Genomic DNA, 57,671 nt, shown 5'->3' with positions numbered 1-57,671 from the left:
CAGACAAGAGTCGGGGCGGGCCTGCGCCCGCCCCTTCTGGTTTCTCTATTCCGCTCTTGCGCCTCTACCTTAACCTCAACCTTAGCCTCTTCTCGCTCACCTCGTCACCACGACCTTGTAACAGCTTACGGCTGACGGCTCACGGCTTGCAGCCCGCACGAAGTAGACACCGGGAGCCAGCCGGCTCACATCATTCGCGCCGGGTCGCAGGTCCATCACCTTCCTACCGCTGATGTCGAGAAGCACGGTTTTGGGTACAGTCCCCGTGCGGGGACAGTCCCCCAGGAACAGAACGCCGCGGACAATGGTCGGCAATGGCTTGGTGCCTGTGGCTTGGAGCTTGCGTCCTTCGTTCACTCCCAACATCGAGTCGCCAAGAACCGAGATGGAGGACCTATTCTCTGCCATTACGTAGACCAGGTTCTGTACCGGGTTCACGCAGTAGCCGTAAGGGTAACCGGTTTGCACTGTCCCAACGAACCTGTTGCTCGTTCCGTCTATTGCGGCCACCGCGTCTCCCCATTGGAGGCCGCAGTAGACCTTATTGCTGAACGGGACGTAGCAGAGGTTGTTCGGCTGGTCCGGCAGGGCTACGGTGGCAATGACCGTGTCGGTCTTTCCGTCGATTACGGTCACGTCGGACCCATTCGCGCAGTAGATCTTGTCATTGGTCGGGTTGTAGCAGAAGGCGTAGGCGGCCCCGCCCACCTGTACGGTCGTGACCACCAAGTCGCTCGCGCCGTCAATCACGTAAATGCTGTTGTCGGAGTCGTTGGTGCAATAGACCTGGTCGTCAATAGTGTTGTAGCACAAGCCTCGCGGGCTGCTTCCCACCGGCACCGTGGCCATGACCGAGTCGCCGTCAACGTCTATGACGGTGACGGTGCCGCTATGGTTGTTGGCGCAGTAGACTCTGTGGTCGCGCGAGTTGTAGCAGAGACGAAGAGGTTTCTGCCCCACGGATAACGTGGCGATGACTGAGTCGGCTGCGCCGTCAATCACGGTCACGTTGTAGCTGCTGTCGTTCAAGCAGAAGACGCGGTCTCGCTCCAGGCTGTAGCAGAGCGCGCCGGGATAGGTGCCGACCGGCAGCGTGGCGATTGCCTGGTTGGAAGCGCCGCCAATCACGGTGACGTCGTCGCTCGCGGAATTGGCGCAGTAGACCTTGTCATCCTGCGGGTTGTAACCGAGGACATCGGGGCCGACTCCGACGGGCACAGAGGCGCTGACCTGGCTTCCCGCCCCGTCAATCACGGCAACGCTCCGCGTCCACTCCTGTGCGCAACAGATCTTGTTGTCCTGCGAGTTGTAGCAGATGGCGGTCGGCTGGTCGCCTACGGCCGCTCTGGCGATGATGCTATCCGTCACGCCGTCGAGCACATCCATGTCGAAGCTAGTGAAATTCGCGCAGCAAACCCTGTCGTTCCGCGCGTTGTAGCAGAGGGAATAGGCGGAGTATCCGACTCCGTCGGTGGCGATGACCGAATCGGTCGCGCAGTCAATCACCACCACCGTGCTATGGCCATACCCGCAGCCGCAGTAGATCTTGTTGTCCTGTTGATTGTAGCAGAGGGCATATTGGGCGTCTCCGGGGGACACCCTGGCAACGACCTGATTGCTCGCCCCATCTATAACGGTCATGCTGTCTTCGTCGATTCCTGCGCAATAGACCTTGTCGCTGCGTTGGTTGAAGCACAAGAGCTCGCCCAGTGCGGCTACCGTGGCAATGACGGAGTCGGCCGCGCAGTCTATTACGCTCACGCTACCGTGGTATTTGGCGTCGATGCAATAGACCTTATTGTCGATCGGGTTGCAGCAGAGCGCCTGAGGATAAGGGCTCACTCGGATGGGGGGCGTGGCGATGACCGAGTCGGTGGCGCACCATAGCACCGTCACGGTTGAGTCGGCCGTACTCGTGCAGTAGATCCTGTCGTTCACGGGATTGTAGCAGGAGATTTGAGCCCGGACCGGCAAGGTGTCGATTATCTTGTCGGTCGCCCCGTCTATGACGACGGTCGTCTCGATTTCGCTCGCCCCGCAGTAGAGCCTATTGTCCCGTGGGTCATAGCAGAAGGCAGTTGCCCCGACCGCCACCGTGTCGATTACCTGGTTGCTTGCCCCGTCAATCACGGTCACGTGGCCGACGTTGGCGCAGTATATCTTGTTGTTCTGAGGATTATAGCAGAGGTCTTCCGCGCCGGAGCTGGTCGGAATCCGGGCGATCTTCTGGTTGGTAGCGCCGTCCATCGCAATCACGCAGTTGGCCTTGCCGGCTACGTAGATGGTGTTGTTCATGCTGTTGTAGGTCAGGAGTGTCGGTCCGTAAAGCCCGCCGAACGAGTCCGGCAGATAGACGGTCTTCTCCAGCCACTGGCCGCTGACGGCCGACACAAGACAGAGAACTGCCACCAGAACGGATGCACATTTCATGCTCATCTCCTATCTAGTGATTACGACCTTTCGGACAGCTTGGGTTCTTGCCTCTCTCACAAAGTAGATGCCTGGGCTGACTCGGCTCACGTCGTTAGCGCCCGGTTTCAGGTCCATGACCTCTCTTCCGCTGATGTCGAGGAGCGGGCTTGCGCTTGAGCTTGGGCGCTCTGCAACACGCAGGACGTTGCGGACGATCGTCGCAAGTGGCTGTACGCCGACGGTCTGCCGGGACGGCTGCTCGGCGATTGCGGCCGGGCAGTTGGTCGAGAACCATACCTGACCACTCACTACCTGCCAGACCACATAGGCGTGGCCGGCAGAGTCGGCTGCAATGTCCGGGTTCCAACTGTCTGTCGTTGTATCATCGTTGACAAGCTCGAGTCGGGACCATGTGACGCCGTGATCGGAGGAGCGTACGTAGTAAGTCAAGTAGAGACCCTCAGAGATGTCATGGCAGACCATGAGAGCCGTGTGCAAGCATCCATCGGCAGAGATGGCGAGCTTGGCGCCGTTGTAATATGACCAGAACTGCGATGTGTCCAGCTTGCTGACAAGTGAGAGGCTGCCCCAAGTGTCGGGTTGGGTGTAGAGGGTCCGGGCCTCGGTGTTTATTTGTTCGGAGTTATGGCTGTTGCCGGTGAAGTCACAGATGACGTGCTGAGCGTCGGCCACGACGTGCGGCGAACCTGCAACGCCTCCGAATGTGTCGAGCCGGACTCCAGGTTGGAACGTCTGGCCCATGTCGGTAGAGCGGTACAGGTAGCAGCCGAGGTGACCATCAGGGCAGGGCGCCTCTGCGGCCACCAAGTAGTGATTCGTTCCTGGCTGCACAAAGACATCCGCCTGATAGCAGTCATCATTCGTCGTGTCGTCGTCCACACGGACGTTTTGGCTCCATGTCGCTCCCCGGTCGGTAGATACGGATGACCAGATGTGCAGACTTCCGGTGCGGTCGTCGTTCCAGGCACAGATAAGATTGCCGGCTGAGTCGGCCGCAATCCGGGCCGAGCCAATGAGCGAGCTCGCGTCGTGGTCATCGACCCTGGTTGGCGGAAACCATGTGGCGCCGCCGTCGCTCGACCGAACACAATAGAAGCCACGAAGTGCCGTGCCATTCTCATTGTAGACGATGTAGATGTTTCCGTCCGGATCGGTCGTTATGTCCGGGTTCATCGCAAAGGGGCTGCCTCGTCGAACGAGCACGTCCTTGGGCAACCACGTTCTCCCGGCGTCGGTGGACTTCTGGAACATGACATCAGCCCGGATAGGTTGCACAATGCCAGTGTCGTCCTCGAAAGCGACGAGGAGCGGCTGGTTCGACCCTGTGCCGGGACCGAGCGTGATCGCGGCGAACCCGCAGCCGTGATCTGGTATGTCCTCGTGGTCGATGCGGACGTTCGGCCCGAAACCGGCAAGGGCGGTGGCGGCACAGAAGAGGACTGGCAAGAGAGCATATCTCATTCTCGACCTCCCGCGCATCACTTCGGGCTACCTCGTAACCACGACCTTGTAACAGCTAACGGCTGACGGCTCACGGCTTACAGCCCGCACGAAGTAGACACCGGGAGCCTGCCTGCTCACGTCATTCGCGCCGGGACGTAGGTCCAGCACCTTCCGACCGCTGATGTCGAGAAGCACGGTTTTGGGGACAGTCCCTGTGCGGGGACAGTCCCCCAGGAACAGGACGCCTCGGACGATGGTCACAAACGGCTGCACGCTTATAGGTGACTGCGCCGGCTGTTCAGCGACGTCTGCCGGGCTATTGGTCGCGAACCAGATTCCGCAGTGTATCCCGGCTTCCCACGCGACATAGACGTGCCCGGCAGAGTCGGCGGCGATGTCCGGGTAGCCAGTGGTCTTGGTGCTGTCCGCACTCACGAGCTCGGGGTCGGACCACGAAACGCCGTGGTCGGATGAGAAGGAGTAATAGGCCTGGCTGATTCCCGTGGTGTCTTCAACCTCAAGTACCGTGTGTACACGGCGGTCGGCGGAGATGGCAAGCTTGCCCGTGTTCTCGCTTGAATAGCCGATTAGGTAGGGCGCGCCCCAGGTATCCGGTATCGTGTATAGAGTCCGCGTCTCAATCCCCGAATAGTCGACGATGACGTGCTGTGCATCGGCAACGACATGCGCCTCGATTGCCGACGTGTCGACCTGGACTCCCGGCTGGAAGGTCTGACCCATGTCGGTGGAACGGTAGAAGTAAGGTCCGGGGTTGATGTATGCACCGTCGTGGTAGGGGGCTGATGCGGCCACAAGGTAGTCATTTGTACCCGGCTGCACGAAGACGTCCGGCCGGCCGCAGTCGTAGTACAACGTGTCGGGAATATCGTCCACGCGGACGTTCCGGCTCCACGTCGCTCCCCGGTCGGTTGACACGGAAGACCAGATGCGAGCGCAGCCCGGGCGGTAGGCGAAGAAGACACAGAACAGGTTGCCGGCTGAGTCGGTCGCAATCCGGGCCGCGCCAGCGGATTTGGTTGAGTCATCATTGACCTTGGTCCGTAGAGGCCAGGTCGCGCCGCCATCCGTCGACCGCACACAATTGACGCTCACGGGGTCCTGGTAGACGATGAAAATGTCGCCCTCCCGGTCGGTCGTTATGTCAGGATCACACGCAGTAGGGCGTGCGATGAACACGTCCGCGGGCAACCAGGTTCTGCCGCCATCAAGGGACTTCTGGAACAGTACGCCCGAAAAATAGCCGAGCGAATCATCCTCGAACGCGACGTAGATCGGCCGGCTCGACCCCGTGCGGGGACCGAGAGTGATTCTGGGAACATAGCAGATGTCGCGTGACCCGGTATGGTCAATGCGAACGTTCGGCCCGAAGAAACTATGGGCGACCGTGCCACAAAGCAGAAGCAGCAGAGTATAGTTCATCTCAACATCCTGTATGAATTACCATGAACCGCACTCATCGTAAGTCTATGACTCGCGGTGGGCATGTCAACCACCTTTCATGTGATTGCAGTCCAGGCCGGTTCATTCTCCGGCCCAGACTTCCCGCACGGCTCTTGCCAGTTCCGAAAGCTCACAGGCATCGCCACGGTATTCAACACAGGCGCAGCCATTCCCGCCCGGTCGTTCGACCACGACATCCAATGGGACATCTCTGGGACTCGCACAGTGAGGGTCGTTCGCAAACACCCTCAAGACCATGGCCAGAGCGACTGTCAGACGGTCCGGGGCGTCCAGCAGCAGGCCGGGCCCGAAGAAGACCGCGAGCGGGACGTTGGTTGACACAGAAGGGGCTAGGGGCTGGGGATTAGGGGCTGGGGTTCGGATTCCGGAGCTGACCCCTGAGCCCTGATCCCCGAACCCTGCTCCGGACGGGCCTTCGTCGCGCATGTTGACCCTCTGCCAGGCTGAGCGTATGTACGGGGTGGCTGGATGGTAACGGAACTCGCCGGCATTGGCTGCCGTGGAGAAGTTGCCGGGAAGAAGAGCGATTACGACCGGAACCCGGCAACCGAGTTCCCGAGCTCTTGCTCCTACGTCAACAAAGCTCTTCATCTGGACTAACATCGCGGGATGTAAAAGCAGGAAGTGTTCCAGTAGCCGATGAGAGGCGGAAATCAGAGCATATCAGGCGGGCGCGCGATCTCGGGCTTTCAGGAGAGGACGCGGAGTTGTGCCATCCGTGACACAGTAGTAACTACGGGGAGCTCTGTAAGCCAGCCGTCTTCAGCTAGTTGTTGACATGTGTGTCACGAATGACGCATTGTGTCATCCATGACACAGGTTCAGGAACTGTACGGCGCTGGGATTGTTCCCCGGAACAGCTAGTCGGGGTTGTTGTCTATGTTGTGTTTGCGCAGCAGGCGATAGAATTGGCTGCGGCTGAGACCTGCAAGTCTGCTGGCTTTGGAGATGTTCCCATCCGCTTCCCTAAGGGCGCCAATAAGCAACGCCCTCTCTGAACCGTCCGTCTCTTCGCGGAACTTGGCGTGGAGGTCCCCAGGCGTGTGCCCGGTCAATTCGGCTCCGGATTGCCTGAACTCAGGCGGAAGGTTGGTCGTCTGGAGCTCATCGCCGTCGCAGACAATCGCTGCCCTCTCGACTACGTGTTGGAGCTGACGGACGTTGCCGGGCCAAGGGAAAGCGGCAAAGAGAGTCAGGACCTCGTCGCTCGCACCGTTGACAGACCGGCCGTATTCCTGGGCCGCGCGAGTGATGAAGAACTGCGTCAGCGCAGGTATGTCTTCTGGCCGCTCACGCAATGGCGGCAGAGCAAGTTGAACCGTGTTGAGCCGGTACAGCAGGTCGCGCCGGAACAGGCCCTGACGTTCGCGCAGGTCGAGGTCCATGTTCGTTGCCGCGACAACGCGAGCCTCGATGGGCGTTTCCTTCGTTCCGCCGACGCGCATGACCGTCTTGCTGTCGATTGCCCGCAGCAGCTTTCCCTGCAAGTTCAGGGCCATGTCTCCGATTTCGTCCAGGAAGATGGTCCCTTTGCCCGCCAGCTCAAACTTGCCCGGCCGCGCAACGACACCTGTAGCCGCGCCTGCTTCGACCCCGAAGAACTCGGCTTCGAGCAGACTTTCCGGCACGGCCGCGCAGTTGACCGTTACAAAGGGATGGTCGGCGCGAGGGCCCGACTCGTGCAGGGCGCGGGCGATTAGTTCCTTGCCCGTGCCGCTTTCCCCGCGTATGAGCACCTGAACGCGGGGCGCAGCCATTCGCACGGCGAGACTGAGCACGTCGAGCACGACGCGATTCCGACCTACAACGCCTCTGAACCGCAGCCCCGGTATCCGCACCGCAGTGTCGGATTCGATGGCCCTGAGCTTCCCCAGTTTCGCAAGCGCGGGCGCAAGCGTGCCGGACACGACCTCCAGCGCTTCCGGATTGACTCGCTCCTTCAGCGGCAGGGAGCGCCTGAGCACGATGAGACCGACCACGGCCTCGGCTTGTCTCACCGGCAGCAGCAGCTCAAGGTCGGTCTGTTCGAGGCCGGAGGGCGTCCCTCGTTCCTCGTTCCTCGTCAATTCTTGTTTCTGGTCTCTGGTTTCTGAATTCTGCTCTATTCGGTTTCCGTGTTCCTGACCCCTGGCCCCTAACCCCTGACCCCTGACCGTCAGGTCCGGGTTGCCGAGGGTCGCGACCGGACTGCCGTCGATAAGCACCGCGCCCTGCTCAAACCGCATGTTGTCGCAGAGCATCGAGAGGGCGCGCTCAATGAACTGCTCGGGCGCTAGCCCAAGCGTGGTGATACTGAGCATCGCCTGGAGCAGGGCGGAATTGAGGTCGGTTTGCATCTCGATGCGGTAAAGCAGCCGGCTCGCCTCTTCGGCCTCGGCCACGACGGCGAGACGGCGGAACGTTTGAGCCGCGGCTTGGAGCCTTAGCCGGGCCTCTTCAGGCCGATTCGCTGCCAGGAGCTCTCGTCCGTGCTGCAGTCGCGTGAGCGCGAGCTCAAATGTGTCCCCGAGAGGTTCCAGCTTGACCTCGGAACGATTGAAGAGTTCAAGAGCGTGGTCCGATGCGCCACGGGCCGCAGACAGGAGCGCCTGAACGCGCATTACCTCGCCTTGTTCTGTTTTCAGATTCAGGTCGGTCGCGTGGTGCTCGGCCTGAGCCAGCAGATCGCCTGCTGCTTCGAGCCGGCCCTGAGCCAGTGCAATTTCGGCCCGGCGACGGCTCAGAGCCGCAAGCACCTTTCGGTCTTTGGCCGCTTCGCACAGCAGTGTGGCTTCGTTGAGCAGCTCTTGCGCCTTAGCAAGGTCCCCGCCGAGGAAGTGGGTCCAGCCCAGGTTGGACAGCGCCTCTCTGTACATTCGCCCTGAACGCTGCTTTTCCCGCTCTCCCTCGGCTACGGTGCGAAACATGAGGGCGGCGTCCTCGTAATCGGACCGCTTTAGTGACAGTTCCCCAAGCGCCATTCGTGCCGCATCAAGCGGGTCGGAGAGCCCGTGGTCTTCACAAAGCTCCATCACTCGGTAGAAGTTCTGGGTCGCCTCGACCCAACGGCCCATGGCTGCAAGAGTCCAGCCGATGTTGTGCAGGGCGATGGCCTTGCCGTGCGCGTCTTCGACTTCGTTGCTTACTTTCAGGCACTGCTGGTAGCAGGCCAGCGCCTCGTCAAACTCACCCTGTAGGCCATAGACTCCGGCAAGCTCATTCAGTGCAATCCGTTCTCCCTGCCGGGACCCGGTTTGGCGGGTGATTTCCAGGAACTCTTTGAAGCAGTCAAGCGCAGCTTGAAACTCGCTGCGGTCCCGGTGGATGATGCCGAGGAGGTTGAGTCCCTTCGCACGTGAGAGACGGTCCGCGGTTGCGTCCGCGACCTGGAACACAGTCTCAGCACAACGCGTCGCACCACCCAGGTCGCCGGCGCGGCGGAGCAGTTCGCCGAGCACGTATGCGGCCCTGCCTTTGTCCTTGGGTCGGCCGGCAGCGTCGGCTTCGGCCAGAACTTGTTCCAGCAGCGGTCTGGCAGCAACCGGGTCGCTGAGCCAGAGCGCCTCGGCAAGGAGCAGAGCAGCCTCGACCCGTTCTGCCGGCGTCGTGGCCGCGGCCAACTGTGCGCGCAGCGCCTGTACCTTGTCCGGTGCGTCAGTTGTGCCACTCATGATGGAACAGTGGTCAGCATAGTCCTGACCCTTGCCAAGTCAAGCGGCGGCTCGGTTGGGGCCAGAGGCTAGGGGTCGGGGATCGGGGGTCAGGGGTCGGGGACCAGGGATTGGGAGTCTGTCTTCCGCTGCCAGTCAAGCCGCCCTGATTCCGAAGTTGATGGCCACGAAGACACGAAAACGGAATGAAACCGAGCCGAAGCAGACATCTACAGATTCCACAGATTCCGGAAGATTGGGTTGCCGGGCGCGAACCACGAGGCCGGATGAAGATGAGCCGGAGCGGACATCCACAGACGGGTCCTGCTGCCTCGGCGAGGGCCGCACGCGAAAGACACGGGGCGGCGCTGCGGCCGCCCCTGCCCTGTCTACTGTCTACTGCCTTCTGTCTGCTACTGGCTCACCTCGTCACCACGACCTTCGTGACGCGCGGCGCCTCACGCTTCACGCCTGACGCCGGCCGCACAAAGTAGACACCGGGCGCAAGATGACTCACGTCGTTCGCGCCGGGGTGAAGGTCGAGCACCTTGCGGCCGCTTATGTCCAGCAGCGTGGGGCCGAAAGTGGGGACAGTCCCTGAAGGTACGGTCCCCATTTTCGGCAGGAACAGCACACCGCGGACGATGGTGGCTCCGCCATTCGCCAATCGCCGTTCGCTATTCGCCAATTCCTCGATGCCTTGTCCCGGCGTCGGGTTGAAGTCTCCCCAGATCCGGTCAGTGTTGTAGGTCTTGTTCCCGATCGTCCCGGCCCAGCCTTCATACACGAGGAACAACTCGCCGCCGGGACCTCGCGTCATCGCCAGGTGCGACTGTACTCCTTCCTGCTGTACGACCCGCCCGTAGTCGAAAACCGACCCGCCCTGCGACACCCGCGTTCCGTAGATGTCGGGCGCGCCGCTGTTGCATTGGTCTTCCCAGAGTACGAGGTAGTTCGCGCCGTCGAAGGCAAGAGCCGGGTCGAGCTGGTTCCATTCCGCCGTCGAGATGGCAATGCCCGATGGGTCAAGTACGCCACCCCCGGGCGTCACCCGAGCCCCGTAGATGTCCGAGTAGATGCTGCGTCGGTAGTCTTCCCAGACTACGAGATAGTTCGCACCGCTGAAGGCAAGGGCGGGATTCTCCTGGTTCTCCGGTTCCTTCGCAATCGCAATACCCGAGGGGTCAAGCACGTTGCCTCCGGGCGTCACCCGCGCGCCGTAGATATCAAAGAAGGTGCTGTCACTCCGGCGTTCATCTTGCCAGACCACGAGGTAATTCGTGCCGTCAAAGCCGACCACAGGAGAGCACTGCCGGTTGGTGACCTCGGAAATGGCAATGCCTGACGGGTCGAGCACCGTGCCTTGCGGCGTAACCCGCGCTCCGTAAATGTGGGAGGTGGTGTCGCGGCCGTCCTGCCAGACTACGAGGTAGTTCGCACCGCTGGAGCCGATGGCAGGAGCGTCTTGCTGGCCTGTCGCCTGCGAGATGGGGATGCCGGATGGGTCGAGCACCTCGCCGCCGGGAGTCACTCGCGTGCCATAGATGTGAGCCAGGTCGCCGCTGCGGTAGTCTTCCCACACGACGAGGTAGTTCGAGTCACCGAGCGCTACGGCGGGAGCGACCTGGTCATTCGCCGCGGTCGAGACGGCGATTTCAGTGGTATCGAGCACCGTGCCGCCGGAAGCTACCCGCGTACCGTAAACGTCGGAGTAGCCGCCGCGGCGGTCATCCCACACCACAAGGTAGTTGGCATTGTTAAAGCCGATGGCAGGGGTACGCTCTTCCCTCGCCGCCTCTGTGATCAGCAGGCCGGACGAATCCAGGACGCCCCCGCCGGGGGCCACTCGCACTCCGTAAATGTCAGGCTCCCCCGGCTTGTTACGCTCGTCCTGCCACACGGCGAGGGCGTTCCTGCCGTCAAAGCTGATGGCCGGAGCGCCCTGGCCATTTGCCGCCGCCGTGACGACGATGCCGCCGGGGTCGAGCACCGCTCCGTCGGGCGACACACGCGTTCCGTGGATATCGGAGGAACTGCCGCCGCCCTCCTGCCATACCACGAGGAAGTTCGCGCTGTCGAGCCCGACCGCCGGTACCAACTCCACGCCCGATGCCGTGCAGATACCAATGGTATTGCTGTCCAGCACCATGCCCCCGGGCGTCACCCGCACGCCGTAAATCCCCAATTCGGGAGGGAAACTGCCCCGCATGTCCTGCCACGCCACGAGATAGTTCGTACCGTTGAAGGCCATGGCCGGAGTGAACTGGCCATTCGCCGTATACGAGACCAGGAATCCATTGGGGAGAATCACGCTGCCCTGCTGCGTCACCAGGGTAGCATAGATGTACGAAACACTGTCGGCAGCGCGCATGTCCTGCCATGCCACCAGGAAGTTCGTGCCGCCAAAGCCGATCGCCGGTGTGTACTGGGCGTGCGCGAAGGTCGAGATGGCAAAGCCGTTCGAGTCAAGGACCTGCCCCATGGGCGTAACCCGCGCGCCGTAGATGTCGGATGAATCCGGCAGGTTGCGGTTGTCCTGCCACACGACGAGGTAGTTCGAGTCGCCGAACGCGACCCTGGGATTCTGCTGTTCGTTCGGTTCCGTGCAGATGGGAATGCCGTTCGCGTCGAGCACCGTACCCTGCTGAGTTACCCGCGCGCCGTAGATGTCGTAGGCGAATCCTCTGCGGTAGTCCTGCCACACCACGAGGAAGTCAGTGCCGTCAAAGCCTATAGCAGGATGGCGCTGGTCGAACGGCGCGCCCGAGATCATGAAGCCCGATGGGTCCAGAATCACGCCTTGCGGCGTCACCCGCGCGGCGCAGATGTCGTAGCTTCCGCTGCGGTGGTCCTCCCACGCCACAAGATAGTTCGTTCCGTCAAAGGCGATGGCAGGTGCATTCTGAGACCCGGGCGCCGGCACGAGCACGCTGCTGGTGTCCAGCAGAAACTCGCCGCCGACGATGGCCGATGGCTTGTGGCTGACAGCCGGCCGCCCGGAACGCGCGGACCCGACCCGCCGGACCAAGTCACCAGAGCTGAAGCGAGGCGTGAGGGCAAGTCCGGTTGAAACCATGACGCAGATGACAGCCGGCACGGTACGAAGTCTCATTTCCATACTCCTATCTTGAGATGACGACCTTTCGGACACCAACCGCTGACGGCCGACCGCTGACCGCCTCAAGCACAAAGTACACCCCCGGCGCCAGCGCCCGCACATCGTTCGCGCGGGGATGAAGGTCCATCACCTTTCGCCCCGACATGTCCAGCAGATAGCTTGTGCCTGGGCTTGAGCTTGCGCCGTTCGGCAGGAACAGCACGCTCCGGACGATTGCCGGCCCGCGCGTGCGGCTCGCGGCCTGTGGCTTGAGGCTCTCTTCGACCCCGGTCGGGTAGAGCACGAGCGCCCGGATCAGGTGGTCGGCCGCGTCCATACCCGAAGGCGTGACCCATCCCTGGCCAGGAAGGAACCACCACTCGCGGGGCATCGAATCGAAATGAGTGTCGGAGCTGAAGTACATATTGAAGGAGGACTTCTGCCAGAAACAGAGATAGAAGTCACCCGAGTCAATCGTGACGGGTGACGTCAGATCGTAGTCGCGGAAGACGGTGTCGTGACCCTGCGGGACGTCGCGGCGCAACTGCTCGTACAGCACCGTGCCGGGCAGACCACCGATCCCGTCGTCGTCGAACACGCGCAGGTAGACCTGCCGGCCGCCTGCGGTCGTGTCGCATCCGACTTCGGCCCGCGCACCGACCACGTAACACGGGTACGCCGCAGGCGTGAAGCGCACGGCCGCTCCGAATGAGTCCTTGTCCGAGCACCACCAGGTCTGGGGAGTGCCGTCGTCGTAGACGATGACAGTAGTGTCATCCAGACCCGCGCCTGCCGTGCGCCCGCTGCCGTGGGCGTAGCCTTGAGCCTGTTGTCTCGGGGCAGGGACCGGTCGGCAAAGGCCAGGTTCGCTGCCCGCCACGCATGCGCCGGGCGCCAAGGCCGCCGTCACGACAAGAGCAATGGACAGCACGACGTTCTGCACCGCTGCCTCCTGATTTAGATTATGAGAGTATACGCTCGGCAGCGCTTGGCTGTCAAGCCAGCGAGATCAGAGGGTCAAGCCGCGGAGATAACCGGGCCCGATTCAGGCAGGAACACGGTGAACGTCGAACCGGCGCCGACCTTCGACTCGACCTTGATGGTTCCGCCGTGGCTCTCGACGATCTTCTTCACGATCACGAGCCCCAGCCCGGTGCTACGCTCGCCTTCGACCGGCTTGGTCTTACCGCGGCTGAATGGCTTGAACAGCGATTCCATCTCATTGGGCGGGATGCCCGCGCCCTGGTCGCGCACCTCGATGGTAACGCCACCGGCGACCCGCGTGAGCTCCATCGTGGTCATGGTTCCGGGCCTGGAGAACTTCACCGCATTTGACAGCAGGTTGTTGAACACCTGCCAGATTTTGGGCCGGTCGACAGTCAGTGTCGGCAGGTCGATCGGTCGCCTGAGCGCGAGCTTCACGTCGTGCTTCTCGGCAAGCAGCCGATTGAACGCAACGTTCTCCTCGGCCAGAGCGCCCAGGTCAACCGGCGTCAAGTCCAGGTTTACCTTGCCCGACTCGATCTTGGCCACGTCGAGGAGGTTGTCGACCAGCCCAAGCATGAAATCGCTGTCCCGCTTCAACACCGCTATCACCTGTTCCTGCTCCGCGCTGAGCTTGCCGATCTTGCCGTCGAGCATCAACTCAGTGAAACCGAGGAAAACCGCCAGCGGGTTGCGCAGGTCGTGCGCGGCCATGCCAAGGAACTCGTTCTTCTGGTTGTTCAGCTCGGCCAGCTTCAGGTTGTCGTCGTGCCGTTCCGCGGTCACACGGGCAATCGAGCCGCCGGTCTCCTGCAGGCGCGATATCATGGAGTCGTGCAGGCGTGCGAGGTCGGCGACCTCGTCCCGCGTCTTCATGTCCAGCCGCGGCGTAGTGGTTGCGAACGACCGGGAAAGGTCCCCTTCCGATATTGCCCTGGTCGTGTCAGCCAGCCGGTCGATGTCGCCGGCCACGCCTCGGGTCTGTCCCTGCAGCTTCACCACCGGCGCCGATATGCGTTGCCGGTAGGTGTCGAGCGAGACAAGGGTCAGGGCCAGCAGCAGGGCGACCAGCGCTCCGCCCAGCCGAAAGCACAAGTCGGCGCGGCCCTGGTAGCGGGCTATCGCAGCGGTGGCGCGATCCTCGATTTGCGCCACAAAGTCGTCCAGCGGCTGCGTCGCCCCGGTCTTGAGCCGATTGTAGGTCGAATCACTCAACGCCGCCGCGGCTTTGACCGGGTCCGGCTCACCCGTCTTTGTAAACCCGCCCGCGCCGTCGGCCATCTCGCCCCTGGCGGTGTGCATCGCGGCCAGCTCGATACTCACTGCTGAATCGGAACTGGCGCCAGCCTGATCGAGCTGCGCGAAAACGTCTGCGCCAACATCGAGCCGGGCAAACATCTGGCGCAGCAAGTCGGCGCTCAATGCGACCAGCGGCGCTTCGGGCTTGTTCGCAACTATGTACCAGTACAACCGGGCGTAGTTCTCCGACTCGGCCTGGTCGCCAGCACGGAGCGCCAGCAAATCGTTGTAGCGCTGCCGGTAGTCTTCGTCGCCGGTCGCGACGAAAAGCCGAGCCAGCAGGGGCAGCTCGCTCGAACTCTGGCGCAGTTCATCGGCCAGCAGATTGGAGTCGAGCCGCGCGCGCTCGACTTGCCTGAGGTACTGCTGGTTGAAGAACAGGTAGCCGGTGACAACGCCCAGCGCCGTGGCGACAACAAGGTAGGCGCCGGTCACGAGCTCGAACGTCCGGCGGATGGTCATTGCGCCAAAGGCCTCAAGTCCGGTATCGCGCTGACCACCTGCGGACGCAGATTTCGAGCAATGCGGCCAATGGCTCGCCGGTTTCAGTGCGGGGATCAGCTTTCAGCTCAATTGGACGCATGGTGGAAGCGGCAAGAAGAACCGCGCGACAAGCGCGAACGGTAAATGAGGCATAACTCCAGCGCCTTTGGCTGGTTGAAGGCATGGGCAAGGCTTGAAAACCGCATATAGGGATCGCCCGGGGGCCAGGCTTTGAGGAAGGAACAGACCAAGGTTCAGATTGAGGTCAAGAAACAGGTTTGAAGGAAGCATTGAGGCAAGCGTTGAGGTGAAGAATGAACGGAGCTTTGAAGCAAGCGTTGCGAGAAGCGATGCGCCGAGCCTTAAGATGAGCGATGGGCTATCCGATGTGACGAGCTTTGAGCTGAGCAAAAGAAGATGCCATGAAGTAAGCTTCTGAGTATGCACTCCAAGGTGCTTTCCGGCGAACTCTGACACGGGCTTTCTGGCTAGCTTTCAAGGGAGCCTCCAGGGGCATCTTAGTTTCAAGATTGATGATCGTAGATTGCCGACGGATGTCGGTCGGCTCGCTGAGACTACTCGTAGCGGAGCGCTTCGATGGGATCGAGGTTGGCAGCCCGGCGAGCCGGATAGTAGCCGAAGAAAATGCCGACCACTGCCGAGAAGCAGAACGCGAGCACAATGGCTCCGGGTACGATCGGCGTGTTCCACTTGGCGATGAGCCCGAGTAGCTGGGAAACGCCGAGCCCGAACAGGATACCGATGATGCCGCCCAAGAGGCTCGTAACCACCGCCTCGACGAGAAACTGGAGCAGGACGTCACGGGCTTTGGCGCCCACAGCCATCCTGATGCCGATTTCTCGCGTCCGCTCGGTGACCGAGACCAGCATGATGTTCATGATACCGATACCGCCGACCAGCAGCGAGACCGAGGCGATGCTCGCCAGCAGGAGAGTCAGGATGCTCGACGATTGCTGAACGGCCGAGGCGACGTCGGCCACGTTGCGCACCGTGAAATCGTCGTCCTGTCCGGTCCGGATGTTGTGTCGGGCCCGCAATTGGTCGGTCACTTCATTCTGCGCAGCATCGGCTGTCTTCTGCGATGCCGCGGACACCATGAGCTGGTTGATGAAGGTCTGCCCGGTCAACCGACGCATGGCGGTGGTAACCGGAATAAGTATGATGTCGTCCTGGTCACTGCCCTTGACCGCCAGGACGCCGACGACGGTGAACGGTACGTTGTTGACGCGGATGACGGCACCGACCGGCTCCTCGTCCGGGAACAGGTTGTCTGCGACCGTCTTGCCCAGGACGCAGACCTTGGTTGCCGCGTCGCCGTCGGCGCTGGTGAACATCGCACCATCGGCAATATCCCAGCTCCGCACCGTCAGGTAGTCAGGTGTCGTCCCGTTGATCTGCGTGAACCAGTTCTGATTACTGTAGACCGCCTGCGCCCCGCGCCTGACAATGGGCGCGACCGCGACCACGTCCGGGCAGTTCTGGGCAATAGCCGCCGCGTCGTCGAGCGTCAGAGTTGCCACCGTGCTGCCGGCGCCGCCGCGCACGCCCCCGGCGTTGAAGGAACCGGGGAAAACGTACAGGACATTCGCGCCCAGCGAAGCGATGCGCTGCTTTATCTGTGCCGTGGCGCCCTGCCCGACCGAAACCATCGCGACTACTGCTCCGACCCCGATGATGATACCGAGCATGGTGAGGAGTGAACGGAGTTTGTGGACCTGCAGGGCGCGCAGGGCAATCCGGAGGGTCATGCCGAAGTCAATCATGCTGCCTGCATCTGCGCCAGGTCGTCTTCCGCCACGCGCGGGGAAGCCACCGCCACGTCGCTAACAATCCGACCATCACGGAACATTACGTTGCGCATCGCGAACGTGGCGATGTCGAGCTCATGCGTCACCAGCACGACCGAGATACCCTCCTGGTTGAGCCGCTGGAATATGGCCATGATCTCGAAGCTTGTCCGGGTGTCGAGGTTTCCGGTCGGCTCGTCGGCCAGGATGAGCGGCGGATGGTTGACGAGCGAGCGGGCAATCGCCACGCGCTGCTGCTCGCCGCCCGAGAGCTGGGTTATCTGGTTGTGCATCTTCGTACCAAGCCCGACGCGCGATAGCGCATCCTCTGCCCTCGCTCTGCGTTCGGCAGCCGATGTGCCGGAATACATGAGTGGCAGCTCGACGTTCTCGACTACGGGCGTGCGGGCGAGCAGGCTGAAGTTCTGGAACACAAAACCGATCTTGCGGTTACGGATTGTGGCCCGTTCGTTGCGGTCCAGGTGCGTGATATCGGTCCCGTCAAGGAATATCGTACCCTCATCCGGATGGTCGAGGCATCCCAGCAGGTTCATGAACGTGGACTTGCCCGAACCGGACGGACCCATTATCGCCACGAACTGGCCGGACGGAATACTGATGGACACGTCGCGCAGAGCCTTGACTTCAGTCTCGCCGACCTTGTAGGTCTTGCTGACGGACTCGACACGAATTACGTCGGATGGCATTCTCGTCTACCTGCCGCCGCCACGCGGCGGCCCGCCCGGCCCGCCGAACGAGAATGGAGACCCGCGGTTCTGACTTGAGGTCGAGGCCGCGGCTGCGTTCCCGTGTGCAAGACCGGTAATAACGAGGTCTCCTTCTGAGAGGCCATCCAGGACTTCGGTATTGGCGGCGTCCGCCAGCCCGACATGGACCCGGTGCGGAACCGGTTTGCCGTTTTGCAGCACGAATACCATTCTGGTTTTCGGTATGACGCCGCCCGGAGCAGCGGTGGTGTCACGCGATGTGCCGGCGCGTCCTGACTCCGCCGCAACCGCTCCGGACCATGCTCCGTGGTGCAAGCCGCCGCCGAAGCCGTGCCCGCCCTGCATCCCCTGACCGGAGGATGTCTGTCCTGCCACTGCCTGACCAGTCGCTGTCTGCCCCATTCCACCTGCGGTTGAATCGCGGCCTGCACCGCCGGTTTGCCAGTTCGACTTCCGCGACGCCCCGGGCCAGGAGAATCCAATCGCCGAGGCCAGCTTGGCACCTATGGCGCCATTCGGAACCGTCAGGACGCTGTCGGCCTCCTTCACCACTATCTTGACGTTCGCGGTCATTCCCGGTCGCAGGAGCAGGTGCGGATTCTTCACTCGCACAATACCCACGTAGGTGGTTACGTTCGACACCGTGACCGGCTCATTCCTTACCTGTACGAGCTTGCCGGAAAAAGTGCTCTCCGGGTACGCATCGACATTGAAGGAGGCGACAAGCCCGGTATCGAGCTTGCCCACGTCGGCCTCGTCAATCGAGACCTCGACCTGCATGAAGGACAGGTCGGCGATGTTGAACAACTCTGGGGCCTGGAGGCTGGCCGCGACGGTCTGGCCCGGGTCGACCTTGCGGGCGACCACAATTCCGGACATGGGGGCCGTGATTGTCGTGTAGTCAAGGTTGGTCTGGGCCTGGTCGTGGCTCGCCTGAGCCTGCTGGAGCTTCGCCTCGTCCAGCTCGACATTGGTCAGCGCCTGCAGGTGGTCGCTGTAGGACATCAGCTTGTCGGCAAAGAGAGTGTCTGCCCGCGCGGCAGTCAATTTGTCCTGGTCGAGCGTCGCCTGCGCCGATGCGAGGTTCGCCTGCGCCTGCTTCAGGGCCGCATCATAGTTGCGCGGGTCGATGGTAGCCAGAACCTGTCCGGCACGAACGTAATCGTTGTAGTCGCAGTATATCTTCTCGACTGTACCAGAAACCTGGCTTCCCACCGTAACTTGGTTCACGGGGTTCAGAGTTCCCGTGGCAGAGACGGAGATACTCACGTTGCCGCGCTGGACCGGCGAGGTCCGGTACTTCGCCTTCTTGGGCTTGGTCACTACTAGGATTCCGGCCACAACGAGGACAAGCACGACCACCGCGATTATCACAACTCTGCCGCGCGAAGCTTCTTTGTTAGTCACTTTCACATCCTTGATGTCTTGAACACCTCTTTAGACACCCCAGAATAGCGATTCCTTTGCCGGGGACAATACCAACCTAGTGTGTAAGGAAGTACGAGACGATATTGATACCCATGCGAAACGCCTGTTCGCGCACTTCCGGCGGGTCGTCGTGGGCCGCGGTCCATCCGTCGGATACATTGCTGTTGTAGGTGTAGTAGACAACCATCCGGCCGTTCACGAAGATACCAAAGCCCTGAGGCGGACGACCTTCGTAGTGTATGTGAATCTGAGGCGGCCCGTTCTTGAAGTCATAGACCTGATGGTAGATCGGATGGTCGAAGGGCAGCTCGACCAGCTGGTTGTTTGGGAATACTCGCGCCATCTCGCGGCGGAACGCCTCGTCCATCCCGTAGTCATCGTCCGCGTACACGAAGCCGCCGTTTTCCAGATACTCGCGCAGTCGCTTCACCTCTTCGTCGCTGAAGCTGATGTTACCGTGCCCGGTCATGTACAAGAAGGGGTACTGGTACAGCTTCTCGTCGAGCAGGCTTACCTGCGCCTCGTCGGATGACACGCGCATGTTGGTACGGGAGTTGATTTCCTTGGCCAGATTGGGGACCACTTCCGGATCGTTGTACCAGTCTCCGCCGCCATCATACTTCAATCTTGCTATCTGGAGTTGCGCGAGCCCGACGCTACACAGCAGCGAAGCCGCAAGAAGCACCCTTCTTGCGCAGCAAGTGTGAAGGACTAAGTACAAAGGACAAAGCAAGTAGTAAGCACCAAGGCCGGACTTTCCCCTCTTTGTCCTTTCCGTATTGTTTTGTCCTTGGTCCTTGGCCCTAGCTGCGGCGTTTGTCTCTGAGGTTCTTGACCGCCTGAAGACAGGAGTACGGGACGGTGACGGAACCGAGGAAGACCTTGCCCTGCTTCCTGCCGCCGTGGCAGTCCGAGCCGCCGGTCATCAACAGGCCGTTCTTGGTCGCGATTTCCCGGTAGTGGTCAACGTTACGGGGCCCGTGGTCCGGGTGCCAGACCTCAATACCGTCGGCGCCCGCCGCAATCGCCGCGTAGACGGCACCGTCATTGTGGTACGTTCCCGGATGCGCTACGACCGCCACACCGCCGTTCCGATGGATGAAGTCCATCGCCTCTTGGGGTGCTAGCTGCATCTTCGGAAAGTAAGCAGGCCCATCGTACCCGATGTAACGCTGGAAGGCTTCTTCGATAGTGCGAACCGCGCCGGCTGCGACCAAAGCCTGGGCCACGTGGGGCCGGCCGGTCGCCGCGCCCTGCGCCGCCGCGCGCACCTGCTCGATCGAGATGTTGACGCCCAGCTCCTGCATCTTCGCCACCATCTTCTCGGCCCGCTCGGCTCGCTTCTGCCGCACCATAATGAAGAACTCCTGCACCGCCGGCTTCTGGCAGTCGATGTAGTAACCAAGGACGTGCACGTCGACCCCGTTGGTATTGCAGCTCATCTCCACGCCGGGCACGACTTCGAGCTGCGACTGTCTACCGGCAGAGATGGCGCGGTCGATGCCCCCGACCGCGTCGTGGTCGGTAATCGCGACCGCGGTCAGCTTGAGCCGAGCCGCTTCCGCAACCAGCTCCTCCGGCGTGAACAGCCCGTCGGAGAAGACTGTATGGGCGTGAAGATCGACGCGGCCAGGTCCCGTCGCGTCTTCCTGCTGGTTGTGCGCCATCAGGGACTTATCAACTCAGACTGCAGACTGACACTTGCCAATGTCCAATTACCATTTACCAGTGCCCAATCAAACCCGAATGCCCGATGCCACCCTTACCCCTTCCCTCTCCCTCTGGGAGAGGGCGAGGGTGAGGGACTGGAAACTGGAACCTGGTCACTGGTCATTCGGTCGTCACGCCATCCGGCGTGCGACCGTTTCGCCATATTCTTTGACCAGCGCTTCCATCTCCGACGCCATCCCGTCCATCGTCTGCCGCTTTGCCGCGACCCATTCCTCATCCTTGATGCCGTTCAGATTGGTCAGCACGTTGAGCCGAGCGCCACGGAAGCAGGCGTCGAGGTTCATCGTCCCGACGCCGGCGTCGGTAATCGAGCTCTTGTTGCCGTATTCGACGATCGGCCGGCACTGCTTCAGCACGTCCAGTGCCAGCTTCATCGTCCGGAAGGGAGTTTCCGCGGCGACCTTCAGGGTCTCGCTGATTGCCAGACCCCGCTTCTGTTTCTCCGCCTCCGTCATCTTCGGCAGCTTGTAGGCAGCCATCACCTTCTTGAACGACTCGGCGTCTTCGTCGATGAGCGACACGAATCGCTCGCGCAGCGGCAGCAGCCGGTCGCGCACGGCCGACAGCTCGTCCGAGAACTCCTCGTAGCCCTTCTTGCCCGCGGTCAGGTTCGCGACCATGGTCATCAGCGCCACGCCGATGGCACCGTTCAGTGCCGCCGCCGAGCCGCCGCCGGGTGTCGGCGCGGAAGAAGCGAGGTCGTTGAGAAAATCAGGCAGGCCCTTGGCCGGAACCAACCGGTTCTCGAGAATCTGATCCTTCTTGAAGCCGTTGAGCTGGAGAAAGTACCGCGCGCTCGCATTCAACGCGCCTTGCGGCACCAGGCCGACGATCTCCGACTCGATCACGTTCACGCCCCACCGCGCCGCCTCGCGCCTGACCGTCTCAAACACGCGGTACAGCGGGGTCTTGGTGTAGTCGGTCATGTTGATGGAGACCTGGACGCAACCCTTCTCCTTGACCTCGAATCCCAGCGCCTTGGCGAATCTGAACCCGCCATCGCGGAACCGGATTGCCTTGGCGACGCGCTCGGCAATCTTCAGGTCGGTCGTTGCCAGATTCACGTTGTACGCGATGAGCGGCGCGCGCACCCCGACCACGGTCGCGCCGGCGGTTGAGTGGAGTTCCGGCCGGCCGAAGTCCGGCGCACGCTCCGGGTCGGTGCGGATGGCCTCGCGCAGACCTTCGAACTCCCCGCGCCTTATCTGGGCAAGGTCCACCCGGTCCGGCCGGGTCGCGGCCAACTCGTACAGATAGGTCGGTATCGACAACTCGTCGGCGATCCTCTTGGCCAGCCGCTTGGCCATCTCGATGCACTCTTCCACGGTGGCGCCCGAAATCGGAACGAACGGGACCACGTCGGTAGCGCCGATGCGCGGGTGCTCGCCCTGGTGCTTGTTCAGGTCAATCAGCTCGGCCGCGGTTTTGACCGCCTTGAACGCGGCATCGAGAACCGCTTCCGGTTCGCCGACGAAGCTGATGACGGCGCGGTTGTGGTCGCCGTCCATCTCCTGGTCGAGCATCGCCACGCCGTTGACCGACTTGATGACATTCACAATTCTCTCAATTACGTCGGGCCGGCGGCCTTCGCTGAAATTGGGCACGCACTCGACTATCTTACGCATGGCCGGAACTCCTTTGGTTGAATGGCATGATGTTCAAGGGTTGCTGACCGCAAATCTTATCCGAGGTGGCAGCACTGTCAAATCTGCGCCTCAGACGGAACTCGCCGTCAGCCCGGCCGAAATGAAGGACAGGGCGGCATCATGCCGCCCTGTCAGCATCCGGACGAATGCCCGGCTAGCGAACGAACAGCGCGCGCGCGACCTGTCGCCCGGCCCCGGCCCGCGCCTCGACGAAGTACGCTCCGGCCGGCAGCCGTCGCCCCTTCTCATCCCGGCCGTCCCAGGACGCGATCCCGGCATCGGACAGGGACAGATCGCGAATGCTCCGGCCGGTCACGTCAAGTATCCGCACCGTCGACCGGGGCGATACCAGTCCCCGAAGGCAGACGACCGTGGCGCGGCTGAACGGGTTCGGACTGACCGACAGCCGCGGCAGTTCGACCCGGCCGATTTCGCTGATACCGGTCCGGCCGTCAATCCGCAGCCGTGCCATGATGTCGCCGCTCGAATAGGTGAACCAGCTTGCGGTCGGCGAGCCGAAGTACGACCGCCCGTCAATCGGCGGATGCCGGTCCTCGCCGATCTGCGGCTCGGTTGCATGCGGTTGCCAGAATGCAAGCAGCCAGACGTCTCCGCCCGTGGCCACCTCGGTGTCGGCGGCTACCTCAAGCCATGTATCCGGCTGGCTCGCCGCGACCGAATCGACCAGAACGTACGGGCTGGAACACTGCGGCGCGCCGCTGCTGTCCGGGCAGACCATGACGCTGCTGAACGGCGTCGTATCGTCGACATAAACCCTGGCCTTGAGCAGCCGGTAGTGGCTGTAGGGCACCGAGAACCGGACCGCTCCGGCCCAGGCGTGTGTGGGCGAGCCGTTCTTCATGTACCACGTATCCCGTTCGCCGTTCTCATATCTAAGTTCACCGATGTACGAAGCGGCAACCTCCGTCCGCAGGGTGTCGTTGGCCCGTGACTGGTCTCCCCCGAGTGAAGTGACCAACTCGAGCGCGTAGGTGTCGGCGCCCGGCATCCAGGCCGGAAATTGAAGCATCTTGTCGGTAAGCGGCGCCAGACCGGAGACCGTCAGAGTCTCCTGGTAGCCGCCGCCGATCTTGAGAATGGCCGGGAACGTCGCGCTGTCCAAACCCGTGTTCCGGACATCGACAAGCGGCCGGATGCTGTCCGCGGCCAGAACCGATCCCACGGGCCGCAGGACCGCCACGGGGCAGGCATCAAGATGCAGGCGATAGAACCTCACGGCAAGGCTGTCGTGCAACTCGTTCTCAGCCGGCGAGTCGTTGTAAAGATACTCAAGCCCGACCTGACCGGAATCGTTCTCAATCCCAACCGAGCAGGAGTCGGTGCCGAGCCGGAGTGGTGCGGGCAGCCGCAGGTACTGAAACACAATACCCCCGCTCGTGTCGAGCACGACCTGGAACGTGAAACTGTCGCTGCCGCCGGAGCCGTGGGAGGGCACATCCATCCATGAGACTATGAAGCGACCGTGCGCGGTATCCGCAAGGTAGTAGACCGAGCCGCCCTGAGAGGGGTCGAGGTCGGCCCACAGGGGAGCAATCAGGCTGTTCGGGTCCCGCGTGTCGGGAATCGGTTCGGGATGGAACTGGTGGCTCTGCGATATGAAACTGAGCCAACCGTTGGAGCAGACGCGAATCGAGTCGCGCGAGGTGCCGTAGAAGTTGAGCGAGAAGCCCAGCGCGAACGGTCCCTGATTGTCATCGTCGGCAAGCGGAATCCGTGTGCCGCTGCCGGTGATATCTACCCAATTGAATGTCGGCCCACCGGTCGTATCCGAATCAATCCACCGGTAGCCGCCACGGTCCGGTCCGCCGGCCAGGAGCATCGCGGGCAGGAACAAGAGTAATGCGAGACTGACGATTATAGGCTGCGGTCGAGACTCGTGTCCTCTCCTGACCTTGACCTTAACCCTAACCTCGACCTTAGCCTTAACCTCGACCTGTTCCAGCCGCTTCATCTTGCCCCCAGATAGACGACCGGCTTCGTAACGCTCTTGCCGCCGCCCGAGACCTGACAGAAGTACACGCCCGGGCTCACGCCTCTGCCGAGCCGGTCAGTTCCATCCCAGACGACCTGCTGCGGTCCGTTGCCCGGGACGGCGAACTCACGTACAACTCTTCCGGCACGGTCCAGCAGCCTGACACTCAGGTCCGCCGGCCGGCGCGCGCCCAGTTGTACCGTCAGTCTGCCCCGAAACGGGCTCGGACCGACGGCCGCCCATTGCTCGGCGCCGGCACCGGGCCCGGCGATTCCCGCGCTTCTCTTGTACAGCCGCACCGTTGCGTCGGTGAAGGCGGTGACGTCTTCCTGTTCTTCGTTGGAGAAGACCGCGTAATGATTACCGAGACTGGTCAGGACGAAGCTGTGGTTGGCCGCGGCCGTGTTCTCGTCGTTGACGAAAGCGCGGAACTGCTGGCCGGAGAGGTATTGCTGGAACTGGTCGCGGTCGGTAAGGAAGAAGTCGACCCGCCCCGGTGCGCTCGTCAGGGCGTACACATTCGAACCGTTGGAATTGTAGCAGTCCTGGCCGTAGAGCGCCTCGTGCCCGGCCGCGTAACTAACGTCAATTCGATACTGGTCGAGCGCCGTGCCGCTGTCCGGCAGGATAGTCAGCGAGTCCAGACTGGCCGCGAGCGTACAGCAATAGAAGAAGCTGCTGCCCGGCGCCGCGGAAGCCGAGTCGATTATCTTGCCGGCCGATATGTAGTCGAGCGGACCACTGAGCGTCAGGTAGTAGTTCTGGGCGTCGCCGAGCGGAGTCGTGTAGCGGCCGTTCGCGTCAGTGACACCGTAGAAGCAGGTGGCCATGCCGCCGTACCAGTCCTCGCTTGAGAGCTCGACCAGCTCGCCATCCACCGGCCTCATGGTCAAATCATAGACCTGTACCGTCAGGGTGCAGACGTCGCTGTAGGTGCCGATTTGGTCACGCTGCCAGCCGTCGTTGCGCCAGTCCCAGATTGCCGAGCAGTTCTTACTGCCGCCGTACTTCTTCTCGTATGCGCAGCCCGAATCGGCGATGTGGGTGGTCGGGTCATTCGCGTACGGTATGAACAGGTTGTTCCACCATATCTCGTCCCAGACGTGGTCCTCGTTGATGTCGTTCACGCCGCCGCAGGGAATGAGCGCGGTGCGTGCCGCCGCCTGCACCAGGTCCTGCATCTCACCGCAGTTCCCGTTGTGCTCGTGGGCGATGGTGACCGGCTGTATCGGCCGGTCGCCGGAAGCTCCGTTCGGCATGGTCAGCGCGGCCCAGCGCCCGACGACCGCGACGGCCTGCATCGTATCCTCGAACCCGCCGCCCCACGAGTGCTTCTGTCCGTCCCAGAGGATGGTCGTGGGTGCCAGCGCGGACTCCAGCAGCGGGTATCCCGAATCATTGCAGAAGAAGAAGTACTGACGCCAGAAGTAGCCGTCGACGTACGAAGGCTGCTCGTCCGTGCCCTTGGGCATCATTACCCACCAATAGTAGATGTCGCGCGGAATCTCGACCCAGGTCGTCTCATTCTGCACGCGCACGCGGTACTTCGTCGTCGAATAGTAGTTACCGCCCTGCATCGGGTCGCCGTAGTCGACAATCTGCACGTAGTTCAGGTAAGGGGCGATTTCATACATCTGTTGCACATTGTCGACCAGGAGCTGCGGGTCAACCGCGTTCAGCGTCACCGGTGACAGGTGCGCGACCTCGAAGCAGATTTCATCGTAGTAGCGCTTGTCCGGGCAGTTGAGGATAACGGCGGCCATGCGGTTCTGGGTTGAGCCCAGCCGGCGCAGGTTGTCGGCCAGGTCATCCTTGAGCCAGTCCGGAGCGATCGCCACTGCCATCTTGGACGAGTCGGTCAGGAAGTCAGGCAAGAGCGTATCGCGCAGGGACCCGGTCGCACTGTCGAACACGACCGCCAACCGGTCGCCGGCCGGAATCATCTCGTGCAGAACCATCGAATCGACCAGCGTCCAGCCCGTAACGGCAGGCAGCGGCTGGAGTTTAGTCGTGGGTGCCGGCGTCGGCGGCAGGTGACCGCGCACCGCCAGACGAGTGCATGCACCGGCGTGGACAGGCTCGGGCTTGACCGTCGCGCCCGGCCCGCTGGCGAAAACAAGAGATACCGAGCAAAGAAGGACAATTCTAATAGCCTGTTTCATATCTTATCATCGGGCTGAAATCCGCCCGTGTCAAGCGAACGATTGCATCGAGGAACCAAGCGAAGTGAGCAGCTAGAGTCTAGATGCGAGAAGCTAGAGCAACCAAAGGCTCTGTTTTCTGCACTCTAGCTTCTAGACTCTGACTTCGACCGTATCCGACCGCTACCGCGACAAGATGAGACGCGTAGTTGCGTGTGTTCCCGCAGCGTCGCAGCGAACCAGATACGTCCCTGACGGCAGCAATCTGCCTCCACGGTCTCTTCCGTCCCAGATGGCTTGTGACTTACGACTCACGCCGAGCGTTCTCACGAGCCGTCCCTGCACGTCATAGATGCGCAGCGACGCCGGCACGGAACCGGACGCCTGAGCAGGGAGACTTATCCTCGTGCTGCCGGAAGATGCATAGACCGTGGGCTCGCCCCCATCCCACATCGTCTGAAAGTAGTCGGGGTATTGCCAGCACGACTCTTCCCCATCCTCCGGCCCCCCCGGACTTGTATCTATTTCGTATCCGGAGTCCTCGACAGGGGCAGCAAGGCCCATCGCGCGCAACTCATCCAGCGTGACCCTTGTGTATCCGTCTGGCGCAGAAACCAAGGAGTCACCCCCTGAAATCACGATGACCCCGCCCAGGTAATAAGCCGAGCCGGGTGGCGCACCGACCAACTCGCCACCCTTGTGGGCGTAATACCAAGTCTCTGCCAAAGTCGGCGTTACGCTTCCCGCCAGCAGCAGTAGTAACACTGCTGCGGCCACGAACCATGTCATGCTTCGCATGACTTCCTCCCTATTCGTCTGTGGAGCGCGGCAGTGGATTAGTGGCTCCCTGTCCCGCGGAAGCCCTTGGTCCAGCCCTGCTGTCGGAGCGCAGAGAGAGTTTGGACCACGCCATCTCTGCAGTGGGAGTCTACCTCCCACTACCGCGCCCCGAGCATTCTACCCCCCAGGGGGGTCTTGTCAAGGCTCCTGCGGAAGTTATTCCTGCGTAAGCAATCAGCACTCGGCATGATTAGCAGGTCTTGGCTGTCAGCGTTGCAGAATGACGCGCGCCGCGGCGGACTTGCCGGCAACGGTGCAACAAACCAGATAAGTCCCCGACGGCAGCGTCCTGCCGGAGTTGTCTCGTCCATCCCAGACCACCTGTGGGCTGCGATTCACGGTCAACGTTCGCACCAGTCGCCCCTGCACGTCGTGGACGCGGAGCTGAGTGACGGAGTGGTCAAGTGGTCCAGCGGTCAAGTGCAACACGGTCGATGATCGGAACGGGTTCGGCTCGCAAGTGACGGAGAGGACCGGCCTGAGAGGCGGGCTGGCCTTCGGTTCAGCGACCGCCAAGTTCCCATTCTCATCGGTCTTAACGAGGTAGAAGTCAGAGCGGCCGGCCCCGAGCGAGTATGTCTGTCCGCCAATGATGTAGCCTTGGTCGGAAGTCTGCTGAACAGAATAACCATCGTCGAAGTCGGGGCCGCCAAAGGTCCTCGTCCAGAGAGTGTCGCCATTGGCGTCAGTCCTTACCAAATAAACGTCGGGAAGGCCGGTTCCGCAGGCTCCAACGACGATGTAGCCGCCGTCCTCTACCCGTCGACCACACATGCCTTCCGCGAAGCCCCCCGGCCCACCGATTGTCTTTGTCCAGAGCGTATCACCAACAGAATTCGTCTTTACGAGGTAGAAGGATGCCGAGTCCGACGACCAAGGCCATTTGTAGCCGGCCAGGAAATAGCCGCCGTCGTCAGTCTGCTGAACCGAGCCACCAAAGTCCAACGAATCCTCGCCAAAGGTTCGGGTCCACAGCGTGTCGCCCATGGAATCGGTCTTGATGAGCCAGACGCAATGCTCGCCCGCGCCGAAGGACGTCGTCGTACCGGCGACGACATAACCACCGTCGGTGGTCTGTTGAACGCACTTACCGTCGTCGTCGCCTCCTCCGCCGTATGCCCTTGTCCAGAGGGTCTCGCCCTTGTCATCGGTCTTGATCAGCAGGACATCGCCACTGGTGCCGAAGGGTGCGGTGCGTCCAGCCGCAACATAGCCGCCATCGGCTGTCTGCTCGACCGAGGCCGCATAGCCGACCGCGTAGACACGAGTCCAAAGTATGCCGCCATTGGCGTCGGTCCTCATGAGCCAGACGTCGCTGCTGCCCATGCCGGTGCCGGTATCGCCCACCATGATGTATCCGCCGTCGGTCGTCTGACTAATCGAATTGCCGTCGTCGAGATACGGGCCGCCGAAGACCCTGGTCCACAGCGTGTCCCCGCGCGGATCCGTCTTGATAACATAGCATTTGTCGTTGCCCGCGCCAAACGACTCCGTCATCCCAACCATGATGTAGCCTCCATCGGCCGTTTGCACCGCTTGCGAGCATATGTCATCGGCAGAGCCGCCGTAGGTACGCTGGAACATGATTGGGGAGCTTTGGGAGTGTGATGGCAGAAGAAATGCGACCAGCACTGCTAGAACGAACGCTGAATTGCGGCTTATGAGATCCGCCCTTGTAGAGGGGCGGCTGCGAGGCAGCCCCTCTGCGCGTCGGTGCCACTCTGTCATCGTAAGCGAAAGGCCGGATGCTACCAATGTGTACCCACTGAGGTACGCAGAGTATCCGGGCTATCCCACGTATGACGTCCGTTTTGTATCCAGGCGAAAGTGGAGCCGTTCCCGTACTGCCACGAATTCGACAACTCCACTTTCCACCACGACCCGTGAGCCCAGTCCGGGTACCAGACCGGTACATACGAGCCTGGGCCTCCCTGCCCCCAAGAGGCTTTCCACGTTGTACACCTAACGGCGACGGGACCGGGAATATAGCAGCGATATGTTCCGGACAAGACCTGCACGAGCTTGTATTGATTGTTGTTTCCCGTGTAGCTCGTCGTGATCTGGGAATTCCACTTTCGATTGCGCGAGCACTCACTATGCCAGTCTCTGTGTACGTCGGTCGTCAGGAGATCGATTTCTGATGGGGTGAGCAGTCCCAGACTGTGAATGTAGGCACTGTCGGTCTGCTCATAACCGTCGGGCGCACTGACTTCTGAGTCAGACTCGATTTCGGTAATCGCAGCCTTCCAGACCGGATTCTGGCTCGTGTCCACGACCGCGTCGCTGAAGTCTGGATTCTCGCTGATGAAAAGGTACGTGGCACTCCCCATCAGAGATGCCGGCACGGCAAAGCAGGCCAGCGCGACCACTAACACGACCCTAGTGACCATTTTCATGGTCCTCCCTTTGTCTTTGGAGCACGTCAACGGCTTGTCGGCTTTCCGCACCCACGGAAGCCCTTGGTCCACCCGCGAAAACCACCACGCAGAACGGTCGGGGCCACGCAATCTCCGCCACGGAAGTCGACCATCCATCGTCGCGCCCTTGACAGAATTATACCCCCCCCCCATGCCATCTGTCAAGTTCTGACGCTCGGGTCTGCCACTCGGGTCAGTAGGCCATCAGGACCTTGGCGATTCGCCTTTCGCTCGCGGTTCGGGCTTCGATGAAGTATGCGCCTGCGGGCAAGCGGCGGCCGCGCTCATCACGGCCGTCCCAAGTCGCGCTGCGTGTCGAGGGCAATTGCCGCACGATGCGGCCCGCCGCGTCGTAGACGCTCAGGCGTGGAAGCTCACTGCCGCCGTAGCGAATCTCCATAGCCGAACGGAACGGATTGGGCCAGACTGCAAGCCCCCGGAACGATGAACGATGAACGATAAACGATGAACGATCATCCGCGGGCGGGCCGCCGCCGGTTACGCGGACATCGTCAATGTAGAAGCCCTCGTCAACCGTGTCCGGGTCGCTCACGAAAGCCAGCTTCACCTGAATCGTCTCACCCAACCCGAGCCACGACAGGTCATACTTCTCCTGGGCCCAACTGCTTTCGTTGAGGAGTGATTCAGTGATCAAGTGGTCTAGTGATCCAGTGCGGACTTGGAACCGCCTACGTGAAGCGGAGCTTCTTTGGAGTGCGGCAGCATGGCTGCCGCTTTCGTCTGGCCGAGGCGTGCTTCGGCCCGGAAAAGCGGGAGCTTCGCTCCCGCACTCCAAGACCCGACTCATGTCCGGCACCCCGGTCGCGTCCGCACCCTTGGCGTTCTTGGCGTCCTTGGCGGTTTGCCTTTCCCCGAGCGCACCGCCGGTTCCCATGAAATCAAGAGTCTCTTCCACCGCGCCGCGCACCACTATGACGCGGATGCCGTCGACTCCGTAGTTCGGCGTGCTGAACCAGCGCCAGAAGCTGAGCGAGCAGCCCTGCGGAACTGCGAACGGGACAGTTGTCAGCCAAGCGTCCATGTTGTTGTTGTACAGCCGCGACGCTTCATTGGCGCAATACCATGCGTTCGTGCCCGAGTGGGTCCGGTACGCTGTGCGATGCCAGAGGTCGCCGGTTCCGCCGTGAGTCCACTTCGACCCGCCCGATTCCATGTCGTCGGAGAACCCGTAGTCTCCCACCAGCAGCTCCAGCGTATCGTCGCCCTGAAAGTCATCCGACGCCAGATGCAGCAGCATCTTCGCACTGTGGCCAGCCGGGCATGACGCGGCGACTCTGACCGTGAAACTGTCCTTGCTGATTCCAGAGCTGTCGGGCGGCACGTCGCCGCAGTTGACGCTGTCCACGAGGACCGAAACGTTGGTGTCCAGCGACGACAACCTGCACCATGTCCGATGCCCGTAACCGTCTCCTGCGTTCCTTATCCTGACCGCAACGCCACCAGTGTGCCCGGGCGTGAGCGGCGGCCTCGTCAGCCACCAGCGGTCAAGGCCAAGTACAGCCGCGCCCGCGACAATTACCGGATGGAACATCAGCGACTGCCCTCCGTCGCTGACCGACAGGTCGAAGATCAGCGCCTCGCCGTTGCCGGTGTTCTGAGCGGCCGTGAGCCGGAAGGCATTCGCCACGAGCACTGACTCGCCCGCAGCCAGCGGCGCCGTCTCTGCGGTGCTGTCTTCAATAGAAACGTGAGGATTGTCGCACGCGAGCGTCATGGTGATCGGGCCCGAGGCCTGTTGTCCGCTGTTGCGCAGCCAGACTGGCAGGAGAATCGTCTCGCTCCTGTTCACGATGCCGTCATGGTTGCCCAGCGAATCGTTAATCACCCAGCCCGCGAACGACACGCAAGGCCCAACTGCGCAGGGAATGACCTGCTCCACCGGCAGGTAGTTGTGAGCCGTCACGGTCAGCGTGAAATTGCCGGCGGTCTTTGGCGTTGCGTCGAGCCAGACCTGACCCGCGCCGTCTGTCAAGCCGCGGCTGTAGGACTCATCTTCCTTCATGAGACAGACCAGCGCGCCCTTGACCGGGTTCCCGCCGTGCATGACGGTCACCGGCACTCGGCCGCCGCCCATGCCGATTGACTCCGGCGAAGACACTGCGAGCGTCTCCGGCAGCGCGGTCCAGACCGGCATCTCCGGGTCGCCCATCAGGTTAATCTCATACTGGTGCCAGCGATATACGTTCTCATCCTGCGAGAACGGCGCGTAATACTCCTTGGCCGCTGCCAGGGCGTCGCCGATGCGGTAGATGCCATCGCTTGTGACCGCATGCCAGAAGTGGTTGTCGAATTTGTCCGAATAACCGAAGCCGGGGTTGCCCGGCGAACCCCAGCCATAGGACGAATTGCCGATGGTCGCGACCGTTCCGCCATTCGGATTCGTTACAAACGCCTCGCCGATGCTGGTCATGTCGAATGCCGTCGTCCAGCAGCCAATGGAATAGAGGACACCCAGGCCCGAGTTGGTAATTGTGTCGGCGTCGGCCGTGTACATCCGGTTCGCGGACCCGCCGCACTCCATGACGTTGTACCAGCCGTGGCCGTCATGGTTCATGATGTTCTGATTCTCGCGCATCGCCTGCATCACCGAGGCGCGCGTCTCGTTCCCCTGGCTCTGATACAACTTGGTTAGGCTGTAGCCCGAGGCAAACGACTGCTGCTCCATCATGTTCTTGTGCACGCCCTGGTCGGTGTACGGATTCTGCCAGAGGACCATGGCAAAGAACAGACCCTTGTTCTGATAGCCGGCCACGCGCGGGACATGACCCAAATGTCCGACATTTGGGATCGTGTCCCAAGCAGTCCCCAGTTCATACCCCATCACCTTCCGCACGAACGTCTGCGCCTGCGCCAAATCGTTCACCGGCGCGCGGCCCACGCTCAGGTCAGAGTGCAGGTCAACCGAATCATCCACCTCGCCGAACACGTTGTTATTGTTCGCATCCCACGAGCCTTGCAGTGCGGCAAAGTAAAGGTCACACGGCAGCGAATCCTCCCGCTGCATCGAGCCCCAGTTCGAGTGCATGGCGAAAGCCTTGCGGAACGGCACCACGTCCACGTCGCCGCCCAGCAGCACGTACTTCACGCCCGAGTCAGGCAGGGTCTTCAGATAGTTCCGCAACTGCTCGGCCTGGTCCCGGCCCGAGTAGTGCGCGTATACCCAATCCATCGTCCGCACAACCGCCGGCACTCCCTTCAACGTCTTCCAATCCGCGAGCCGCTGGAACACGGTGTCCAACCCCGCGCCGGTCACAACCACGTACTCGAACCCGCCATCCGCCAACCGCCCACCGCTTTCCGCTCCGGCACTTCTCACATCTGACATCTGACATCTTACACCTGCCTTCGCCCGCTCCTCAACCTCAACCTTAACCTCAACCTTCCTACACACCTCAACCCGTCTCTCCGCCCCTCTATACCGCACCGGATACACCAGCACCTGCACAAAGGTCGAATCATGCCTGTAGCTCGTCCCGGTCCAGCGGGCTACGCTCGTAGGATATGGGTTCTCCGACTGGTAGATTGCCGCGTTTGGCTCTGTCGCCGCAACCGTTTTGGCTTTTGGCTTTTGGCTTTTGGCTTCTGACCTAACCCCGAGGTCTGTGCCCGCAACAAGCACCTGCTGCTTCGGGCAAGGCAATACCAGATGCTGTCCTCCAATTGCCCGCCATGCCCCGACCTCAAATGTCACGCTCGCGACCTGCTGGTGTCCTTCCAGCGCAATCACCACCGGCTCGACCGGCACCTGCGGCGCTCCGGGCTCATCGCTCACATCCATCCCATCGCCAAGTACTAGTTCATAGCGCGGGACATGACCGAAATGCCCGGCATTTCGGATCGTGTCCCAAGCGGCACCTGCCGCGCCTGCAAACTGCAAACTACCAACTGCAAACTCAGTATGGAACCGGCTCGGCCCGAACGTCAGCTTGCGCGCAACCACGGCGGCCTGCGCTAGCGAAACAGCCAGCGTCGCTGACAACAGCAATGCTTGGCGGAGCATCTTCATCTGCACTCCATGGATTATACCCGTCCCAGCAACACCCCACAACTGCAAGTAGTCAGCGCTGAGCTTTCCTTGTCCGAGAGATCAACTGAAGCGCTGGGAGAGAGGCCCTCGAAGTCAAGCCGAAAACCACGGTCCAAACCGCCGCGCAAACCGGCGTCGGAGTCATCGTGGCAGTCGCGGAGATACTCAAACGGCGAACCGCCGTTCAGGCCACCCTGACAGAGCTTCTCGGAATCGGCCCCGAAGCCGGGCTCACAACCACGGTGCATGTGCCCCCGCAAACCGGGTCGAGAATCGAGGTCCGCGTCCCGTTCAGAGTCGCGTTCCGAACCGCCCCCCGAACCGTTCCCGGAACGGTTCCCAAGGCGATTCCAGAAGCGTGGTCTACGGTCGGCGTCACGACCTAAATCGTTCTATCCAAGCAACTTAAGCGCGGAAAGACGAGAAATGTGTAACATTCCCGTCTAGAGCATACATAGATACGCTTGAGAGAGCCAGAATATGCAAGTGACTTTCGCAGAATCGATGATTGACCACCCCAGGGCCGGTCTGGGGGATGCTCTACCCATGTCTCTGGCAATACCTTTCCCAAGGTCTCCGGCAGAGCTTTGGGCAATGCCTTTGGCAGAGCCTCTGGTAACGCCTCCGGCAGAGTCTCTGGTCAAGCCTTTCCCAACGGCTCTGGCAGTGCCTCTGGTAATGGCTTTACCACGGTCTCTGGTATTGCCTCTGGTAATGCCTTTGGCACGGCCCTTGGCAGTGCCTTTGGCAAAGCCTCTCCCAATGGCTTTGGTAGAGTCTCTGGCAATGCCTCTCCCAATATCTCTGGCAGGGTCCTTGGTAATGCCTCTGCCGATGCCTCTGGCCCAGCCTCTGGCACTACCTTTGCCAAGGTCGGGTTGAGGTAGACCCTACGGGTCTACAAATGCAGGCTGCCCGCATGGTCGCGGGCAGCCCTTGCTCGACGGGTTCGAAGTGTAGCTAGTCGGTCAGCACGACCTTGCGAACGGCTTGGGCTTGAGCTTGCGCTTGGGCTTCTCTCACAAAGTACACTCCCGGCGCCAGCGCCCGCACGTCATTTGCTCCCGGCTTCAGATTCATGACCTTCCGCCCGCTGATGTCGAGCAACGTGCATGACGCTCCGTGCATCACGCTCGACGCCGGCAGACGCAGCAAACCGTGTATGACGGTCGCCATCCGGTTCGTCGTTCGCACTTTGGCGCACGGCGTTTCCGCGATTCCCCCGCCTTTGTCACGCAGGACTGAAACGCTCGAACTCATGCCATTCGCAACGTAGACGCGATTCTGAACTGGATTCCAAGCGAAGGCGCAGGGAGAACTACCAACCCCGATGGTAGCAACTACCCCATTAGTCGCCCCGTCAAAGACGGTAACGTCTCTACTGCCGCCATTTGCGCAGTAGACCTTGTTGTTGGCCAAGTCGTAGAAGAGGGCTTGGGGATGGTCGCCTACAGGCACTTTGGCAATGACTCCGTTGCTGCCACCGTCGATAACGGTCACATTAGCGCTTTCTGCATTCGCACAGTAGACCTTGTTGTCTTTCGGGTTGTAGCTGAGCGCATACGGGTAACCCGGCGAAGCCACGGTCGCGAGGACCGAATCGCCCGCGCCGTCGACCACCGTCACGGTGTAGCTGTCACCGTCCGCGCAGTAGACCTTGTCATTCGTCGAATTGTAGCAGAGCGCCCGAGGCAAACCGGGCACGGCCAGCGTGGCGAGGACCGAGTCACCCGCGCCGTCAATCACGGTCATGTAGTTGTTGTCTATCCAGTCGGTCGCGCAGTAGACCTTGTTGTCCGTCGGGTTGTAGCAGAGAGTTTGAAAGTCCTCGGAGCCAACCGTCACCGTGGCGACGATGCGGTTGGTAGCGCCGTCGATCACGTCGACGTTGTTGCGACGCGTGCTGTAGACCTTGTTGTTCTGCGGACTATAACACAACGGTCCGCCACCCGCCTTCACGGTCGCAATCACTGTATCGCCAGCACCGTCAATCACTGTCACACCGCTACCTGCACAGTAGACCTTATTGTCGGTCGCGTTGTAGCAGAGGGCACAAGGATACTCGCCTACGACCACGGTGGCGAGGACTTCGCTGGTCGTGCCGTCTATAACCGAGACCGTATTGCCCGGCGTATTGACGCCCCTGTCGGCGCAGTAGAGCTTGTGACTCGCCAAGTCGTAACAGAGGGCCATGGGCCCGCAGGCCGTTGTCACGGTGTCGGTGACCCCGTTCGTCGCGCCGTCTATCACGACCACGGCGCCGCTATAGGAAATTGCGCAATAGACCCTGTTCTTGGCCGAGTCATAGCACAGGTCACGAGGATCCATGCCTGCAGTCACGGAAGCGATGACGCCGTTCGTCGCACCATCTATCACGGTCACGTCGCCAGCGGCGTTCGCGCTATAGACCTTGTTGTTGGCCGGGTTGGAGCAGAAAGCGCAAGGTCCGCTGCCCGTAGCCACGGTCGCTATGACGCTGTCGGTCGCGCCGTCGATCACGGTCACGTTGTGGCTGTACGAATTCCCGCAATAGACCTTGTTGTTCGTCGGGTCATAGCAGAGGACCCCCGGTTCAGTATCTACGCGCACGGTCGTAAGGACTCCATTGGTCGCGCCATCTATCACAGTTACGCTGTTTCCACTGAAGTTGGCGCAGTAGACCCTGTTGTTCGTTGGGTTGTAGCAGAGAGCCCCAGGCTCGTCGCCTACGGCCACGGTCGCGATTACGCTGTCGGTCGCACCGTCTATCACCGTGACGCTGTAGCTGTACCAGTTGGCACAGTAGACCTTATTGTTCGTCGGGTTGCAGCAAAACCCCACAGGCTCGTCGCCTGCAGTCACAGTCGCGATAGCACTGTCGGTCGCGCCGTCGATCACGGTCACGTTGTTGCTATTGAAGTTCGCGCAGTAGACCTTGTTGTTCGAAGAGTCGCTGCACAGAGCGGTAGCTCCTGAGCCTGTGGTCACGGTGGCAATGGCCTTGTTCGTACGACCGTCTATCACGGTCACATTGCCGCTGTCGTAGTTCGCGCAGTAGACCTTGTTGTTGGTCGGGTTGAAACAGAGAGCGACGCCATTCGAGCTCGTCGGTATCCGGGCTACCTTCTGGTCGGTCGCGCCGTCGATGGCATCAACCCAAGCATCCCCTGCAACGTAGACCGTATTGTTTCTGGAGTCGTATGCAAGACGAAGTGGGGCTCTCATGCCACTGAACGAGTCGGGCAGATAGATGGTCTTCTCCAGCCACTGGCCGAAGGCCAGTGAGACTGCGAGCATGCCGAAGCACACGACCAGACGCGTTAGGCGCACCTGTTCTCCTAACATGAGTCTAGGTCGCTGGTTGCCGCTGTCAAGCGAGCTCAGCCAAATCGGCCGCGGCTACGGCCGGCATCATCTCCTTTTCCAGGCGCTCGATGTAGTCGGCCTCGGCTCTGTTCTCGGGCACGCTGTGGGCGCCCAGCCGGCGCGCCACCCGCAGCATCCGCAGCTCGATGTCGGTATTGAGTCCGTAGCCCGACTTCACCTCGGCCGCAGACGCCCGGCCGATGGGTGTTCGTCTCGGGAAAGCATTTCTCAGATTCGCGGGCGTACCTGCGGGCACTTGGCGTTCAGCTTCCGCTGGACGATGGGCGCGGAGGGGTGTTCGGGATGAGAAGAAGGATGACTGCCCGGAAACAATCCGCTGGTCACCGTCGCCAATCGCTTGACTCCCTGACTCCCTGACCTAGACTGGGCAGGATGGAATGCGGGAGGACCGGGACCGGCATCGGCCAAATGGTGCACGCGGCCGGCGTTCCCCGCAGCCCCGATAATCCGCCAACCATTGGAGGCTAACTATGGATTGTGAGAATTTCCGACCGAACATGCCCCTTTCGGACCAACTCAGAGCCGGACTGACATTCAACCGGGCCGACGCGTGCGTGCTCCTGCTACCCACCGACCCACGGCACGAGGAGTACCGCTCGGCCTTGCTGGCAAAGGGGTTCAAGTTGGTGCCCGCGTTCGGCTGCCCGTTCGGGGCAGGCGGCCGGTGGAAGGCCTGTCCGTACCACCGCATGCCTGCGCGCCGGACCCACCGCCGGCACTAGCCGACTCCGTCTCGGGGATCGGGAACGCTGCCCGTTTCCGCCTACCCGCCCGCCCGAGGCATTTTAGATTCTAGATTGTAGATTCTAGATTAGCCGCACCTTGGGGTAAGCTTGTTGCCAGCAATCGCGATCAGGCAAGGGTATTCTGCGTCGGTTCTGCCGAAGTCGAGCCCTTGGTAGAATCGAACGCCCGGGAAGATACGTCCCCACGGAGCCGATGTCATTTCCCTGAACGCGTACAGCTCTTTGATAAGCCCCAGTGTCGTTCATGTCAGAGGCAAAGCGGCCGGACACCATCTCGGGAAACCTGTGAAGGATGTCTATCACCTCACTCGACGAGATTCGCCGCAAGGTAACCGCGGCTCCCTGTTCCTTTGGGGGCTTTCTCCCCGATGCAACTGCAATTGAGATGGCGGGAATCACGAGCAGCCCGACAAGAGCTATTCTGACACTTCTACCATGATGGGACAGGCGCATCGGTTCTCCTGCCATCAGTTCTGCCGCTGTCAAGCGAGCCAGCCCGGCCGCGCAGGGCGGCCTTTGGACTGTGGCGGCGGCACGGCCTCCGTGCAGTCCGAGGCCTGACGACAGACGTTTGGCCCCTAGTACTGGCGGTGGACGACCCGGCCGCCATGGATTGTCATCCAGGCCGGGTTGTGGCCGAGTCGATAGATGATGTGACGGTAGTCGGGGAAATCGGTGACCACGACATCGGCGACCTTCCCTGGCTCAAGTGTGCCCACCTCTGAATCGAGCTTGAGGGCTCGGGCCGCGTTGACGGTGATGCCACGCAATGCCTCGATGATAGTCAGGCCGTAGTAGATTGAACCGAACTGTGCGGTGAGCGGCTGGGCCAGCATCGGGCAGGAGCCGGGGTTGAAGTCGCTCGCCAGCGCCATCACGATACCGAGGTCGCGCATCTTCGCCACCGGCGACCGGTGCGCCGTGCGCAGGAAGAAGCTCGTGCCGGGAAGCAGCACGGCCGCCACGCCGGCATGCGCCATCGCCGCCATGCCTGCCTCGGAAGGCTGCAGCAGATGGCTGGCCGAAGCCGCACCGACCTTGGCCGCGACCTCGGCACCGCCGGAGGCCTCGACCTCGTCGGCGTGGATGGTCGGAACCAGCCCGTGGCGCTTGCCGGTTTCCAGGATGCGCGTGCTCTCGTCCGCGTTGAAGACGAAGTCCTCGCAGAAGACGTCGCAGAACCGCGCAAGGCCCTCCTCCGCGACCGCCGGTATCATCTCCGTTTCAAGACGTTTGATGTAGTCGGACTTGGGTGTGCCCTTGGGAACGCTGTGTGCGCCGAGAAAGGTCGGGACAACGCGGCAAAGTCCCAGTTCGCCTAGCCGCCTGGCTACCCGCAGCATCCGCAGCTCTGCCTGAGTGTCGAGTCCATACCCCGACTTCACCTCGACCGTTGTCGTACCCCAGTTGACCATCTCGTGCAGACGTTCGAGGGCGCGGTTGTAAAGGTCATCCTCGGACGCCAGACGGGTGTGAATGACGGTCGAGAGAATGCCTCCGCCGGACTGGGCGATTTCCTTGTAGGTCCTGCCCGCGAGTCGCATCTCGAATTCGTTCTGCCGCCAGCCGCCGAATACAAGATGGGTGTGCGGGTCGATGAAACCGGGCATGACGACGTTGCCGCAGCAGTCGATCTCGGTCTCCCCTTGCTCGGGTAAGAGCGGGTGCTCGGCGACTTCAAGAATCCTGCCGTCACGAATCCGGACCGCGCCATTCTCAACGACGCCCAGGCCCTCACCGACCATCGTCAGCACCTGCGAGCAGTTTGTCAGCAGCAAGTTCTGGTCGTTCACGGCACAACTATACCGGCCGGGCCCAAGCCCTGCAAGCCGGACGCGGCGACCGCCGGCTGGCTAGTGCTGAATCAGACGCAGGTTCGGGATGAGCTGGAACCGGGTCTCAACCGGCACCGTGCCGCTGATGGTATCGGGGCTGCCGAACAGGACCAGGCCGTAGCGCCGTTCTACAATGGGAAAGGTGTCAACCAGGGTGGTCGTGTCTATCTCAGTGGTGGTGTCGATCACCAGGGTAGTGTCAAATACCCAGACGGAGTCGGTGCACAGCACGGCCGCGAAGGTCGAATCCGTCCTCAACAGCAGATTGTCGGCGTAGGCACCTGAGTTGTACGCCGGCAGCGGCGATTGCTGGTCAGCCGGCAGCAGGCTCAGCCCTGCCGTCCGCCACGCGCCGGCCGGGACCAGACCGGCACCGCCGGGCTCGTTCGGCGCCAAATCGGGGCTGGCCGCGTAGTATTGCCCGCCTTTGCCCGTCGTCCAATCCGTGATGTAGAAGTCCACATTATCGGCGTTGCTAGCGTACTTCATGGTGAAGACCGACCCGGTGCCGCTGTCCCGGTCCCAGCCATAGGCGGGGTAGCTTGTGCTGTTCAACTCGCCGACCGGCATCGCTGCGCTGTGAACCGGCTCCGACGTCGGCGTCTGGGTTGCGGAATATGACCTGCCGCCGAAGACAGATGTAACCCGGTATCTGCCGGTCTTGCCCCGCGGGTTGTGGTAGGCATCTTTCGCGCTGTCGGTGGCAGTTCCGAAGTCCTGCCACGTCGACTGGCCGGTTTCCTGGAAGGCGAGGACGTAACTGTCCGGTAGGGCCCCGACCGGGATTTTCCAACTGATTCTGATGGTCGTGTCCGATGCCGCGGTCAGCGCGACTTTGGTGGGCGGCCCTTCGCCCGGGTTCTTACACCCAGTCAGGCAAACCAATGCCGCAACCGCACACAGCAGTCCGCTGCGCAGGGCAACAGGCAGAATCCGGACGCATCCGTCAGGCTTCACGCCACAAATATACGCCTCGCCACCGAGGATTCAAGCCACACGGCTGCGCGGAGCCTGCGTGTCCCGGAATGAAGCACCCGGGGGGCCGAAGCCCCCCGGGTAAACAGACGATGTAAATCGAGACTCTGTTACTTCAGCCAGCGGATCCCGTTGACCGTCTGGTACGTGACCGTCACACTGACCTTCGTACCGGAGATCGAATCGACGTGCATCTTGGCGTAGTTGTCGGCCGCAGTCCACATCGTATCGTTGGCGCTCATCCGGAGGTAGTACGCGCTGTCGGCGTAGAGGGCGACCGTGTTCAGGTACGTCCCCATGGAATCCGCAATCGTGATTGCGTCGTAGGTTCCGGTTGCGGCCTTCAGTTTGTCGCCGGCCCTGGTCGCAGTCCCGCCGGCCTTCTGCAGCATTGTCTGCCCGCCGGAGGTAGTCGCAATGAAGTCGAGCATCGGGAAATTCTCTACTGCGTACTTGTAGGCCGTCGCGGCGCCGGTAGTGTCGAAGCCGAAGCCGTTCTCATGGGTTGTGTCAAGGTCGTTGTAGAACGTAACCGAGGACGAGACGAGCTTGCTGCAGATGACGATGGCCGCGTCGCTCCGGTTGGCGCTGCTGAATGCTACAACCGCCACGGTTTCAACCGGCGTTGTGACGTCGTAGGACGTCACGCCCGTATCCGTCGTGTCGACCGCAGATCCGGCCTTTATCTCGAATTTCGCGCCGGTCTCTTCATTCCACGTCAGATGGAGCGTGCCGCCGGCGTTGGTGGCATGCGCGGTGACGAATGGCTTGGTCACCTCGATGTTGTTGTTTTGCGAGGAGTTGCACCCCGCGCCGACTAGAGCCAACGCGATTGCGAGGGCACCGATCAGCGTTCTCTTCATGGTCATCCTCCTTGAGGGTTCAGGTCCTTTCGAATCCCACGACACTAGCGCGCGGTGGCCTGCTGACCTTGAGCCAGGGACGATGCTCATGTGAAGCCCTTCGCTGGTCACGGCCGGTCAGAGCCACACTCTTGAGTTTCACGGCAACAATATACCCTTGTTTGCCCGTGATGCAAGTGCCGCAACACGGCCGACGGGTATCGACTCCCGTGTCGCTGGAGAGGTCGTTGGAATGACCCGCGGCGCCGGCGGCTCGTCCCGGCATTCCGGAATGAGCCTGAAAATGCCGAGCCCCGGCCGATGCCGGGGCTCAAAGCTGTGGTCCCGCTTCTTAGTGCTGTATCAGACGCAGGCCCTTGATGGGCTGGAACCAGGTCTGAACGCTGACCGTGCCCGCGCCGGTGTTGTAGCTCGAAAGCTTCGCAAGGGCGTAGTACCCATCAGCTGTGTAGCAGGCAACCATGATCGGGTCGGTAGAGAGATCGGTGAAGTTGAAGTAGGTCGTGCCACTGTGGACAGGAAGCGGGGCGGTCTCGCTGGTCAGAGCGCTGCTGAACGCGTTCACCCGCCAGCTGCCCGTCGGTACAACGGCACCCGGGTCGCTCGGCCCCTGATCAGGACTGGCGATCGAGTATGTCGTCCCGCCGAAGCCGGTAGCGAAGTCGGTGATGTAGAAGTCAACGTTCGCGGCGTTACCCGCGGCCGTCATGCTGTACGTGCTGCCGGTGCCGGCAGTACGGTCCCAGCCGAAGCCCGAGTTACCGGTGGCGTTCAGCTCGGACACGGTGGTCGCCGACGTAGCGATGGGCGCGGTGCTCGGATTCGCGGCGGCGTCGTAGGTAGTGCTGCCAAAGACCGCCGTTACCTTGTACGACCCGGTCTTACCGGCTGGGTCGTGCGTGTAGGAAGTAGCGGTCGTCGTGTCGATGTCGGTGTAGCTCGAAGTGCCGGTGGCCATGAACGCCACGTAGTACTTGTCCGGCGTTCCATCGGTGGGAGCGGTCCAACTGATGGTCAGCGTGCTGTCGGTTGCAGCCGTTATCGTAACGTTTGTCGGCGCGCCGCCCGTGACGCTGGTACAACTCGTCATCATGAGCGCGGCGACTGCCACAACCCCAACCAATACAATCGGGAGCAGTCTCCTCATTTGGCCCTCTTTCCTGTGTGGTTCTCTACCTTAGTTACCCGTTACCGGCCGGTCCGCGCGGGCTTGCCAGCCGCAGGGGGCGTGGTCTTGGCGCCGGTCGGGGCAGCCGCCGGCTTGCCGGCCTTCACCGGATGCATCTTGGCCATCGAGTCGGCCATGGCCTTCGTCAGCGAGTCGTTCGTCGCCTGCAGCTTGGCCACCTGACCCGTCATGTCGTTAATCTGCTGCGTCATCTTGTCGACCTGTCCCTGGAGCTCGGTCACCTTCTTGGTGTCCTGGCATCCAACGACGAACACCACGGCGAGTAGCGCCGCGGCAGCGATCAGTTTCCTCACGTGTTCCTCCTTAGTGTTCATGGCACTTGGACCATGGACTGCCTATCTGCCATTTTGTTGCTGCAGCCATTCGCTAGGTGGCCACGCAACGGTTAGTCTTTGCTCTATTGGCGTACAGTCACACTGTCGATTGCCGGGTAATTCTAGACTCGTCTTTCCCGGTGTCAAGAGCTTTCAGCTAGGGCCGTTTTCGGCTCGGTTCCGCCCGCAGCGGAAGAACCGTATCCAATTGCTTGCCTTGCCAGATGGCAGGGCTATAATCCAGCCGATGGCCGGCCAGGCATGAACGGAGGCATAGTGGACCTTTTTGATAAGTGCCGTCAGTTTGACGATGTAATCCAGTCCGCCCGGGCCCGTGATCGATTCTTCTATTCACGCGAAATATCGCCGGCTGCGGCTCCGGTCGCGACCAGAGACGGTCGGGAACTCATCAACCTTGGTTCGAACAACTACCTCGGTCTGACCGGGCACCCGAAGGTGAAGGCCGCAACTGCCGCAGCCATCGAGGAATACGGCACCGGCAGCGCCGGTTCGCGGCTCCTCACCGGCACCACGCCGCTCCACCTCCGGATGGAACAAGCCATTGCCGGGTTCAAAGAGGTCGAGGGAGTCGTCACGTTCTCCGCCGGTTTCATGGCCCTTTCCGCAACCGTCGGCACGCTGGCCGGTCAGGGCGACTTCATATTCTCGGACGAGCTGAATCATGCCTCCATTATCGACGGCTACCGCCAAACTCGTGCCAGGACCGTGGTTTATCGTCACCGGGACACGGCCGACCTCGAGGCAAAGATCAATGAGACGCCGACCGGGGCAGCCAAGCTCATAGTCACTGACGGCGTCTTCTCGATGGAAGGAGACATCTGCGACCTGCCCGGGCTCCGCCGGGTGGCCGACACGTACGACTGCAGACTGATGGTCGACGATGCCCACGCGACCGGGGTCCTGGGCCGGACCGGTCGCGGCACGGCCGAGCATTTCGGCATGGAAGGCAAGATCGACGTCACATCCGGGACTCTCTCCAAATCGCTGGCTGCAATCGGTGGGTTCACCGGCGGGCAACGCCCGGTCGTGGAGTTCCTGCGCTACAACGCACGGCAGTCGATATTCTCGGCCAGCCTGCCGCCGTCGGTTGCCGCCACGGTCATCGCCGCACTCGACGTCCTCAAGTCAGAGCCGGAGCGGGTCGAACGCTTGCGGGCCAATACGCGGCTGATGAGTTCGGGACTGAAGGCCGCCGGATTCGCGGTGCACGACCACGGCACGCCGATTCTGCCGATCGCCGTCGGCGACGACGACCGGGCCTATCGGGCCGCGGGACGGCTTGAACAGGAAGGCGTGTTCGCCAACCCGGTCGTGTTCCCGGCAGTACCGTCCGGCCAGGCGATAATCCGCATCAGCCTGATGGCCACGCACAGCGAGGAGCAGTTGCGGACTGCTCTTCAGAAGTTCATGCTTGTCGGCAAAGAGCTGAGAATCATATAGAAAGAAATGACCAATACCCAACCCCCAATTCCCAATCAATGCCCAATGCGCGCAGTAGGGTCTGGGATTTGCTGGTCATTCGTTGGTCGTTGGCAATTGGGACTTGGTCATTCCCCAAGGGGGTCACATGCCTGATACCGTCTACGCCTGTTTTGCCGAGGTCGCGCGGAGATTCGGGAACCGCACCGCCCTGATGCGGAAGGTCGATGGGAAGTACCAGGGCATCACCTACGCCGAGCTTTCGGGGACCGTTGACGCGCTGGCCGCGGGCCTGGCCGAACGCGGGGTCAAACCCGGCGACAGGGTGGGCATCTACTCGTACAACCGTCCGGAGTGGGTCATGACCGACCTTGCCGTCGCCAAGCTCGGGGCAGTGCTGATTCCGGTCTACCACACGCTCGGCGCGGACGCGATTCGCTACATCCTGAACGATGCCGGGGTCACGCACCTCGTCGTCGAAAGCCCGGAACTCTTCGCCAACATCACCCGGATTCTGTCCGAGGTCCCGCCGCTCCGGGACGTAGTCACGGTCTTCGGCCAGGAGCATAAGAGCCGGGCCGGCAAGGAACTGCTCAACTTCGAGGAGCTGGTCAGGACCGGGGCCGAGGCGCTGAAGAAGAACCCTAAGCTCGGCGAACCACACAGACCCGGACCGGACGACCTGTTCACGGTCTGCTACACCTCGGGAACGACCGGCGAGCCCAAGGGCGCGATGCTCACGCACCGTAACGTCCTCTCCAATGTCCAGGTCTTGATTCCGCTGTTCGGCGTCAACGAGAATGACGTGCTGGTCTCGTTCCTGCCCCTGTGCCACATGTTTGAGCGCACCGGCGGGTACTACTGCATGCTGATGGCGGGCGGCGCCATTGCCTATGCCGAATCGGTCCAGACCATCGCCAAAGACGTCCAGCTCGCCCGTCCGACCGTCATGATTGTGCTGCCGCGCGTGCTCGAAAAGGTCTACAACACGGTGCAGGACAAGGTCCTGACCGGGCCTGCCATCAACCGGTTGTTGATGATCTCGACCCTGCGGACGTACAGCCGCTACGCCCGGCGCAAGGCCGGGAATCTGCCGATTTCTCTCTGGCTTCGGTTCAAACACTGGCTGCTGGGCAGGCTGGTCGTGGACAAGCTGAAACAACTGGCCGGTGGCAGGCTCCGGGTGATGGTCTCAAGCAGCGCCCCGCTCGACCGAAAACTGGCCCACATTATCCGCAACCTCGGGTTCAACCTGCTTGAAGGCTATGGCCTGACCGAGTGCTCGCCCGCGGTCTGCGTCGCAATCCCGGGCCAGGAACGAGTCGGCACGGTCGGCAAGCCCCTCGCCGGCGTGGAAGTGCGCATCGGCCCGAACGACGAAGTCCTCGTGCGCGGCCCCAACTTGATGAAAGGGTACTTGAACAAGCCCAAGGAAACGGCCGAGGTCATCGACACCGAGGGTTGGTTCCACAGCGGCGACCAGGGCAAGTTCGACGAAGAAGGCAACCTCATCATCACCGGCCGCATCAAGGAACTCATCATAAACTCGTATGGCAAGAACATCCCGCCGTCCCCGATTGAGCTGGCCGTGTGCAACTCCAAGTATGTCGAGCAGGCCCTGATCCACGGTGACCGCAAACCGTTCCTCTGCGCGCTGGTCGTCCCGAGCCGGATCGCGCTTGAGGCCTTTGCCCGGGAGCACGGCATCGCGTTCAAGCGCCACACCGACCTGCTCGACAATCCCGAGGTGCTCAAACTGTACGATGCGGAGATCAAGAAGGCGCTCGCGGGCTTTGCCCAGTATGAGCAGGTCCGCCGGTTCCGACTCATCCCGGACCCGTTCACGGTCGAGAACGGACTCCTGACCCCGAGCCTCAAGACGAAACGACCCCAGGTAATCACCGCGTATCATGAGGAACTCGAGGAGTTGTACGAAGGACACTAGCACCAAGGAATAGATAGGGACGAAGTACGGAGGGAAGATGAAGAGGCTGCTTCTCCTTGCAGTGATGGTGACGTTAGCGGGTGCCGCGACGACGGACCGAGCCGAATACATGTTCTTCAACCGACAACTCAACCCGACCTGGCTCGATTCCGCGTTTAACCTGCTGGCCGCTGCTCACACTGCCAGTCCGAGCGACGAACACTTGCTCTACCTCTGGTCCCGCGCCAATGTCAAGAAGGGCGAGTACGCGGACACCAAGGCCGACAAACTCATGTACTTCGGTCGTGCCAAGGCGATAGCCGAGACTCTGATTGCCCTCAACGACGAGAACGACGAGGGGCATTGCTGGTGGGGCGTAGCTCAGGGACGTATTGGCCAGACGCGCGGCGTTCTCAATTCCCTTTTCATGGTGCCCGGCCTGAAAAAGGCGTTCAACCGTGCCCTCGAGATCAACCCGAATCACCCTACGGCGCTTGATGCATACGGCGTGCTGTACTACGAGTTGCCCGGTTTTGCCGGCGGCAGCCTCGACAAAGCCGAGGAATACTACACGCGCGGAATCGCGGTCGCCTCGAACTACACGCTGCTCCGGCTGGACCTTGCCAGGACCTACGTGAAAGAAAAACGCTGGGTCGCGGCCCGCGCCCAGCTCGATTCGCTGCTCGCGACGACTGACCCCAAATACGCGGGCGACGCTGAACTCGACGACAAACCTGACGCCCGTCGCCTGCTCAAACAAATAGAAGGAAGATAGTCCCGACTCGGCCCGTGGAAGGCGGCCGCGCCCGGGCCTGACTGCCCAACAACCTTGAAAAGAGAGGCGGGCCTGCCGGCCCGCCTCTGTGTTACCAATCCGGGATTAGCTCTGGCTGTCCGGGACTCCGGCTGCGACAGGAACCCCGACCGTGGGTTCCTCGTATGCCGGCTCCGGGTAGCTGACGACGACCGGCGCGGTTTCCGCCGGGGAAACCTGAACTGCCGGCTCCGGCTGAGGCATCCGCTCCGGGACCCGCGCCAGCGCATCGGCGATGATGCGGGTCTTGGTTTCGGACGCCAGCCGCCGGTTTAGAATCAGGTAGAAAGACCCGCGCAACCGGCACAGCCCGCCTTCGCTACGCAGATCGTCGTAGATGAGCTTGACGCCTCGCGTGTGGCACTCCCGCTCGAGCTGTTCGAGCTGCTTTGCTTTGGTCATATCAACTCTGCTCCTGGTACCACATCACTGCTTTGGTTTTCCGGACTGGACGGACAGAAGAACGGACTGCAAGATGCAAACTGCAAGCTGAGAGATGCAGAATTCCGGCCATCCCGAATCTTGCGCCCTGACCTTTGAAGTTTGACCTTCGCATCTTCATCGCCTCAAAGTCTCGGCTCAATCTCCTTCTCGAAATAACGGAGGCTCTCAAGCGCGGACTCTTTCGGCCTGACCTCGAAGACGACGAGCGCGTCGGTCTTCTCCAGCAGACGGAAGAAAGGCACGAAGTCTATGCGGCCTCGCCCCAGTGCCGAATGCTCGTCACGCAGCCCCGAGTTGTCGTGGACGTGGCTGTGGAAGATGTACTGCCGGTGCCTGCGGAAGAACGCGAACTCGTTGGCGCGCATGTCCGGCTTCAGGACATTGACGTGCCCGACGTCCATGCAGAGACCGAGATTGCCGCCGAGGAGCCGGTCGAGAATCGGCGGCGTCAGGTCGTAGCGGAACCCGCCGACGTTCTCCACGCAGAGCCTTGCCCGACCGCGCGCGTAGGCCTTCAGCTCGGCCAGCGACTCAGCAAGCGCCCCGGCGTAGTAGTCCGGGAACTCCTGGTGCGTGTACCGCATGCCGCCATCCATTCCGAAATTCATGTCGAACCCGAGGTGCATAACAACGTTCTTCGCCCCGACTCCGTGCGCCCAATCAAGCTCCTCCATGAGCTGCTTCACTCCGGCCGCGCGCACTCGGGGGCTGGGTATAAAGAAAGATGGCCCGTCAATCGCGTGGATTGCCAGGGCCACCTCCTGCCGGAGCGCGGCGGCGCGTATCCGCCGCCGCTCCCGGGCGTGGGCCAACTGGCGCTGGAATTCGATGTTGCCCAGATTGAGCTCGAGCACGTGCAGACCGCTGTCGGAGCAGAAGCCGATAGCATCGATTATGCTGGAGAAATCGAAGAGAACTTGAAGGCCCAGCCGCTGGCGGACCCTCACGGTGGGATGCACACGCGATTATAAAGGTGCGTCGCCCGGTGTCAAGCATCTTTGCTGTTTCGGAGGGGTTTCCGACGCCCCGAGGGCCTCCGGCCATGCCGCCATCACCTATCTTAACACAATCCTAACACAATCCTGATATGCAGCTAACTAACTATGTGAGAATCTTAGCATTACGCGGCTCTCCTCCGGTCTCCTGCTTGTCGCCGGCCTGATGGCGATGGCCGGCTGCGCTCGGTCGGGCAGGGCTGGAATAACTCTCGCCGGTTCGACATCGGTCGAGCCATTTGCCGAACGCCTGGCCGAACTCTACATGCGCGCCCACGCGGACGCGAAAATCAGTGTTCAGGGCGGCGGGTCGAGCGCCGGCATCCGCGCCTGCCAGAGCCGCATCTGCGCCATCGGCATGTCCTCGCGCGAGCTCACTCGTGAAGAGAAAGGCCTGGTCGAAATCCCTATCGCGCTTGACGCCATCGCCCTGATTGTCAACCGGCAGAACCCGGTACGCGAGTTAACTATGGAGCAGGCGCGCGACGTATTCGCCGGTCGCATCCGCAACTGGAAGGAGCTGGGCGGTCCGAATCGACGTATTACTCCGATAACTCGCGAGGAAGGCTCGGGCACGCGCGCGAGCTTTGAGGAAAAGGTGATGGCCACGGGCACGCCGAAGGACAAGAGCGGCAAGACGAACCCGGCTGCGTTCGCGCCCGACGCCCTCGTGCAGGACTCGAACGGCGCGGTGCGGGAAGTCGTCGCGGACGACCCGGCTGCAATCGGCTACATCTCCGCCGGCCTCATCGACGAGCGTGTCGCCGCGGTCACTCTCAACGGCTTCGCGCCGAACGAAGCCACCATCCTCACCGGCCAATACCCGGTCGTGCGCCAGTTTCTGTTCCTCACCAACGGCGAGGCGACCGGCACCGCCAAGGCTTTTATCGAATACGTCCTCAGTGACTCAGGCCAGAACGCTCTGGTCGAAGAAGGACTCACGAGGATAAAGTGACGAATGACGAATTGCGAATGACGAATGACCGGGCGGCCGTCGGAGACCGATTTCTGTCCGCCACTCGATCCCTCTATCCCTTAATCCCTTTCTCACTTGAATCCTGGAATCCTTGACCCCTTGACTCCTTCTCCATGCGCGAAAAGCTGATCGAGCGAGGTCTGCTCCTTGTCGCGTTCTCGGCTCTGGCAATGCTGTTCCTCATCGCCTATTTCATCTTCCGCGAGGGGGTGCCGCTGGTGTCCAAAGTCGGCGTCTGGCACTTCATCGCCTCGACCCACTGGGCGCCAAGCCGGGGCCAGTTCGGCATCCTACCGATGATTGTCGGCTCGCTGGAGGTGACAATCCTCGCAGTCATCATCGGCGCGACGCTTGGGTTGTCCTGTGCCATGTTTCTCGCCGAGTTTGCCCCGCGCTGGAGTGTGCGCATCCTGAAGCCGATGATTGAATTGCTGGCCGGGATTCCGTCCGTCGTCTACGGCTTCATCGGAGTGGTCGTGCTCATTCCCTGGATACGCCGCACGTTCGGCGGTCCCGGATTCAGTGTGCTCGCTTCGGCCATCATCCTCGGCATCATGATTCTGCCAACCGTTATCGCCATCACCATTGACGCGCTCAACGCGGTACCGCCGCTGTACAAGGAGGGCTCGCTCGCGCTGGGCGCCACCCGCTGGCAGACGCTCTACCGCGTTCAAATCCCCGCCGCTCGCTCCGGTATCATTGCCGCCTTCATCCTGGGCATGGGCCGGGCAATCGGCGAGACCATGGCCGTCATCATGGTGGCGGGGAATGCGCTGACCATGCCCACGTCCCTGCTCGAACCAGTTCGCACCCTCACCTCCAACATCGCGCTGGAGATGGGCTATGCTTCGGGCGACCATCAGGCCGCGCTCTTCGCCACCGGCATGGTGCTGTTCGTCATCATCGCCATCCTGAACACCATCGCGCTCATCATCGCGAGGCCGAGAACGTGAGAGAAAAGGGATCAAGAGATCGAGGGATCAAGGGATCGAGTGGGCCGGTCATTCTGATTTCTGCATTCTGGATTCTGGACTCTGGATTCGCCCGGTGGTCATAAAGCCTCTCGCCTGGCAGCGCATCGTCTGGGTTCTGCTCGCGGCCATGACCCTGTTTACCGTGGTCGTACTCTTCTTCATCATCGGCTTCATCACCAGCAAGGGCGCGCACGTCATCACGCCCGAGTTCCTGTTCGGAATGCCGGAACGGATGGGCAAGGAGGGCGGCATCCTGCCGACGATCGTCGCGACAATCTACATCAGCCTGCTTGCCATCGCCATTGCTACGCCCATCGGCGTGGGCAGCGCGGTCTACCTCTGCGAGTATACCCGCGAGTCGGCAATCACACGGGTCATTCGCTTCGGCGCGGACGCGCTGGCCGGCGTGCCCTCGATTATCTTCGGTTTGTTCGGCTTCATCCTGTTCGTAATCCGGCTGCGGATGGGCTGGTCGCTCGCCGCCGGCGGCCTCACGCTCGCCTTCATGATTCTGCCGACCATCATCCGTACCAGCGAAGAGGCAATCCGCGCCGTGCCGTACAACCTGCGCGAGGTCAGCTACTCGCTCGGCGGGGCCAAGTCCCAGACCATCACCCGCGTGGTCCTGCCCAACGCCCTGCCCGGGATTCTCACCGGTGTCATCCTCGGCATGGGTCGCAGTGTGGCTGAGACCGCGGTTGTCATTTTTACGGCCGGCTCCTCGCTGCTGATGCCGAAGTCGCTCTTCGACCCGGCCCGGACCATGGCAGTCCACTTCTATATCCTCGCCCGCGAGGGCCTCTCCATGGAACGGGCCTACGGCACCGCGCTCCTGCTCATCATCTCGATTCTGCTCATCAACGTCGTCGCCTATCTACTGATGTATCGTCTGACCAGGAAGATGCACTAGGAAAAGGCTAAGGTTAAGGTCAAGGTAAAGAACTCCATGCCTGAATCTCAACCTCAACCTCAGCCTGGTTCTGGAAGCCCCATGCCTCAACCTCAACCTGGACCTCAACCTGCCCCTAAGATCTCCATCCGCAACCTCGCGGTCGCGGTCAACAAGAGCCTGATACTGAAGGGCGTGAATCTCGACATCGAGGCCAATACCATCGTTTCCGTCATCGGCCCGGCCCACAGCGGCAAGACCACGCTCCTCCGCGTCATCAACCGCCTGATTGAGACGCAGCGGGAGTTGCTCCGTTCCGGAGACGTCCTGCTCGACGACACGGAAGTCAAGAAGCTCGACGTCGACGTCCTGCGGCGCCGGGTCGGACTGATATTCGCCACACCGGTCCCGCTTCCCGGCACCATCTTCGACAACGTCGCCTACGGCCCGCGCCTCAAGGCCCGGCTGCGCAAGTCCCGAATCGCCGACGTGGTCGAACAGAGCCTGCGCGCCGCCGCGCTCTGGGACGAGGTAAAGGACCGCCTTAGCACGTCTGCCCTACGCCTCTCCGGCGGCCAGCAACAGCGCCTTTGTATCGCCCGTACCGTCGCGGTCGACCCCGAGGTCATCATGATGGACGAGCCGACGTCCGGGCTCGACCCGATATCCACGGCCCAGATTGAGAATGCGATGCGGGAACTGAAGACCCGGTTCACCTGGGTGCTGGTGACCAACAACGTGAAGCAGGCGGCCCGCGTTTCCGACCGTGTCGCGTTCTTCCTGTCCGGCGACCTGGTAGAAGAAGGCGCAACGGCGCAGATATTCACCAAGCCCAAACAGAAGCGCACCGACGACTACGTCTCGGGGAGAATCGGATGAGGGATTCTAGATTTAGGATTTTCGATTTTAGATTGGTGGACGGCAATCAGGCAATCCAAAATCTAGAATCCAAAATCTAAAATGGATACCAAACTCGAAACTCGGAACCTCGACGTCTTCTACGGCACCTTCCAGGCCGTGAAATCGGTATCCATCGCCTTCCCGTGCCGTTCGATAACCGCCATCATCGGCCCGTCGGGCTGCGGCAAGTCAACCCTGCTGCGCAGCCTCAACCGGATGAACGAACTCGTGGACGGCGCACGCATCAAGGGCTCAATCCTGCTCGACGGTCGCGACGTCTATGGCTTGAGCGTGCTCGACCTCCGCAAGCGCGTCGGCATGGTCTTCCAGCGCCCCAACGCATTCCCGCTCACGGTATTCGACAACATCGCCTACGGTCCGCGCGTCCACGGCACCAACAACGGCTCCGAACTACAGGCCATCGTCGAACGCTGCCTCCGCTCGGTGCATATGTGGGACGAGGTCAAAGACAAACTGAACGAGAGCGCACTCCGCCTCACCGACGAACAGCGCCAGCGGCTCTGCATCGCCCGCATGCTCGCGGTCGAGCCCGAGGTGCTGTTGATGGACGAACCGTGCTCCGCTCTCGACCCCATCGCCACGCTCCACGTTGAGGAACTGATGCGCGGCCTCGCCAAGGAGTACTGCATCGTCATCGTGACCCACAACATGCAGCAGGCGGCCCGCGTTTCCGACTATGCGGGCTTCATGATGCTCGGCGTGCTCAAAGAGTTCGGCACGACCAAGCAGATCTTCACTAACCCTAAAGAAACCGACACCGAGAACTACATCTCTGGCCGCTTCGGCTAGACATCCCGCCTCCGCCTCACCTGCGACATCTGCGGTTACCTCGGGTTTGGTTGCGGCCTCCGAGGCCGCGCTGTGTTCATCCGTGGTCGAGTGCTCCATTCTCGGAGTGCTCTGCATTCTGGTCTCTGAATTCTGAATTGCCCGTCTTCCTCTTTCATCACTCATCCTTCGTCCCTCTCCTCATTGCTCCTCTTAGAGCTCCCTTGAAAGCTCGTTAGAAAGCTCGCTACAGAGTTCGCTGGAAAGCATCGTAGAACGCTTACTCGAAGGCTTACTTCATCGCTTCTTCCATCGCTCATCTCAATGCTCGCGACATCGCTTCGCGCATCGCTCGTCTCAAAGCTCAGCGCATCGCTTCTCACATCGCTTGCCTGAAAGCTCCGTCGAAGGCTCGGGTCAAAGCTCCCCTGAAAGCTCAACTCAAAGCTCATTTCAAGGCTTGTTTCATGGCTTCTTCGAACGCTCCTTCGAAGGCTAGCCCCCAGGCGACCCCTATATGCGGACTCTCCGCAACACGATGAGGGCTAACCAACTGAGCGTGCTAAAGTTATGCTCTGCCGGAGAGAATCACTAAACCCTCGGTTCTTTTCGAGCTTTCGGTGAACCCGAAATCCGCCCTCCTGCGCGTCAGGAACCGCCTGCTATGTCGTCAGGATGCGCTGACTGCAGGCTGTAGGCCGTAGGCTGTCGGCCGTCAGCATCGTCTCAACCGGCCCTGCCATCACTCGTGCCCGTTGTTCATCGTTCCGCGCTCATCGCTCATCGTTCTCCGTGAGAACCGACCATGTTGGCATGCCGCGCCTTGCCGTCCCCGCTGACAGACGGGACGGGCTTTCGCCCGCCCCTGACCTGTATTCTGTCTACGGTATTCTGTCTTCTTGTTGCCCTACCTCGCCACCACAACCTTCCGGACAGCCTGCGGTCTGGAGCTTGCGGCTTGGGGCTCTTCCCGGACAAAGTACACCCCCGGTGCCAGCGCCCGCACATCATTCGCGCCCGGCCTCAGGTCCATCACCTTCCGCCCACCAACATTCAGCAGATCCGCCCTTTGTGCTGCATGCTGTCTGCTGTCCACTGCGTCGAGAACAAGCACTCCGCGCACGACTGTGGGGCCGCACTTCGTCGGTCGCACTTTGGCGTTCTGCGTTTCCTGGACTCCAGGCGGTGCGTCGGGGTATACAAGCATGACGTCCTGACACCCGACATAGATGCGGTGCAGTTTCTGATTCGGAGTGACAGAATTGGGAACTGGCAGATCCCCATAGATAGCCGCCACACTGTCGGATTGCGTATCATAGATGATCAAGCTGTTGGAGTCAGGATTCTGGTAGTAGTCGTTCGCAGGGTCGGGGTTTAGAACATACCTACCGGAGTGGTCCAAGCAGCCCTGCGCTTGCATGAAGCCTACGCCCAGCCGCCCAACTGCAGTATCGCCGTGTGTATCTATCGTCAGAACGCTATCCGGTCCGATCGGAAACTGATCCCGCACGAACCAGCAGAGCCTGCTAGTAGAATCAGCGCACATGAGAAACGGATCCACGGCCCGGTCGTAGACCCAGTCAACGGTCGCAAGCAAGTCCAACGAATTGGAACCCCGGACCTCCAGCCTGTGGCCGCGGACGACATAGACTTTCTCGCCGTCGCCAGTGTGCGCGACCGCACATATGCCAGACATTGCGCTGTCGACCAAAACACTGTCGGTGCGGCTGTCGAGTAGGATCAGCCGCTCGTTCTTCTCCCAAAGGAGCAGATGGTGATTCCCAAGGTACTGCATCCCGTCAACTGGATAGGAGACGTCCATTTTCGATACGACAGAATCGCTCCGGCAGTCCACGGCAGCGACATATGTGCGGGCACCGCCATACACGCTCCAGTACGTCTTGTCATCCTCCGGGCAATAGCAGAAAACGCTTGGCGGGTGGCCGTCTCCGAACTCGATGACCTTAAGGAGGCTATCCATCGACCCGTCCATCACTCCGATGCCTGTCTGTCCGTGCCAGGGACCAAGCATGACTGGGAAATAGAGCTTGTTGCTCAGCCGGCTGTATATCAGGAAGTCGCTGGCAGCCTGGGGCATGGAAACCAGCTTGATCACACGCTTGGTTTGCTCGTCTATCACACCAAGGCCGCCTGCCAGCGGTCCCCACCAGTAGTACAACTTACCTTCAGCAGTGTTGCGGCACGGCTTGCCGTTCCAGCCGCAGAGCGGCGCACCGCCCACTGCACGAAGGCTGTCACCCTTGTAGTCGAGCGCCGTCAGCACACTCTCCCAGTTTCCGCCTGCGAACATCACCCTGTACCGGGCTGGGTCTATTTCAAAGGTGGCAAGATATCCGTTGACCAGGATTACGTACTTGCCCCGCATGCTCGCGCAGTCCATCACAACGACCTCTCCGTCCAGCAGGTAGTACAACCGGTTATTGACAGAGTCACTAACCAGGCCTCGCGCCACGAAGAGACCGCCCATGGATTCAACCCGAGTGTAGGTATCTCCCACGCAGTCAAACTCACATATTTCAGAACCGCTGTTGACTGCTTCATATAGTCGGTCTGTGACCTCGTTGCAGACCAGGCGAGGGAATACGTTGCCACCAGCCGGCACGCTGGTTAACAGTGAATCTGAGACGGCGGAGACCACGCTCATGGTCCATGTGTACGCACTATCTACACCCGCCACATACACCTTCTGGAGATGCTTGTTGACACACAGACCCCTTGCGCCTTTGACAGAAGAGATAGTTGCGATGATGGAGTCCCTTGAGCAGGACACCGCCAGGAGCGCATCCGGAGTACCTGCATACAACTTGTTGGTGGTCGGTTCATAGGCGATAGCCGTCGGGCCGTTGCCGACGTGAATAGCCTTCATGACTACGTCATCGGCGCAGTCTATTACGGATACCGTGCAGTCAATGGTGTCGCTGCAATAGAGCTTGTCGCTGCTTGTGCTGTAGCAGAGCGACGTCGGGCACGTCCCGACCGGAATCGTACCAATCACAGTGTTCGTCGCACAGTCAATGACGCCGATGCGGCCCTGCTTGGGATACGAGCAGTATAGCCGGTTGTGCTGGGAGACGAGCAGCGCACCTCCGACCGGCGTGCCGGTATGGATGCGCTTGATGCGCTGGAAGGTGTTCCCATCCACAACCATGATGTCCGACGACTCACTCGCGACGTAGATGTTGTCCGTTGAACTGCCGAAGGCCAGATGATAGCCCGGCCGCAGCGGCCCCAGCGAGTCCGGCAGCAGGATTGTATCTGGCACCGGCAAGCCCCACCCGACGCTCGCGCCGAGAAGCAGCGCAGCTGCGCATAGGAGTATCCTCATCCTCACGGCCCGATTTTGGAAAGAGCTTGTTGGATTACAGGCCCAATAGCGATCCCAAGCACAACACTTCACGCGTGCCTCCGCGCTGTCATCACCTTGACGACCACTCAGCGCCACTATGTGGTTGGCGACCTGCGCCGCCGCCTATCTGGCGCTACGGAGTCCATTATGACCTGACGACCCTGAGTTGTCAACCACAGCATGACACCACAATATGAGACAGAAGGCAGCGCCAGCAGACGGTGTACTGACGGACAGGGACCTCAGAGGTCAACGTTGGACGGTTTCTGCCGATCCAACGCAGACGCCCCTCGGCTGACAGCTTCCGGCCCGGACGAGGACGAGGTTCGTACGGTTGAAGAAGACGACGACAGCCGGCGGCACACCGCACCGGATTCGCCCGAAGGCCATCACTCAGACAGCGCTTGTCTATCTCGGGGAGAACTTTGTTGACTGGCTCGGCCCGAAGCCTAGTATGGTTTGGTGTTCCCAATCCTGCTCAGGATAGGCGGCCTGCACATCTACTCGTACGGGGTGATGCTGTTCATCTCATTCGTGGTCGGCATCGGCGTAGTCGAACGCCGGGCGAAGAAGTTCGGCGTCGAACCCAGAAAGGTATCCGACCTTGCGCTCTGGGTGCTGCTCGCGGTCGTGCTTGGCTCACGGCTCTTCTACGTCGCGTTCCACTGGCAGGAGTTCAGCCACGACCTCATCAAGATCATCGCGTTCTGGCGGGGCGGGCTCGGCGGCCTGATGTTCTACGGCGGGTTCTTGGGCGGCATTGTCGCGGGCGTGCTGTTCATCTGGCTCAGAAGGCTGCCGGTACGCCGGATGATGGACGCGGTCTCGCCGGCAATAGTGCTAGGCGAAGGGTTCACTCGCATCGGTTGCTTCCTGAACGGCTGCTGCTTCGGCTCGCCCACGTGCAGCCCCTTGGGAATCGTCTTCCCGCCGAACTCCCCGGCCGGTGCGACCTTCATCGGCCAACCGATTCACCCGACCCAACTCTACTCATCGGCCGCCGGGTTTCTGATGTTCCTGTTCGCGCTCTGGCTTGAACGGCGGAACCTGAAGCCGGGCGTGTTGTCTGCAGTCTTGCTAGTAGTCTACTCGCTCTTCCGATTCGGCATCGACTTCGTGCGTTACTATGAGAACAAGACGAACCTCTGGGGCAATCAGATTGTCGCGCTGGGGATGACTGTGGTCGGCATCGTCTTGCTGATCGTGATCCTTCGCTGGCCAACCCGTGCGACGCAGGCCGA

General features: G+C 61.4%; 41 protein-coding genes (1 of these 41 only partly in view). 11 read left to right on the top strand and 30 right to left on the bottom strand.

Annotation, left to right across the window (positions count from 1 at the left end; translation table 11 throughout):
* Nucleotides 1-96 precede the first annotated feature (96 nt).
* The 20 genes from VMH22_14845 to VMH22_14750 all read right to left on the bottom strand — a co-directional run bounded on the left by VMH22_14845 (nucleotide 97) and on the right by VMH22_14750 (nucleotide 33,609).
* Entirely contained in the window at nucleotides 97-2,430 is a 2,334-nt protein-coding gene (locus VMH22_14845; protein ID HTW92967.1) for a hypothetical protein, read from the bottom strand.
* Between the two features lie 9 nt (nucleotides 2,431-2,439).
* Nucleotides 2,440-3,894 carry an exo-alpha-sialidase gene (locus VMH22_14840; protein ID HTW92966.1) on the bottom strand — a complete coding sequence of 485 codons (1,455 nt, stop codon included), beginning with the start codon at nucleotides 3,892-3,894 and terminating at the stop codon, nucleotides 2,440-2,442.
* 27 nt (nucleotides 3,895-3,921) lie between these two features.
* Nucleotides 3,922-5,316 carry a sialidase family protein gene (locus tag VMH22_14835; GenBank protein ID HTW92965.1) on the bottom strand — a complete coding sequence of 465 codons (1,395 nt, stop codon included), beginning with the start codon at nucleotides 5,314-5,316 and terminating at the stop codon, nucleotides 3,922-3,924.
* A gap of 102 nt (nucleotides 5,317-5,418) precedes the next feature.
* A complete protein-coding gene (locus VMH22_14830; GenBank protein HTW92964.1) occupies nucleotides 5,419-5,961 on the bottom strand; it encodes a hypothetical protein in 543 nt (180 codons plus the stop codon).
* A gap of 257 nt (nucleotides 5,962-6,218) precedes the next feature.
* Complete coding sequence (locus VMH22_14825; protein HTW92963.1) at nucleotides 6,219-9,008, bottom strand: sigma 54-interacting transcriptional regulator; 2,790 nt, start codon at nucleotides 9,006-9,008, stop codon at nucleotides 6,219-6,221.
* Nucleotides 9,009-9,408: 400 nt separating this feature from the next.
* Nucleotides 9,409-12,099, bottom strand: coding sequence for a hypothetical protein (locus VMH22_14820; protein ID HTW92962.1), 2,691 nt, complete (start codon nucleotides 12,097-12,099; stop codon nucleotides 9,409-9,411).
* Between the two features lie 10 nt (nucleotides 12,100-12,109).
* Nucleotides 12,110-13,027 (bottom strand): hypothetical protein, encoded by a 918-nt coding sequence (locus VMH22_14815; protein HTW92961.1) that lies wholly within the window; start codon nucleotides 13,025-13,027, stop codon nucleotides 12,110-12,112.
* A 74-nt stretch (nucleotides 13,028-13,101) separates the two neighbouring features.
* Nucleotides 13,102-14,829 (bottom strand): HAMP domain-containing sensor histidine kinase, encoded by a 1,728-nt coding sequence (locus tag VMH22_14810; protein ID HTW92960.1) that lies wholly within the window; start codon nucleotides 14,827-14,829, stop codon nucleotides 13,102-13,104.
* Between the two features lie 596 nt (nucleotides 14,830-15,425).
* Nucleotides 15,426-16,634 carry an ABC transporter permease gene (locus VMH22_14805; protein HTW92959.1) on the bottom strand — a complete coding sequence of 403 codons (1,209 nt, stop codon included), beginning with the start codon at nucleotides 16,632-16,634 and terminating at the stop codon, nucleotides 15,426-15,428.
* The gene (locus tag VMH22_14800; GenBank protein HTW92958.1) at nucleotides 16,631-17,365 is read right to left on the bottom strand and encodes an ABC transporter ATP-binding protein; all 735 of its coding nucleotides are present in this window, start codon (nucleotides 17,363-17,365) and stop codon (nucleotides 16,631-16,633) included. Before VMH22_14800 ends, VMH22_14805 begins: the two co-directional genes overlap by 4 nt.
* Before the next feature lie 6 nt (nucleotides 17,366-17,371).
* On the bottom strand, nucleotides 17,372-18,793 hold the full coding sequence (locus VMH22_14795) for an efflux RND transporter periplasmic adaptor subunit (protein ID HTW92957.1): 1,422 nt from the start codon (nucleotides 18,791-18,793) through the stop codon (nucleotides 17,372-17,374).
* A gap of 76 nt (nucleotides 18,794-18,869) precedes the next feature.
* A complete protein-coding gene (locus VMH22_14790) occupies nucleotides 18,870-19,499 on the bottom strand; it encodes a DUF4159 domain-containing protein (protein ID HTW92956.1) in 630 nt (209 codons plus the stop codon).
* Nucleotides 19,500-19,617: 118 nt separating this feature from the next.
* Complete coding sequence (locus tag VMH22_14785; protein HTW92955.1) at nucleotides 19,618-20,481, bottom strand: PHP domain-containing protein; 864 nt, start codon at nucleotides 20,479-20,481, stop codon at nucleotides 19,618-19,620.
* A 174-nt stretch (nucleotides 20,482-20,655) separates the two neighbouring features.
* Entirely contained in the window at nucleotides 20,656-22,170 is a 1,515-nt protein-coding gene (gene ftcD, locus VMH22_14780) for a glutamate formimidoyltransferase (GenBank protein ID HTW92954.1), read from the bottom strand.
* A 175-nt stretch (nucleotides 22,171-22,345) separates the two neighbouring features.
* Nucleotides 22,346-24,163: a nidogen-like domain-containing protein gene (locus tag VMH22_14775; protein ID HTW92953.1), complete on the bottom strand. Its 1,818-nt coding sequence runs from the start codon at nucleotides 24,161-24,163 to the stop codon at nucleotides 22,346-22,348.
* Nucleotides 24,160-26,346: a hypothetical protein gene (locus VMH22_14770; GenBank protein ID HTW92952.1), complete on the bottom strand. Its 2,187-nt coding sequence runs from the start codon at nucleotides 26,344-26,346 to the stop codon at nucleotides 24,160-24,162. Before VMH22_14770 ends, VMH22_14775 begins: the two co-directional genes overlap by 4 nt.
* A 162-nt stretch (nucleotides 26,347-26,508) precedes the next feature.
* The gene (locus tag VMH22_14765) at nucleotides 26,509-27,123 is read right to left on the bottom strand and encodes a FlgD immunoglobulin-like domain containing protein (GenBank protein HTW92951.1); all 615 of its coding nucleotides are present in this window, start codon (nucleotides 27,121-27,123) and stop codon (nucleotides 26,509-26,511) included.
* A gap of 249 nt (nucleotides 27,124-27,372) precedes the next feature.
* Nucleotides 27,373-28,749 (bottom strand): T9SS type A sorting domain-containing protein, encoded by a 1,377-nt coding sequence (locus tag VMH22_14760; GenBank protein HTW92950.1) that lies wholly within the window; start codon nucleotides 28,747-28,749, stop codon nucleotides 27,373-27,375.
* A gap of 164 nt (nucleotides 28,750-28,913) precedes the next feature.
* Nucleotides 28,914-29,555 (bottom strand): hypothetical protein, encoded by a 642-nt coding sequence (locus VMH22_14755; GenBank protein ID HTW92949.1) that lies wholly within the window; start codon nucleotides 29,553-29,555, stop codon nucleotides 28,914-28,916.
* Between the two features lie 220 nt (nucleotides 29,556-29,775).
* A complete protein-coding gene (locus VMH22_14750) occupies nucleotides 29,776-33,609 on the bottom strand; it encodes a C25 family cysteine peptidase (protein ID HTW92948.1) in 3,834 nt (1,277 codons plus the stop codon).
* 167 nt (nucleotides 33,610-33,776) lie between these two features.
* Here VMH22_14750 and VMH22_14745 point away from each other — a divergent pair, with 167 nt between their 5' ends.
* Complete coding sequence (locus VMH22_14745) at nucleotides 33,777-34,016, top strand: hypothetical protein (protein HTW92947.1); 240 nt, start codon at nucleotides 33,777-33,779, stop codon at nucleotides 34,014-34,016.
* 574 nt (nucleotides 34,017-34,590) lie between these two features.
* On the opposite strand, the gene VMH22_14740 is transcribed toward VMH22_14745, so the two are convergent.
* Together VMH22_14740 and VMH22_14735 are read right to left on the bottom strand one after the other, a co-directional pair.
* Complete coding sequence (locus VMH22_14740; GenBank protein ID HTW92946.1) at nucleotides 34,591-36,939, bottom strand: YncE family protein; 2,349 nt, start codon at nucleotides 36,937-36,939, stop codon at nucleotides 34,591-34,593.
* A 40-nt stretch (nucleotides 36,940-36,979) separates the two neighbouring features.
* Nucleotides 36,980-37,153 carry a hypothetical protein gene (locus VMH22_14735; protein ID HTW92945.1) on the bottom strand — a complete coding sequence of 58 codons (174 nt, stop codon included), beginning with the start codon at nucleotides 37,151-37,153 and terminating at the stop codon, nucleotides 36,980-36,982.
* Nucleotides 37,154-37,466: 313 nt separating this feature from the next.
* On the opposite strand from VMH22_14735, the gene VMH22_14730 reads away from it, so the two are divergent.
* The gene (locus tag VMH22_14730; GenBank protein ID HTW92944.1) at nucleotides 37,467-37,718 is read left to right on the top strand and encodes a hypothetical protein; all 252 of its coding nucleotides are present in this window, start codon (nucleotides 37,467-37,469) and stop codon (nucleotides 37,716-37,718) included.
* 602 nt (nucleotides 37,719-38,320) lie between these two features.
* Here the strand turns inward: VMH22_14730 and hutI are convergent.
* From hutI to VMH22_14705, 5 genes are all read right to left on the bottom strand, one after another.
* Nucleotides 38,321-39,535: an imidazolonepropionase gene (gene hutI / locus VMH22_14725; GenBank protein HTW92943.1), complete on the bottom strand. Its 1,215-nt coding sequence runs from the start codon at nucleotides 39,533-39,535 to the stop codon at nucleotides 38,321-38,323.
* Between the two features lie 60 nt (nucleotides 39,536-39,595).
* Nucleotides 39,596-40,534 (bottom strand): fibronectin type III domain-containing protein, encoded by a 939-nt coding sequence (locus tag VMH22_14720; GenBank protein HTW92942.1) that lies wholly within the window; start codon nucleotides 40,532-40,534, stop codon nucleotides 39,596-39,598.
* A 128-nt stretch (nucleotides 40,535-40,662) separates the two neighbouring features.
* Entirely contained in the window at nucleotides 40,663-41,415 is a 753-nt protein-coding gene (locus VMH22_14715) for a hypothetical protein (GenBank protein HTW92941.1), read from the bottom strand.
* A 331-nt stretch (nucleotides 41,416-41,746) separates the two neighbouring features.
* A complete protein-coding gene (locus VMH22_14710; protein ID HTW92940.1) occupies nucleotides 41,747-42,562 on the bottom strand; it encodes a fibronectin type III domain-containing protein in 816 nt (271 codons plus the stop codon).
* Nucleotides 42,563-42,603: 41 nt separating this feature from the next.
* Nucleotides 42,604-42,897 carry a hypothetical protein gene (locus VMH22_14705; GenBank protein HTW92939.1) on the bottom strand — a complete coding sequence of 98 codons (294 nt, stop codon included), beginning with the start codon at nucleotides 42,895-42,897 and terminating at the stop codon, nucleotides 42,604-42,606.
* A 297-nt stretch (nucleotides 42,898-43,194) separates the two neighbouring features.
* On the opposite strand from VMH22_14705, the gene VMH22_14700 reads away from it, so the two are divergent.
* From VMH22_14700 to VMH22_14690, 3 genes are all read left to right on the top strand, one after another.
* Nucleotides 43,195-44,379, top strand: coding sequence for an aminotransferase class I/II-fold pyridoxal phosphate-dependent enzyme (locus tag VMH22_14700; GenBank protein ID HTW92938.1), 1,185 nt, complete (start codon nucleotides 43,195-43,197; stop codon nucleotides 44,377-44,379).
* Nucleotides 44,380-44,506: 127 nt separating this feature from the next.
* Nucleotides 44,507-46,303: a long-chain fatty acid--CoA ligase gene (locus VMH22_14695; protein HTW92937.1), complete on the top strand. Its 1,797-nt coding sequence runs from the start codon at nucleotides 44,507-44,509 to the stop codon at nucleotides 46,301-46,303.
* A 37-nt stretch (nucleotides 46,304-46,340) separates the two neighbouring features.
* On the top strand, nucleotides 46,341-47,057 hold the full coding sequence (locus tag VMH22_14690; protein HTW92936.1) for a tetratricopeptide repeat protein: 717 nt from the start codon (nucleotides 46,341-46,343) through the stop codon (nucleotides 47,055-47,057).
* Nucleotides 47,058-47,162: 105 nt separating this feature from the next.
* On the opposite strand, the gene VMH22_14685 is transcribed toward VMH22_14690, so the two are convergent.
* Nucleotides 47,163-47,498, bottom strand: a complete 336-nt coding sequence (locus tag VMH22_14685) for a hypothetical protein (GenBank protein HTW92935.1) — start codon at nucleotides 47,496-47,498, stop codon at nucleotides 47,163-47,165.
* Nucleotides 47,499-47,662: 164 nt separating this feature from the next.
* On the bottom strand, nucleotides 47,663-48,499 hold the full coding sequence (locus tag VMH22_14680) for a sugar phosphate isomerase/epimerase (protein HTW92934.1): 837 nt from the start codon (nucleotides 48,497-48,499) through the stop codon (nucleotides 47,663-47,665).
* A 202-nt stretch (nucleotides 48,500-48,701) separates the two neighbouring features.
* On the opposite strand from VMH22_14680, the gene VMH22_14675 reads away from it, so the two are divergent.
* The 5 genes from VMH22_14675 (at nucleotide 48,702) to pstB (ending at nucleotide 53,084) form a co-directional block, all read left to right on the top strand.
* Nucleotides 48,702-49,490: a phosphate ABC transporter substrate-binding protein gene (locus tag VMH22_14675; GenBank protein HTW92933.1), complete on the top strand. Its 789-nt coding sequence runs from the start codon at nucleotides 48,702-48,704 to the stop codon at nucleotides 49,488-49,490.
* Nucleotides 49,491-49,624: 134 nt separating this feature from the next.
* Nucleotides 49,625-50,464, top strand: coding sequence for a phosphate ABC transporter permease subunit PstC (gene pstC / locus VMH22_14670; GenBank protein HTW92932.1), 840 nt, complete (start codon nucleotides 49,625-49,627; stop codon nucleotides 50,462-50,464).
* A gap of 94 nt (nucleotides 50,465-50,558) precedes the next feature.
* A complete protein-coding gene (gene pstA, locus VMH22_14665; GenBank protein HTW92931.1) occupies nucleotides 50,559-51,395 on the top strand; it encodes a phosphate ABC transporter permease PstA in 837 nt (278 codons plus the stop codon).
* Nucleotides 51,396-51,476: 81 nt separating this feature from the next.
* On the top strand, nucleotides 51,477-52,253 hold the full coding sequence (locus VMH22_14660; GenBank protein ID HTW92930.1) for a phosphate ABC transporter ATP-binding protein: 777 nt from the start codon (nucleotides 51,477-51,479) through the stop codon (nucleotides 52,251-52,253).
* Between the two features lie 81 nt (nucleotides 52,254-52,334).
* Nucleotides 52,335-53,084 (top strand): phosphate ABC transporter ATP-binding protein PstB, encoded by a 750-nt coding sequence (pstB, locus tag VMH22_14655; GenBank protein ID HTW92929.1) that lies wholly within the window; start codon nucleotides 52,335-52,337, stop codon nucleotides 53,082-53,084.
* Nucleotides 53,085-53,970: 886 nt separating this feature from the next.
* Here the strand turns inward: pstB and VMH22_14650 are convergent.
* Complete coding sequence (locus VMH22_14650) at nucleotides 53,971-56,346, bottom strand: YncE family protein (GenBank protein HTW92928.1); 2,376 nt, start codon at nucleotides 56,344-56,346, stop codon at nucleotides 53,971-53,973.
* A gap of 546 nt (nucleotides 56,347-56,892) precedes the next feature.
* On the opposite strand from VMH22_14650, the gene lgt reads away from it, so the two are divergent.
* A protein-coding gene (gene lgt, locus VMH22_14645; GenBank protein ID HTW92927.1) for a prolipoprotein diacylglyceryl transferase crosses the window boundary here: on the top strand, nucleotides 56,893-57,671 show its 5' portion. It continues 19 nt past the right edge of the window; 779 of the gene's 798 nt are visible here — the first part of the coding sequence; it begins with the start codon at nucleotides 56,893-56,895; its stop codon lies beyond the right edge, outside the window.

This window comes from bacterium, assembly GCA_035505375.1.
In the GTDB taxonomy this organism is placed as follows: Bacteria; Hydrothermota; Tepidihabitantia; order Tepidihabitantales; family Tepidihabitantaceae; genus UBA2258.
This window is presented reverse-complemented; position numbering and strand designations above follow the sequence as displayed.

Coding starts and splice junctions, on each gene's coding strand:
- VMH22_14760 (HTW92950.1), bottom strand. CDS start 28,749: ATGTTCCAGCGTACCTACGGCGGCTCTGCCGATGACATATGCTCGCAA.
- ftcD (HTW92954.1), bottom strand. CDS start 22,170: ATGCGTAAGATAGTCGAGTGCGTGCCCAATTTCAGCGAAGGCCGCCGG.
- VMH22_14695 (HTW92937.1), top strand. CDS start 44,507: ATGCCTGATACCGTCTACGCCTGTTTTGCCGAGGTCGCGCGGAGATTC.
- VMH22_14825 (HTW92963.1), bottom strand. CDS start 9,008: ATGAGTGGCACAACTGACGCACCGGACAAGGTACAGGCGCTGCGCGCA.
- VMH22_14840 (HTW92966.1), bottom strand. CDS start 3,894: ATGAGATATGCTCTCTTGCCAGTCCTCTTCTGTGCCGCCACCGCCCTT.
- VMH22_14770 (HTW92952.1), bottom strand. CDS start 26,346: ATGAAACAGGCTATTAGAATTGTCCTTCTTTGCTCGGTATCTCTTGTT.
- VMH22_14765 (HTW92951.1), bottom strand. CDS start 27,123: ATGCGAAGCATGACATGGTTCGTGGCCGCAGCAGTGTTACTACTGCTG.
- VMH22_14845 (HTW92967.1), bottom strand. CDS start 2,430: ATGAAATGTGCATCCGTTCTGGTGGCAGTTCTCTGTCTTGTGTCGGCC.
- VMH22_14685 (HTW92935.1), bottom strand. CDS start 47,498: ATGACCAAAGCAAAGCAGCTCGAACAGCTCGAGCGGGAGTGCCACACG.
- VMH22_14715 (HTW92941.1), bottom strand. CDS start 41,415: ATGAAGAGAACGCTGATCGGTGCCCTCGCAATCGCGTTGGCTCTAGTC.
- VMH22_14730 (HTW92944.1), top strand. CDS start 37,467: ATGGATTGTGAGAATTTCCGACCGAACATGCCCCTTTCGGACCAACTC.
- VMH22_14835 (HTW92965.1), bottom strand. CDS start 5,316: ATGAACTATACTCTGCTGCTTCTGCTTTGTGGCACGGTCGCCCATAGT.
- pstC (HTW92932.1), top strand. CDS start 49,625: ATGCGCGAAAAGCTGATCGAGCGAGGTCTGCTCCTTGTCGCGTTCTCG.
- VMH22_14820 (HTW92962.1), bottom strand. CDS start 12,099: ATGAGACTTCGTACCGTGCCGGCTGTCATCTGCGTCATGGTTTCAACC.
- VMH22_14810 (HTW92960.1), bottom strand. CDS start 14,829: ATGACCATCCGCCGGACGTTCGAGCTCGTGACCGGCGCCTACCTTGTT.
- VMH22_14755 (HTW92949.1), bottom strand. CDS start 29,555: ATGGTCACTAGGGTCGTGTTAGTGGTCGCGCTGGCCTGCTTTGCCGTG.
- VMH22_14675 (HTW92933.1), top strand. CDS start 48,702: ATGGCGATGGCCGGCTGCGCTCGGTCGGGCAGGGCTGGAATAACTCTC.
- VMH22_14750 (HTW92948.1), bottom strand. CDS start 33,609: ATGAAGATGCTCCGCCAAGCATTGCTGTTGTCAGCGACGCTGGCTGTT.
- pstB (HTW92929.1), top strand. CDS start 52,335: ATGGATACCAAACTCGAAACTCGGAACCTCGACGTCTTCTACGGCACC.
- VMH22_14805 (HTW92959.1), bottom strand. CDS start 16,634: ATGATTGACTTCGGCATGACCCTCCGGATTGCCCTGCGCGCCCTGCAG.
- VMH22_14775 (HTW92953.1), bottom strand. CDS start 24,163: ATGAAGCGGCTGGAACAGGTCGAGGTTAAGGCTAAGGTCGAGGTTAGG.
- VMH22_14710 (HTW92940.1), bottom strand. CDS start 42,562: ATGAGGAGACTGCTCCCGATTGTATTGGTTGGGGTTGTGGCAGTCGCC.
- VMH22_14830 (HTW92964.1), bottom strand. CDS start 5,961: ATGTTAGTCCAGATGAAGAGCTTTGTTGACGTAGGAGCAAGAGCTCGG.
- VMH22_14800 (HTW92958.1), bottom strand. CDS start 17,365: ATGCCATCCGACGTAATTCGTGTCGAGTCCGTCAGCAAGACCTACAAG.
- VMH22_14660 (HTW92930.1), top strand. CDS start 51,477: ATGCCTCAACCTCAACCTGGACCTCAACCTGCCCCTAAGATCTCCATC.
- VMH22_14690 (HTW92936.1), top strand. CDS start 46,341: ATGAAGAGGCTGCTTCTCCTTGCAGTGATGGTGACGTTAGCGGGTGCC.
- VMH22_14785 (HTW92955.1), bottom strand. CDS start 20,481: ATGGCGCACAACCAGCAGGAAGACGCGACGGGACCTGGCCGCGTCGAT.